This is a genomic window from Nocardia sp. BMG51109 (assembly GCF_000526215.1).
Lineage (GTDB): Bacteria > Actinomycetota > Actinomycetes > Mycobacteriales > Mycobacteriaceae > Nocardia.
Genome location: NZ_JAFQ01000004.1, coordinates 7,975,455 through 8,032,350, shown reverse-complemented (window position 1 = coordinate 8,032,350; position 56,896 = coordinate 7,975,455). Strand labels below are relative to the sequence as shown.

57 protein-coding genes and 1 pseudogene (2 of these 58 only partly in view) are annotated in these 56,896 nt (G+C 69.5%); 33 read left to right on the top strand and 25 right to left on the bottom strand.

Translation table 11 applies throughout. The annotated features are described in order from the left end of the window. Positions 1-313, bottom strand: partial view of a DUF4185 domain-containing protein gene (locus D892_RS0137875; RefSeq protein WP_024806242.1) — the 5' portion only. 698 nt of this gene lie to the left of the window's left edge; only the first 313 of its 1,011 coding nucleotides appear in the window; it begins with the start codon at positions 311-313; its stop codon lies beyond the left edge, outside the window. Positions 314-417: 104 nt separating this feature from the next. Beyond that, positions 418-1,275 carry an NAD-dependent protein deacetylase gene (locus tag D892_RS0137870; RefSeq protein WP_051499360.1) on the bottom strand — a complete coding sequence of 286 codons (858 nt, stop codon included), beginning with the start codon at positions 1,273-1,275 and terminating at the stop codon, positions 418-420. A 91-nt stretch (positions 1,276-1,366) separates the two neighbouring features. On the opposite strand from D892_RS0137870, the gene cobO reads away from it, so the two are divergent. The 3 genes from cobO to D892_RS0137855 all read left to right on the top strand — a co-directional run bounded on the left by cobO (position 1,367) and on the right by D892_RS0137855 (position 4,315). Further along, positions 1,367-1,981: a cob(I)yrinic acid a,c-diamide adenosyltransferase gene (gene cobO, locus D892_RS0137865; RefSeq protein WP_024806240.1), complete on the top strand. Its 615-nt coding sequence runs from the start codon at positions 1,367-1,369 to the stop codon at positions 1,979-1,981. Positions 1,982-2,174: 193 nt separating this feature from the next. After that, positions 2,175-3,599, top strand: coding sequence for a cobyrinate a,c-diamide synthase (locus D892_RS0137860; protein WP_024806239.1), 1,425 nt, complete (start codon positions 2,175-2,177; stop codon positions 3,597-3,599). Between the two features lie 188 nt (positions 3,600-3,787). Further along, positions 3,788-4,315, top strand: coding sequence for a cobalamin biosynthesis protein (locus tag D892_RS0137855; protein ID WP_369801795.1), 528 nt, complete (start codon positions 3,788-3,790; stop codon positions 4,313-4,315). A 137-nt stretch (positions 4,316-4,452) separates the two neighbouring features. Here D892_RS0137855 and D892_RS0137850 read toward each other — a convergent pair whose 3' ends face one another. The 4 genes from D892_RS0137850 to D892_RS0137835 are packed head-to-tail and all read right to left on the bottom strand — an operon-like array spanning position 4,453 to position 8,270. Next, on the bottom strand, positions 4,453-5,484 hold the full coding sequence (locus D892_RS0137850) for a DUF2293 domain-containing protein (RefSeq protein WP_024806237.1): 1,032 nt from the start codon (positions 5,482-5,484) through the stop codon (positions 4,453-4,455). 28 nt (positions 5,485-5,512) lie between these two features. Next, complete coding sequence (locus D892_RS48125; RefSeq protein WP_024806236.1) at positions 5,513-5,950, bottom strand: hypothetical protein; 438 nt, start codon at positions 5,948-5,950, stop codon at positions 5,513-5,515. 53 nt (positions 5,951-6,003) lie between these two features. After that, positions 6,004-7,110: a hypothetical protein gene (locus tag D892_RS0137840; RefSeq protein WP_024806235.1), complete on the bottom strand. Its 1,107-nt coding sequence runs from the start codon at positions 7,108-7,110 to the stop codon at positions 6,004-6,006. Positions 7,111-7,112: 2 nt separating this feature from the next. Then, entirely contained in the window at positions 7,113-8,270 is a 1,158-nt protein-coding gene (locus tag D892_RS0137835) for a phosphotransferase family protein (RefSeq protein WP_024806234.1), read from the bottom strand. Between the two features lie 273 nt (positions 8,271-8,543). Here D892_RS0137835 and D892_RS0137830 point away from each other — a divergent pair, with 273 nt between their 5' ends. Beyond that, positions 8,544-9,881, top strand: coding sequence for a hypothetical protein (locus tag D892_RS0137830; RefSeq protein ID WP_024806233.1), 1,338 nt, complete (start codon positions 8,544-8,546; stop codon positions 9,879-9,881). 165 nt (positions 9,882-10,046) lie between these two features. On the opposite strand, the gene D892_RS0137825 is transcribed toward D892_RS0137830, so the two are convergent. Next, positions 10,047-11,009, bottom strand: coding sequence for an alpha/beta hydrolase (locus D892_RS0137825; protein WP_024806232.1), 963 nt, complete (start codon positions 11,007-11,009; stop codon positions 10,047-10,049). Positions 11,010-11,090: 81 nt separating this feature from the next. Between D892_RS0137825 and D892_RS49030 the strand changes: the two genes are divergently transcribed. The 3 genes from D892_RS49030 (at position 11,091) to D892_RS0137810 (ending at position 14,896) form a co-directional block, all read left to right on the top strand. After that, the gene (locus D892_RS49030) at positions 11,091-11,498 is read left to right on the top strand and encodes a PPOX class F420-dependent oxidoreductase (RefSeq protein WP_024806231.1); all 408 of its coding nucleotides are present in this window, start codon (positions 11,091-11,093) and stop codon (positions 11,496-11,498) included. Between the two features lie 390 nt (positions 11,499-11,888). Then, positions 11,889-13,154 (top strand): uroporphyrinogen-III C-methyltransferase, encoded by a 1,266-nt coding sequence (cobA, locus tag D892_RS0137815; protein ID WP_024806230.1) that lies wholly within the window; start codon positions 11,889-11,891, stop codon positions 13,152-13,154. A 257-nt stretch (positions 13,155-13,411) separates the two neighbouring features. Continuing rightward, positions 13,412-14,896 carry an MFS transporter gene (locus D892_RS0137810; RefSeq protein WP_024806229.1) on the top strand — a complete coding sequence of 495 codons (1,485 nt, stop codon included), beginning with the start codon at positions 13,412-13,414 and terminating at the stop codon, positions 14,894-14,896. On the opposite strand, the gene D892_RS49905 is transcribed toward D892_RS0137810, so the two are convergent. From D892_RS49905 to yaaA, 4 genes are all read right to left on the bottom strand, one after another. Next, complete coding sequence (locus D892_RS49905) at positions 14,826-15,119, bottom strand: hypothetical protein (protein WP_369801794.1); 294 nt, start codon at positions 15,117-15,119, stop codon at positions 14,826-14,828. The genes D892_RS0137810 and D892_RS49905 overlap by 71 nt on opposite strands. Before the next feature lie 142 nt (positions 15,120-15,261). Beyond that, on the bottom strand, positions 15,262-15,660 hold the full coding sequence (locus D892_RS0137805; protein WP_232236428.1) for an ankyrin repeat domain-containing protein: 399 nt from the start codon (positions 15,658-15,660) through the stop codon (positions 15,262-15,264). A 59-nt stretch (positions 15,661-15,719) separates the two neighbouring features. Further along, a complete protein-coding gene (locus tag D892_RS0137800; protein ID WP_232236263.1) occupies positions 15,720-17,153 on the bottom strand; it encodes a three-helix bundle dimerization domain-containing protein in 1,434 nt (477 codons plus the stop codon). 216 nt (positions 17,154-17,369) lie between these two features. Beyond that, positions 17,370-18,113 (bottom strand): peroxide stress protein YaaA, encoded by a 744-nt coding sequence (gene yaaA, locus D892_RS0137795; protein ID WP_024806226.1) that lies wholly within the window; start codon positions 18,111-18,113, stop codon positions 17,370-17,372. Positions 18,114-18,257: 144 nt separating this feature from the next. Between yaaA and D892_RS0137790 the strand changes: the two genes are divergently transcribed. The 3 genes from D892_RS0137790 to D892_RS47375 are packed head-to-tail and all read left to right on the top strand — an operon-like array spanning position 18,258 to position 20,666. Continuing rightward, entirely contained in the window at positions 18,258-20,015 is a 1,758-nt protein-coding gene (locus D892_RS0137790) for a proline--tRNA ligase (RefSeq protein ID WP_024806225.1), read from the top strand. Positions 20,016-20,058: 43 nt separating this feature from the next. Then, complete coding sequence (locus D892_RS0137785; protein WP_024806224.1) at positions 20,059-20,262, top strand: hypothetical protein; 204 nt, start codon at positions 20,059-20,061, stop codon at positions 20,260-20,262. Beyond that, positions 20,250-20,666 (top strand): PIN domain-containing protein, encoded by a 417-nt coding sequence (locus D892_RS47375; protein WP_156959876.1) that lies wholly within the window; start codon positions 20,250-20,252, stop codon positions 20,664-20,666. The genes D892_RS0137785 and D892_RS47375 overlap by 13 nt, the downstream gene beginning before the upstream one ends. Before the next feature lie 30 nt (positions 20,667-20,696). Here the strand turns inward: D892_RS47375 and D892_RS0137775 are convergent, their stop codons facing one another. After that, complete coding sequence (locus tag D892_RS0137775; protein ID WP_024806222.1) at positions 20,697-21,131, bottom strand: ferritin-like domain-containing protein; 435 nt, start codon at positions 21,129-21,131, stop codon at positions 20,697-20,699. A gap of 178 nt (positions 21,132-21,309) precedes the next feature. Then, complete coding sequence (locus D892_RS0137770; RefSeq protein WP_024806221.1) at positions 21,310-21,870, bottom strand: hypothetical protein; 561 nt, start codon at positions 21,868-21,870, stop codon at positions 21,310-21,312. Between the two features lie 263 nt (positions 21,871-22,133). On the opposite strand from D892_RS0137770, the gene rimP reads away from it, so the two are divergent. The 7 genes from rimP to D892_RS0137740 all read left to right on the top strand — a co-directional run bounded on the left by rimP (position 22,134) and on the right by D892_RS0137740 (position 29,281). Next, positions 22,134-22,742 (top strand): ribosome maturation factor RimP, encoded by a 609-nt coding sequence (gene rimP, locus D892_RS0137765; protein WP_024806220.1) that lies wholly within the window; start codon positions 22,134-22,136, stop codon positions 22,740-22,742. Continuing rightward, complete coding sequence (gene nusA, locus D892_RS0137760) at positions 22,739-23,767, top strand: transcription termination factor NusA (protein WP_024806219.1); 1,029 nt, start codon at positions 22,739-22,741, stop codon at positions 23,765-23,767. Before rimP ends, nusA begins: the two co-directional genes overlap by 4 nt. A 55-nt stretch (positions 23,768-23,822) precedes the next feature. After that, complete coding sequence (locus tag D892_RS45970; protein WP_084161388.1) at positions 23,823-24,176, top strand: YlxR family protein; 354 nt, start codon at positions 23,823-23,825, stop codon at positions 24,174-24,176. 111 nt (positions 24,177-24,287) lie between these two features. Continuing rightward, positions 24,288-27,299 (top strand): translation initiation factor IF-2, encoded by a 3,012-nt coding sequence (gene infB / locus D892_RS0137755; protein ID WP_024806218.1) that lies wholly within the window; start codon positions 24,288-24,290, stop codon positions 27,297-27,299. A gap of 78 nt (positions 27,300-27,377) precedes the next feature. Then, a complete protein-coding gene (locus D892_RS0137750; protein WP_024806217.1) occupies positions 27,378-27,668 on the top strand; it encodes a DUF503 domain-containing protein in 291 nt (96 codons plus the stop codon). Between the two features lie 68 nt (positions 27,669-27,736). Beyond that, positions 27,737-28,174: a 30S ribosome-binding factor RbfA gene (gene rbfA, locus D892_RS0137745; protein WP_024806216.1), complete on the top strand. Its 438-nt coding sequence runs from the start codon at positions 27,737-27,739 to the stop codon at positions 28,172-28,174. A 102-nt stretch (positions 28,175-28,276) separates the two neighbouring features. Next, entirely contained in the window at positions 28,277-29,281 is a 1,005-nt protein-coding gene (locus tag D892_RS0137740) for a bifunctional oligoribonuclease/PAP phosphatase NrnA (RefSeq protein WP_024806215.1), read from the top strand. Between the two features lie 4 nt (positions 29,282-29,285). On the opposite strand, the gene D892_RS43120 is transcribed toward D892_RS0137740, so the two are convergent. After that, a complete protein-coding gene (locus tag D892_RS43120) occupies positions 29,286-29,735 on the bottom strand; it encodes a type II toxin-antitoxin system VapC family toxin (RefSeq protein WP_036567778.1) in 450 nt (149 codons plus the stop codon). Beyond that, positions 29,725-29,994 (bottom strand): type II toxin-antitoxin system Phd/YefM family antitoxin, encoded by a 270-nt coding sequence (locus D892_RS0137730; protein ID WP_024806214.1) that lies wholly within the window; start codon positions 29,992-29,994, stop codon positions 29,725-29,727. Before D892_RS0137730 ends, D892_RS43120 begins: the two co-directional genes overlap by 11 nt. A 164-nt stretch (positions 29,995-30,158) precedes the next feature. Here D892_RS0137730 and D892_RS0137725 point away from each other — a divergent pair, with 164 nt between their 5' ends. The 4 genes and pseudogenes from D892_RS0137725 to D892_RS48120 form a co-directional block, all read left to right on the top strand. After that, the gene (locus D892_RS0137725) at positions 30,159-31,580 is read left to right on the top strand and encodes an MATE family efflux transporter (RefSeq protein ID WP_024806213.1); all 1,422 of its coding nucleotides are present in this window, start codon (positions 30,159-30,161) and stop codon (positions 31,578-31,580) included. Positions 31,581-31,744: 164 nt separating this feature from the next. Next, entirely contained in the window at positions 31,745-32,704 is a 960-nt protein-coding gene (locus D892_RS0137720; protein ID WP_024806212.1) for a metallophosphoesterase, read from the top strand. Between the two features lie 159 nt (positions 32,705-32,863). After that, positions 32,864-33,745: a TIGR04222 domain-containing membrane protein gene (locus tag D892_RS0137715; protein WP_024806211.1), complete on the top strand. Its 882-nt coding sequence runs from the start codon at positions 32,864-32,866 to the stop codon at positions 33,743-33,745. 22 nt (positions 33,746-33,767) lie between these two features. Continuing rightward, positions 33,768-34,580 (top strand): annotated as a pseudogene (locus tag D892_RS48120) (DUF692 domain-containing protein); the annotation flags it as partial. Between the two features lie 725 nt (positions 34,581-35,305). On the opposite strand, the gene D892_RS0137705 reads toward D892_RS48120, so the two are convergent. Both D892_RS0137705 and D892_RS0137700 read right to left on the bottom strand, forming a co-directional pair. After that, positions 35,306-35,812, bottom strand: coding sequence for a GNAT family N-acetyltransferase (locus tag D892_RS0137705; protein WP_024806209.1), 507 nt, complete (start codon positions 35,810-35,812; stop codon positions 35,306-35,308). 380 nt (positions 35,813-36,192) lie between these two features. Beyond that, positions 36,193-36,402: a hypothetical protein gene (locus D892_RS0137700; protein ID WP_024806208.1), complete on the bottom strand. Its 210-nt coding sequence runs from the start codon at positions 36,400-36,402 to the stop codon at positions 36,193-36,195. Positions 36,403-36,715: 313 nt separating this feature from the next. On the opposite strand from D892_RS0137700, the gene D892_RS0137695 reads away from it, so the two are divergent. The 4 genes from D892_RS0137695 to truB all read left to right on the top strand — a co-directional run bounded on the left by D892_RS0137695 (position 36,716) and on the right by truB (position 41,458). After that, complete coding sequence (locus D892_RS0137695) at positions 36,716-39,286, top strand: AAA family ATPase (RefSeq protein WP_156959875.1); 2,571 nt, start codon at positions 36,716-36,718, stop codon at positions 39,284-39,286. Positions 39,287-39,428: 142 nt separating this feature from the next. Continuing rightward, positions 39,429-39,758: a hypothetical protein gene (locus D892_RS0137690; RefSeq protein ID WP_024806206.1), complete on the top strand. Its 330-nt coding sequence runs from the start codon at positions 39,429-39,431 to the stop codon at positions 39,756-39,758. Between the two features lie 108 nt (positions 39,759-39,866). Next, positions 39,867-40,532, top strand: coding sequence for a 4'-phosphopantetheinyl transferase Npt (gene npt, locus D892_RS0137685; protein WP_024806205.1), 666 nt, complete (start codon positions 39,867-39,869; stop codon positions 40,530-40,532). After that, entirely contained in the window at positions 40,532-41,458 is a 927-nt protein-coding gene (truB, locus tag D892_RS0137680) for a tRNA pseudouridine(55) synthase TruB (RefSeq protein ID WP_024806204.1), read from the top strand. The genes npt and truB overlap by 1 nt, the downstream gene beginning before the upstream one ends. A 76-nt stretch (positions 41,459-41,534) precedes the next feature. Here the strand turns inward: truB and D892_RS43110 are convergent, their stop codons facing one another. The 3 genes from D892_RS43110 to D892_RS0137665 are packed head-to-tail and all read right to left on the bottom strand — an operon-like array spanning position 41,535 to position 43,676. Next, entirely contained in the window at positions 41,535-42,194 is a 660-nt protein-coding gene (locus tag D892_RS43110; RefSeq protein WP_036571302.1) for a GntR family transcriptional regulator, read from the bottom strand. After that, complete coding sequence (locus tag D892_RS0137670; protein WP_024806203.1) at positions 42,181-42,924, bottom strand: maleate cis-trans isomerase; 744 nt, start codon at positions 42,922-42,924, stop codon at positions 42,181-42,183. The genes D892_RS43110 and D892_RS0137670 overlap by 14 nt, the downstream gene beginning before the upstream one ends. An 11-nt stretch (positions 42,925-42,935) precedes the next feature. Beyond that, positions 42,936-43,676: an Asp/Glu/hydantoin racemase gene (locus tag D892_RS0137665; protein ID WP_024806202.1), complete on the bottom strand. Its 741-nt coding sequence runs from the start codon at positions 43,674-43,676 to the stop codon at positions 42,936-42,938. 149 nt (positions 43,677-43,825) lie between these two features. Between D892_RS0137665 and D892_RS0137660 the strand changes: the two genes are divergently transcribed. After that, complete coding sequence (locus D892_RS0137660; RefSeq protein WP_024806201.1) at positions 43,826-44,731, top strand: D-2-hydroxyacid dehydrogenase; 906 nt, start codon at positions 43,826-43,828, stop codon at positions 44,729-44,731. 29 nt (positions 44,732-44,760) lie between these two features. After that, complete coding sequence (locus tag D892_RS0137655) at positions 44,761-46,143, top strand: amidase (RefSeq protein ID WP_198037205.1); 1,383 nt, start codon at positions 44,761-44,763, stop codon at positions 46,141-46,143. Between the two features lie 10 nt (positions 46,144-46,153). Here D892_RS0137655 and D892_RS0137650 read toward each other — a convergent pair whose 3' ends face one another. The 4 genes from D892_RS0137650 to D892_RS0137635 all read right to left on the bottom strand — a co-directional run bounded on the left by D892_RS0137650 (position 46,154) and on the right by D892_RS0137635 (position 48,823). Next, entirely contained in the window at positions 46,154-46,405 is a 252-nt protein-coding gene (locus D892_RS0137650; RefSeq protein ID WP_024806199.1) for a type II toxin-antitoxin system Phd/YefM family antitoxin, read from the bottom strand. Positions 46,406-46,425: 20 nt separating this feature from the next. Further along, a complete protein-coding gene (locus D892_RS0137645; RefSeq protein ID WP_024806198.1) occupies positions 46,426-46,803 on the bottom strand; it encodes a hypothetical protein in 378 nt (125 codons plus the stop codon). A gap of 266 nt (positions 46,804-47,069) precedes the next feature. After that, positions 47,070-47,570, bottom strand: a complete 501-nt coding sequence (locus D892_RS0137640) for a DUF3830 family protein (protein ID WP_024806197.1) — start codon at positions 47,568-47,570, stop codon at positions 47,070-47,072. Positions 47,571-47,581: 11 nt separating this feature from the next. Further along, on the bottom strand, positions 47,582-48,823 hold the full coding sequence (locus D892_RS0137635; protein ID WP_024806196.1) for an aspartate aminotransferase family protein: 1,242 nt from the start codon (positions 48,821-48,823) through the stop codon (positions 47,582-47,584). Between the two features lie 284 nt (positions 48,824-49,107). Between D892_RS0137635 and D892_RS0137630 the strand changes: the two genes are divergently transcribed. Both D892_RS0137630 and D892_RS0137625 read left to right on the top strand, forming a co-directional pair. Next, the gene (locus D892_RS0137630) at positions 49,108-50,529 is read left to right on the top strand and encodes an NAD-dependent succinate-semialdehyde dehydrogenase (RefSeq protein ID WP_255360313.1); all 1,422 of its coding nucleotides are present in this window, start codon (positions 49,108-49,110) and stop codon (positions 50,527-50,529) included. A gap of 184 nt (positions 50,530-50,713) precedes the next feature. Then, positions 50,714-51,775, top strand: a complete 1,062-nt coding sequence (locus D892_RS0137625) for a tartrate dehydrogenase (protein ID WP_024806194.1) — start codon at positions 50,714-50,716, stop codon at positions 51,773-51,775. 43 nt (positions 51,776-51,818) lie between these two features. Here the strand turns inward: D892_RS0137625 and D892_RS0137620 are convergent, their stop codons facing one another. Next, complete coding sequence (locus tag D892_RS0137620) at positions 51,819-52,481, bottom strand: metal-dependent transcriptional regulator (protein WP_051500073.1); 663 nt, start codon at positions 52,479-52,481, stop codon at positions 51,819-51,821. Positions 52,482-52,772: 291 nt separating this feature from the next. Here D892_RS0137620 and D892_RS0137615 point away from each other — a divergent pair, with 291 nt between their 5' ends. From D892_RS0137615 to D892_RS0137600, 4 genes are all read left to right on the top strand, one after another. Then, the gene (locus D892_RS0137615) at positions 52,773-53,756 is read left to right on the top strand and encodes a bifunctional riboflavin kinase/FAD synthetase (protein WP_024806192.1); all 984 of its coding nucleotides are present in this window, start codon (positions 52,773-52,775) and stop codon (positions 53,754-53,756) included. A 157-nt stretch (positions 53,757-53,913) separates the two neighbouring features. After that, positions 53,914-54,183 carry a 30S ribosomal protein S15 gene (gene rpsO, locus D892_RS0137610; RefSeq protein WP_024806191.1) on the top strand — a complete coding sequence of 90 codons (270 nt, stop codon included), beginning with the start codon at positions 53,914-53,916 and terminating at the stop codon, positions 54,181-54,183. 344 nt (positions 54,184-54,527) lie between these two features. Further along, positions 54,528-56,816, top strand: coding sequence for a polyribonucleotide nucleotidyltransferase (locus D892_RS0137605; RefSeq protein WP_024806190.1), 2,289 nt, complete (start codon positions 54,528-54,530; stop codon positions 56,814-56,816). A 67-nt stretch (positions 56,817-56,883) separates the two neighbouring features. Then, positions 56,884-56,896 carry the beginning of a pitrilysin family protein gene (locus D892_RS0137600; protein ID WP_051500072.1) on the top strand. The gene runs 1,310 nt beyond the window's last position, so only the first 13 of its 1,323 coding nucleotides appear in the window; it begins with the start codon at positions 56,884-56,886; its stop codon lies off the right edge, out of view.

The following is a 56,896-nucleotide window of genomic DNA, read 5'->3' as shown; positions in this document are numbered from 1 at the left end:
TCGTCGAGCACCGCGGGCGGCGCAGCAGCGCCGACTTCGGATACTCGATCAGCTGGCGGGCGTAGGCGTTCTCGTCGCCACCGGAGCCCGTCCAGCGCAACCCCTCGGCCACCGTGTCCGGGTCGGCGAACAGCACCACCGGCGAGCGCCAGCCGGGCCCGCCGACGGTGGCCTCCTCGAAGCTGTCACCGAATACGGCAACCAGCCGGCCGTCCGGTGCGGTGGCGACGACGCCCAGGTCGGTGCCGCCGACGCCGAACGCATCGGTGCGGCCTGGACCGGTCAGATCGGCGATCTTGGTCGTGTTGCCCATGCCCCCACTATCCCCACAGCACGACCGACGACGCCACCACGCCGGAAGGGCGATCCGCGCATTCTCGAGCGGCGAAACCCTGTGGTGGGTAACAGGTCTGCGATTCAGGCGGGCACGGTCGCGCACCGCTCGGCGAGTGCGGACAGGACCGGGGAGCATCCCGCGTCGAGGGTGAGAGTGGCGAGGTCGTCGCCGCGTGTGGCGCCGCGATTGACGATCACGACGGCCCGGCCCGTCTTCGAGGCGTGCCGGACGAAACGCAGGCCCGACATCACCGTCAGCGACGATCCGGCCACCAGCAGCACCTCGGCGTCGTCCACCATCGCGTAGGCGTCCGCGACCCGGTCCTTCGGTACGTTCTCGCCGAAGTACACGATGTCGGGTTTCAGCATGCCGCCGCAGTGCGCGCAGTCGACCATCCGGAAGCTGTCGGTGTCGACGACCACGGCGTCGGCATCCGGAGCCACCTCCAGTCCGTTGGTGACCGCGGCCTCGGCGAAGCCCGGATTCGCGGCCTCCAGCCGGTCGGCCAGCGACATCCGCGACACGAGGTCCCCGCATTGCAGGCAGCGCACCCGCGCATAGGTGCCGTGCAGGTCGAGCACCCGGCGGCTGCCCGCCTTGGTGTGCAGCAGGTCGACGTTCTGGGTGATCACGCCCGTCACCACGCCCGCGCGTTCGAGCCGGGCCAGCGCGCGGTGCCCCGGATTCGGCCGCGCGGCGTCCATCCGCCGCCACCCGACGTGATTGCGCGCCCAGTAGCGCTGACGGAACGCCGGATCGCCCACGAACTGCTGGTAGGTCATCGGATTGCGGGGCGGCGAATCCGGGCCGCGATAGTCGGGGATGCCGCTGTCGGTGGACATGCCGGCGCCGGTCAGCACGGCCACGCGACGGCCGGCGATCAGCTCCGGCACGGCGTCCACGCCGCGGACGGCATTCGGAGGCGCGATGTCCGGCATGCCTCCCAGCGTACGGGCGGGTCAGGGGAGGCCGCCCGGCCCCGGTGTGGCACCGTGGAGCGGCAGTGCAGGTGTGAGGAGGAACGAAGCGATGCCCAAGGGTGTTCCGGAGACGATTCCCGACGACGGGCTGACCACCAGGCAGCGGCGCAACCAGCCGGTGCTCGCGGTGCACACGGGGGTGGGTAAGGGCAAATCGACCGCGGCTTTCGGCATGGCGCTGCGGGCCTGGAACCAGGGCTTCGATGTCGCGGTGTTCCAGTTCGTCAAGAGCGCGAAGTGGAAGGTGGGGGAGGAGTCGGCGTTTCGCACGCTCGGGCGGCTGCACGAGGAGACCGGGGCGGGCGGCGCCGTGGAGTGGCACAAGATGGGCGAGGGCTGGTCGTGGGTGCGCAAGGCGGGCACCGAGGAGGATCACGCGGCCGCCGCGCTCGCGGGCTGGCAGGAGATCGCCCGCCGGCTGGGCGACGAGCAGCATCGCTTCTACGTGCTCGACGAGTTCACCTATCCGCTGAAGTGGGGGTGGGTGGATGTCGACGAGGTGGTGGAGACGCTGCGCGGCCGCCCCGGCAATCAGCACGTCGTGATCACCGGCCGCGATGCACCGCAGGCGCTCGTCGACGCCGCGGACCTGGTCACCGATATGAGCAAGGTCAAGCACCCGATGGACGCCGGGCGCAAGGGGCAGCGGGGGATCGAGTGGTGAGATCCGAGCGGCGGCCGCGCTCCCCCGGACTGCTCGCATCGGCGGACAGGATTCCACGACCTGTCGCCGACGGGTCGTACCGTGCGGTCTCCGGACAGCTGAGCAGCCGCAACGGCACCACCCGGCAGTCGGCGGCGGCGCCGCTGACCACGTTCCGCCCCCGACGGGGTGCGGCACCTGTCCGGCGGCTGCGGTGAGTACCCCCGCGGTGGTGATCGCGGCGCCGTCATCGGGCAGCGGAAAGACCACGCTCGCAACGGGTTTGATCGGTGCGCTGCAGCAGGCCGGGCAGCGCGTGGCCCCGTTCAAGGTGGGGCCGGACTATATCGATCCCGGGTATCACGGGCTGGCGGCTGGGCGACCCGGGCGGAATCTGGACCCGGTGCTCGTGGGCGCCGAACGGGTGGTTCCGATGTACCGGCACGGCGCCCATGACTGTGACATCGCGGTTGTCGAGGGCGTGATGGGGTTGTTCGACGGCCGCATCGCCGACGATCAGGCTGTGACTGTCGCCGAAGGGTCCACCGCGCAGGTGGCCGCGCTTCTCGAGGCGCCGGTGGTGCTGGTGGTCGACGCTCGCGGGCACAGCCAGAGCCTGGCCGCCCTGCTGCACGGTTTCGCGACCTTCGACAGCGGGATCCGGCTCGGGGGAGTGATTCTCAACCGGGTCGGTAGCGAGCGGCACGAGGAGGTGCTGCGAGCGGCCTGCGATCGCGTCGGCCTGCCCGTCCTCGGTGCGCTGCCCCGGATGGCGGAATTGTCCGTGCCCGCACGTCATCTGGGACTGATCCCCGCTGTGGAGCACGGCCGGGCCGCTCGGAACGCCGTGGATGCCATGACCGAACTCGTTGCGGCACATGTGGATCTGGCGGCCGTCGCGCGGTTGGCGGCGGTTCATGTGTCGGGGCCTGCCTGGGATCCTGTCGGTGAAGTTCGCGGGGCGGAAATTGCTCCGGCTTCCGGCTGTGAGCCGGAGCCTGGCACCTCCGGATCGCCGGTGATCGCGGTGGCCGGGGGCGCGGCGTTCACCTTCGGCTACGCCGAACACCGCGAGTTGCTGGAGGCGGCCGGTGCCACCGTGGCGGTCTTCGATCCGCTCTGCGACGAACTGCCCACGGGCACCGCGGGTTTGGTGTTGCCCGGTGGATTCCCGGAAGAACACGCCGCCGAACTCGCCGCCAACGAACCCCTGCTGACCGGGGTCGCCGAGGCGGCCCGGCAGGGCATGCCGGTGCACGCCGAATGCGCCGGACTGCTCTACCTCACCCGCTCGCTCGACGGCCACCGCATGGCCGGCGTGCTCGACGCCACGGCCGAATTCGGCCCGCGCCTCACCCTCGGATACCGAGACGCGGTGGCGCTGACCGATTCCCCGCTGTGGTCCGCGGGCGAACGGGTGCGCGGCCACGAATTCCACCGGACCCGTTTGACCGCCACGGGTGTCGACACCCCGGCATGGGGCTGGCGTTCCCCGACCGGCGAACCGATCCGCGAGGGCGCCTCGATCCACCGCGTCCACGCCTCCTACCTGCACACCCACCCCGCCGGAAACCCCACGGCCACCGCACGATTCGTATCGGCGGCCGCCGCCTACGCGGCATCGCGAGCCGATGCGTGAGCCGGTGCCTCGTCGCGGAGGTGTCCCGGGATCGGCGTCCTCGCCGGCTCGACGTGCCTCGCCCCACGGTCGCCTCCTGTGTGACCCGGCCGACCGGCACGGTCCTGTTCCTGGTCGGCCTGGTTCCGGGATCCACACCCTCCCCAGGGATTCCGGAAGCGAATGCGCCCGAATGACGGCTGGTCGGCATGCGACGGGGGACGGCAGGCAAGCCGGGATGGGGGATAGGGCCGCCGCTCGCATTTCCGCACTGCCGAATTGGTGGCGACCAGGGTTTGCGGCGTGGTGCAGATACGTGGTCGGGATGTCGCACCCGTCTTCGCGTTCGCTGCGGAGGCGGGCGGAATATGGCGACCGCTGAACTCGCTGTGGGGGTGGGGTGCCGTCCCGGGACCCCGGCTGAGGAGATCGTCGCGGCGATACGGGAAGTGGTGCACCCGAGCATGATTCGGTGCATCGCAACGGTCGGCAGGCGTGCGGGGGAGGCCGGAATGGTCGGGGCCGCCGCCGATCTGGGCGTGCTCCTCGTCTCCTTCACCGCGGCCGAGTTGGCGCAGGTCGACGTACCGAATCCGGCCACCCGTGCCGAGGCGGCCATCGGTACGCCGAGCGTCGCGGAAGCGGCCGCGCTGAAAGCCGCCGGGGGCGACAGGCTGGCGGTAACCAAGCGTGTCGTGGGCCGGGTGGCGATCGCGGTCGCACGATTCGACGGCTGAAAGCGGATGCCCCTCCGTCGTGACGCCCTCTCGCCCCACGGTCTTCCCTCACCGGCCATTCCGATGCGTTCTCGGCCGGAATACGCCGTGCGTGGAGTTCCTACCAAAACCGCTGTGGCGAAATCCGTTTCGGGATTTCACCCGCGCCAGGACTCCAGCACCCGATCGAGATCCGGGCGGATCGCGGCCCGGGCGTCCATCCGGGCCACGCCCTCCATGAGCAGGCGATCGTAGTCGGTGTCGAGGTGGCGGATCGAGGCGACGACGGCCAGGGTGACGGCCTCGGGATCGAGCACCTTGGCGGCGGCGCTGCGCCCGACCCGCCCGCTGCCGCGCACGGCGGCGTGCCCGGCGATCTCGGTGGCGCGGCCGGACGGGCAGTGCGGGAACAGCCGGCGGATCTCGGCGGCCATCCGCGCCTCGAATTCGACGTCCTGTTCCGCACGGCGCACCCGGTCGCGTTCGCGCCGCCGCGTGCGCGCGTCCTCGTCGGCGAGGCACTGCTCCTCGGCGCGGGCCAGCGCCTGCTCCTCGACGAGAATGCCCTGCCGCTCGTACCGTTTCCGCCGCCTGTTGAACCGCACCACGACGGCGGCCAGCGTGCTCTCCTTCTTGGCGCGTCGGCTCAGCGCGGCGTCCCCGGCGGGCAGGAATTCCAGGTGGTTGAGATCGGCGCAGGTCACACACAGCGGCTCGGATCCGGACATGATGAGATAGGGCCCGGTCTCGGCGCATTCGACGCACTCCCACGGCTGCTGCGCCTCCACGACCACCAGATCGGGCGCCTTGTTCTGCCGCTGGACCAGCTGCTCCCGGCGCGCCGGACTCAGATCGGGCGAGAGCCAGTGCACCCGGAACGCGTCGTCTCCGCCGTCCGCGAGAAAGCGCAGGGGCTGTCGATCACGACTCCCCGACAGGTAGGCCGTCTCACTCGACGTCAAACCGTTGTCGCGCGCCCACTCGCGCAGCAGACCCACCGCGTCGGCGAGCCGCGGCCCGTCCACCGCGGCGAGTTCCTCCAGCGATCCCACCCGCCCCTGACGCCACCGATCGACATGGCTCGTATGCAGCCATCCCAGGCCGATGAGCACATCGATCGCGGACACATACTTCTGCCGGGCCAGCGCCGCTTCCGCCACCACGGCCACCCGGCTCCGGAGTTTGGCCACGAGGGTGGACACTAGAACATCGCGTGCGCTATCGGTTGCCCTGCTCGCGATCGTATTGCTCTTGCTGCCACTGTCGCTGCTGTTCCTCGTGATCGCTCTCGCCGCCGCCCGACCACCAGATCGGATGGGCACCCGGCCCGCAGTCGAGGTCGATGTGGACGGTTTCGCGCGCCGCGAGCCGCCACTGGCCGCCGAGGTACCGCAGGTTGGTGCACAAACCCATGATGTTGACGGTGCCCCCGACGACATCGTTGTTCGTGCAGTCGGATTGCAGCCGGCTGTCCACCGGCGCCTGTGCACACGAGACCAGGCCCGACGCGTGCGCCTGCGGCGCGGCCCCCACCCCGACGGCCGCGATCCCAGCGACGCCGGCCCCGACCACCGCCGCCGCGGCGACCGACTTCCTTGCGTACTTCTCGATCGTTGCCACGACCGCGACGCCAACAGAGAGCCGACGCGAGATCATGCCCAATAGATCTTGGGCACAACCATTTTCCGACACGGGAAAGGTGTGATCGCCTACGGCGCCACCGAGGTCCACTCCGCGAAACCGGTGGGGTCGTGGCGGCCGATGCTGGCGTGTTCTAACAGGCCCCAGCCCTCCGCGCCGTTGCAGCGGGCGTGGGCGACGTGATCGATGACGCCCCAGGGGATTCGGCCGGCGACGGCGGGGTCGGTGAGATCGTAGGTGACGCTGGAGGTCCAGTCGCGGCCCTGCCAATGGCCGTGGCCCCAGTCCGGGTCGCCGCCGTAGCCGCAGCCGATGTGCAGGGCCATGAAGGTGTGGGTGGTGATCGCGATCTCCAGCGGCTTGCCGTCGGGGGCGGTCAGGTCCAGGCGGGCGGCGACGGGAATTCTTGTGCCGGAACGGTAGTCGATGTGGATGCGCGGCCAGCCCAGCTGTTCGACCCGGCCGTCCGGCCACACCCGGACGGCGTCGTTGAGCGTGCGGTACCCGTCCGGGTTCTCCTGCGCGATCACGACGATCGCGAAGTCGTCGAAGCGCAGCGGCACGTACAACCACCAGAACCCGCCCGCGCCTTCGGCATTCGCGCGGCCGGCCGGTTCGGCCTCGCCCACGGGGCGGATGCCCCAGGATCGGTCCCGGGTGCCGGTCCAGACCTCCGGGTCGACGGTGATATCCGTCCCGTCCAGGCAGAGTGTGCCCGACCACGATCCGACCTGCGCGAACCGGGAAGCGTCGATGATCGGCCGATCACCCGCCAGGATCAGATGCGGCGGCTCCTGCACGGCCGGGAACGCACCGGTCCAGGTGAGGTCGAGGCCGAGATCGTCGTGCTCGCAGACGATCCGGAGGCGTTGCAGCGGTTCCAGCACCTCGATCCGATAACCACCGACCCGCTGCCCCAGCCCGCGCTCGGTCAGCGCGTCGGAGAACCGTACCGCTCGCTGCGTATCGCCGTGGCGCACCGCGGCGTAGGCGTCGATGACCCCCAGATTCGGGTACACCCCCAGCCCGGTGACGAGCATCGTGCCGCCGGAGCGATCGTGGGCGTTGAGATAGCTGCGGTCGTAGAAGTTCCGGTCGCTGCTGCCGACGCGGGCCATCGACAGCGGCGTCTGGTGGATGGGATATTCGTCGAGTGCTACCGGGGTGGCGGACATTCTCAATCCTGTTCCCTGAGAGGTCGATCCCAGTCGTAGGTGCCGGCCAGCAGGGCCTCCAGGCTCGGCCGGTGCATGATGTAGTCGTCGCGGTCGTCGGTGTCGGTGTCCTCGCCGAAGTGGATCATCCGGCGCTTGATGCGGGCCATCACGATGCCGTGCCGCAGCGCGGCGTAGACCAGATACCAATCCAGGTCGCGCACGGTGTATCCGGTGATCTGCTGGTAGCGGTCCACGATGTCGTCGCGCCGCAGATAGTCGGGCAGGCCGGGCTGCCCGAACCGGGTGGCGATGTCCTGGAAGAAGCGGTGGATGAACACGATCCACGCGAGGTCGAGTTCGCGCGGCCCCAATGCCGCCATCTCCCAGTCGAGTACGGCCACCGGCTCGAAGCCCTGATAGATGATGTTGCCGGGCCGGGCGTCGCCCCAGCTGAGCACGTCCGGCGCCGGATCGGCCGGCCAGTGCTCCTCCAGCCAGTCGAAGCCCCGCTCCAGCAGCGGAATTCGGTATCCGTCGTCGGCCAGCGCCCACCGGTACCAGGCCCGCTGCCCGTCGACGTGGTGGCGCAGCGCCGAACCGGCCGCGGGCCGGGTCAGCAGGGGGAACTTCGCCGCCGGATCGGGGAGGGCGTGGATCTTCGCGATGATGTCGACGGTGTTGTGGGTCAACCGCAACCGCTCCTCGGGCGTGGCGTCGAACACCCAGCCCACGAACACGTACGGCGGATTGTCCTCGGGGATCCGCCCCTCCACCCGGCGCATCACGAAGAACGGCGTGCCGAGCACCGATTCGTCGGTCTCCAGCCAGCACAGCGGCGGCACCGGGACGTCGGTGTGCGCGGCCACGCCCGCCATCACCGAGTACTGCATGGCGAGGTCGTAGGTCCGGAACACCGGGAAGGAATCGGCCTCGGGCGCCATGCGCGCCACATAGGACGCCTGCTCGGGCCGCCCGTCCGCCTGCCACGTCGCATCGAACAGGACGGAGCAGCTGGACAGGCCGCCGGTCTCCGGACGGTTCAGGTCGGTGATCAGCGGCGGGGTCGCGGTGCCCAGGCGGGCGCCGAGCCAGCGCGCGAGCCGCTCGCCGAGTTCGTCGAGGTCGCGGGCGCTGGTGGTCAGCTGGTGCCGCTGTCCGGGATCGGGGTCGGTCGGCATGGTGTCCTCCTGGACCTATGGAAGTGCCTGTGTGCCAACGTTTTCCGTGGAGCTCCGAGGGGCGCGGAGGGCGTGGTGGAAGAAATGTAACGCGTTATAGTTATCCCGCGAGGCGGAATCCGCCGATTTCCCGGGGTCGCCGAGGCGGCCACCCGGACGTTCCGCGAGTCCTCCTTTCGGAGGAGTGTGGCCTCGGTGACTTCACCGAGGCGGTCCGTACTGTTCGTTGCGTAGTTTCGACGTGCCGGCTTCAGGAGAGAGAGGGGATGAGGGTTGAGCGCAGTCGTCACGGCCTCCGAGGTACCGGAAGTACCGGCGGCGCAGGCGGACACCGACCCGGTGCGGTGGAATCCACTCACCCGGATCGCGTTCCGGTTCTGTTTTCTGTACTTCGGGCTGTTCTGCCTGATCTATCCGCAGCCGGTGTTCGCGTTCCTCGGCTGGGCCGGCGACTGGCTGCCCGACGACGCGGTGCGGTGGCAGGTGCACACGCTGGAGCCGGTGCTGTCCTGGGTCGGGCGCACGGTCTTCGGGGCGGATGTGCGGCTGCATCCGACCGGCAGCGGTGATCAGGGCATTCTGTGGGTGCTGCTGTTCTGCCTGCTGGTGATCGCGGTGGCCGGGACGCTGGTGTGGACGCTGCTGGACCGCCGCACCGATCATCGGCGGCTCGCCGGATGGTTCCTGCTGTTCCTGCGCCTGTGCGTGGCCGGGCAGATGGTGACCTACGGCGTCGCCAAGGTGATCCCGACGCAGATGCCGGCGCCGGCCCTGGCGACCCTGCTGGAGCCCTACGGCATGCAGCCGCCGTTCGCCGTGCTGTGGAATCAGGTCGGCGTGTCGCCGGTCTACCAGATGCTGCTCGGCTCCGCGGAACTGCTGGCCGGAATTCTGCTGTTCATTCCGCGCACCGCGTTACCGGGCGCCCTGCTGACCCTCGTCGGCATGTCGCAGGTGTTCCTGCTGAACATGACCTTCGGTGTGCCGGTGAAGATCCTGTCCGGCCATCTGTTGCTGATGAGCCTGGTGCTGCTGGCGCCGGAGGTGCGGCGGCTGGCCGCGGTGCTGGTGCTGAACCGGCCGACCGGCCCGTCCACCGCGCCCGACCCCTGGCGCACGGCCCGCTCCCGTCGCCGCGCGGCGCTGGCGCAGGTGCTGCTCGGGATCTGGGTCGTGGCGGGAATGGTGCACGTGTACTGGGGTTTCTGGCAGGAACTGGGTCCCGATCGCCCGAAACCGCCGCTGTACGGCATCTGGTCGGTCTCGGAATTCGTGCGCGACGGGCAGCCGGTGCCGCCGTTGCTCACCGACGAAACGCGATGGCGCACGGTAGTATTCGACTACGTCGGCCAGGTTTCGTTCCAGCAGATGGATGGGACCATGGTCACGGTTCCGGGCACGGTCGATGCCGCCACCCGCCGCATCGAACTCACCGGAGGCGCGCAGCGACCGGCCGCGCTGACCTTCGAGCAGCCCGCTCCCGACCGGGCAACGCTGTCCGGCGAGCTGGACGGACATCCGGTGACGATCACGCTACAGCGAGTGGATCCGGACAGCTTCCCGTTGCGCGGCACCGGATTCCGGTGGGTGCAGGAAGGGCCCAGCCAGTGACAGCCGGGGGCGCCCCGCCCGCCCCCGCCGAGCCGCCGCGCCCCGCGCGGCAGGGCCGCCCCGCCCGATTCCCACGCACCGGGCGGGGCGTGCGGCCGGTCACCCGTGCTGTCGCACGCCGTGGTCCCGTGTCGTCGCACGCACTGGTTACCTCGCACGCACCGGCTACCGTGCCGTCGCGCCGATCTGATTGGCCCAGTTCGGGTTCGGCCGGTAGAACTCGCCCGATCCGGGTTCGAACGCCCGGCGCGCGTGGTCGCAGCCCCACAGCTGCGCGACCAGCCAGGCGGTGGGATAACCGAGATAGCCGTAGACGCCGGTGCTGCACGGCGCCGAGGCGTGGGCGCAGTCGGGGGCGCCCTGCGGGTCGTTGTGGTTGGCCCGCACCAGCGTTCCCCACGCCTTGGTCACCGGCGGCGGCGTGGCGTCGTAGTAGGCCCGATTCGATTGCAGCCCTTGCGGTTGCCACGGCGGCTGATTCGACGGCGAGATCAGCGCGTCGTCGGCGCCGTTGACGAACAGCACCGAGCCGGAGCGCAGCCTGGCGGTATCGGCACAGCTCGCCCCGCTGCAGAACGCCTGCGCCGGAAGCTCGATCGGCACCGCGGTGTCGATCAGCCCCTCCGAGTCCGCCATGGCGTTGAGCGCGCCGCTGCCGCCCTGCGAGTGGCCCATCGCGCCGATCGCGCCGGTGTCGAGCCGGTCGTGGAACGGACTGGCCGGATCGGCGGCGGCGTCGACGAGATACCGTGCCGCACCGGCGATGTCGACGCCCGAGCCGGTGTTGCGATTCTCGGTGGCGATCACCACGAACCCCCAGGACGCCAGGTGTTCCAGCAGGTACGCGTACCGGTGCGGTTCGGAGTTGGTGCCGATGCCCCAGGTGACGATCGGATGGCGGACGCCGTGCGCGCCCAGATCGGTCGGGTACCAGATGTCGTAGGCGGCGCCGGTGGTGTCGCAGCAGCCGAAGTGGGTCTGTGCGGTGACCGCCCACGGGCCGCGCTGCGAGAATTCCGCCTCGATCGCACCGGTCGGGCGATACGGCTCGCCGGCGTGCGCGGTCCCCGCCGCGGCCAGGGTCAGCGCGCTGAGCATCACCAGAATCCGGAACAGGGCTCGTCGCATACTCGGAGCATAGAAGCGGACCGCTCGGTTCACCCGGTTCCGGGCGGAATACGCCTCCCGCGAACCCGGTTCGCACCTGGTGTGACAGTCGAATTCTCCGATGAGCTGAAGAAGCATCTGGACAACACCAAGGTCTTCGCCACGATGGCCACCATCGGCCGCGACGGCCAGCCGCATCTCACCGTCAACTGGATCGAACGCGACGGCGACGAGTTGCAGTACTCCACGACCGTGTCCCGGCAGCAGTACAAGAACCTGGTGCGCGATCCGCGCATCACGGTGGCGATCAACCCGCCCGACAATCCCTACGTGTACGCCGAGATCCGCGGCACGGTCACCCTCACCCCGGACGCCACCGAGGAACTGCCGGACCGCCTGTCGCTGAAGTACACCGGCAAGCGCTACGCCGACTTCAACCCGGACTCGGCCAACGACGCCGAGCGCGTCATCGTGCGCATCACGCCGACGAAGGTGCTCGGGCGCTTCTGAGCCCCGCCGGTCGAGGCGCCTCCGGCGAGCCGCGTCCGGTCCGGGGTCGTTGTGGCGTGCACCGATCGGAGTGCCGCTGTCGGCGGCCCGCGCGGCCGGTAGTGAGTTCCGTCCGGTGAGCGGCGTCCGGTCCTGCGGTCGTTGTGGTGTGTATCGATCGGGTCGCCGCGAACGGGCCGTGATCGGCGGCCTACCGGTGGCGGCTGGTGCGGATCGGCGCACCCGACGGTGAGCCACGCCGACCGGTGCGCATTCCATGGTCCGGCATCGCGCCGTCGGGCCGACGCCGTCGCGGTCCACGTCTTCGGCGGCGCCGTCTCGCGGTGAGCTGTTTATCGGTTGCGTGGGCGATTGCGGCGGTCGCCCGCGCAGGCCGTAGGCTCGAACCTTGTGCCGAATACGCCAGCCGACCCGCATGCCGGGGATCCGAACTACTTGGTCGGGCTCGATCTCGCCGGACGCCGCGTCGTCGTCGTGGGTGGTGGCAGCGTCGCCCAGCGCCGGCTCGGGCTGCTCATCTCGTCCGGTGCGGACGTCCATGTGATCAGCCGTACCGTCACGCCGGCCGTCGAGGGGATGGCGAGTTCCGGACAGGTGACGCTGCAACTGCGCGAGTACGCCGACGGCGATCTCGACGGCGCCTGGTATGCCATCGCCTGCACCGACGAGCCCGACACCAACGCGGCGGTGGTCGACGAGGCCACCCGCCGCCGCATCTTCTGCGTGCGCGCCGACATCGCCCGGCTGGGCACCGCCGTCACCCCCGCCACCGCCCGCTACGACGGGATGACGCTGGGCGTACTGGCGGGCGGCCAGCATCGCCGGTCGGCGGCGGTGCGGACGGCGCTGCTCGAGGCGCTGCAGTCCGGGCTCGTGACCGACGATTCCGCCCCGCCCGTCCCCGGCGTCGCCCTGGTGGGCGGCGGCCCGGGCGATCCGGACCTGATCACCGTGCGCGGCCGGCGGTTGCTGGCGCAGGCGAACCTCGTCGTCGCCGACCGGCTCGCCCCGCCGGAACTGCTCGCCGAACTCGGCCCGGATGTCGAGGTGATCGACGCCGCGAAGATCCCGTACGGCCGGGCGATGGCGCAGGACGCCATCAACGCCGCACTCGTGGAGGGCGCCAAGGCGGGCAAGTTCGTGGTGCGGCTCAAGGGCGGCGACCCGTACGTGTTCGGGCGCGGCTACGAGGAAGTGGAGGCATGCGCGGCCGCCGGGGTGCCGGTGACGGTGGTGCCCGGCGTCACCAGCGCCATCTCCGTGCCCGCGCTCGCCGGAATCCCCGTCACGCACCGGGGCGTCACCCACGAATTCGTGGTGGTCAGCGGTCACATCGCGCCCGGCCATCCGGATTCGCTGGTCGACTGGCCCGCCCTGGCCCGGCTGCGCGGCACCCTCGTCCTGCTCATGGCGGTGGAGCGGATCGAGCAGTTCGCCGACGCCCTGGTGGCCGGCGGCCGGCCCGCCGACACCCCGGTCACGGTCGTGCAGGAAGGCAGCCTGCGCACCGAGCGCATCCTGCGCGCCGACCTCGCCACCGCCGCCGAGCGCGTGCGCGCCGAGGGCATCCGGCCCCCGGCCATCATCGTGATCGGTCCCACGGCGGATTTCACCGCGGGCGCTCCCGACGCGGCGGAGACCTCCGCGATCGGCTGACCGCCGCGCGCCGCCGGGAGTTCGCCCGCTCGGAGGACCTCCGCGATCTCCGGCGGATCCGTCCGGCGCGCATTGCCGGGTGCGAGCAGATCAACGGAAGCGCTATGCGGACAACGGTTTTCGTATCCGCACCGACGACCGGGTTACCGGTGATCCGTTCGCTGCCGCGCGAACGGATCGTCCCACCGGTGTGCCGGGTAGGGGTGCGCACAACGGGTTCGGAGCGGCGGCCCGGACATCCGATACAGTGGCTCACTGTGCTCGACAACCCCGCTACGACGACGCAATATCCGGTGACGAAGCGGGCCTTCGGGTTGCCGATTCTGGTGCTCAGCGGATTGAACCTGATGGTCATTCTCGACGGCACCATCGTGATTCTGGCGCTGCCCCGTCTGCAGGAACAGATGGGCCTGTCGAGTTCGGGCAGCGCATGGACGGTTACCGCGTACGGGCTGACGTTCGCCGGTTTGATGCTGCTCGGCGGGCGGCTCGGGGATCTGTTCGGCCGCAAGCGCGTTCTCATCATCGGCGTTCTGATATTCACGGCGGCGTCGCTGGCCTGTGGGCTCGCGCAGAACGAGGCGATGCTCATCGCGTCCCGCGCCGTTCAGGGCCTCGGCGGCGCGATTGCCGCCCCGTCGGCAATGGCGCTGGTCGTGAGCACCTATGCGCCCGGCTCCGTGCGCAATCAAGCCATTGCGGTCTTCGCCTCGATGCAGGCCGTCGGGTCGGTCGGCGGATTGGTCGTCGGCGGCGCCCTGACTCAGCTGGATTGGCGCCTGGTCTTTCTGATCAATGTCCCCATCGGTGTATTCATCGTGCTCGGTGCGGTGATGGTGCTTCGGGATACGGCACAGCACCGTTTGGCGCTCGACGTTCCGGGATCGGTGCTGGGCACCGCGGCATGCGTCGCGGTTGTGTTCGGTGCCACCGAAGGGCCCGCCATGGGGTGGACCAGCCCGTGGATTATCGGCTCCCTCGTCGCGGGCCTGCTGCTACTGGTGGCTTTCGTCCTGGTGGAACGCACCGCCGAGAATCCGGTGCTGCCGCTGTCGCTGTTCCGTCACCGGGATCGGTCCGTCACGTTCGTGGCACTGCTGCTCGGTTCGGGCGTCCTTGCCGGGATGACGTATTTCGTCGCGCAGTTCCTGCAGAATGTCATCGGCTACAGCCCACTGGTGGCGGGTGTCGCGTCGATCCCGTTCACGCTCGGTGCCGGCGTCGGCACCGCCGTGGCCTCCAAGGGGGCCATGGTCGTCAAACCGCGATGGCTGCTGGCGGTTTCCGCGGCAATTCTGTCCGCGTCCGGAATCTACGGCTCGACCCTCGACGGCGGCGTGAGCTATGCGCCGACGCTGCTCATCCTGCTCGTGGGTGCGGGACTCGGTGTCGGCGTCGTGATCGTGGTGGCGCCGCTGTGCCTGCTGGTCGGCGTTCCGGCCACGGAGGTCGGTCCGCTGTCGGCGATCGGGCAGATGATCTTCAATCTGGGTACGCCGCTCGCGATCGGCATCCTCAGCCCGATCGCCGCGTCCCGCACGCTGGCGCTGGGCGGCCGTACCGGTCGCGCCGCGGATATGAGCCCGAGCGATATCTCGGCGCTCAGCAGCGGTTACACCCTGGTGCTGCTGGTCTGCGGGATCGGCGCGGCCATCGTCGGCGTGATCGCCCTCAGCCTGCGCTACACCCCGCAGGAACTCGCCCAGGCGCAGCAGGCGGAGAAGCAGGCTCAGCAGAACTGAGCAGGCCGCGCTCGGAGTCGCAGATCAGCAGGGCGCCATCGGGTTCGGCGTGCAGGCCGAGCGGCCGGCCGCCGGTGTCGCCGATCTTCTCCACGGCACCGCTGTCGGGATCGACGGCCAGCAGCGACCCGTCCGCCACCCCGGTGCACACCCGCCCGTCCGCCGCCAGTACCACATCCTCGGGTCCGGAACCGGGCAACGGCACCAACCGCGGCGTGGGCATCGGTGGGGCACTGCGAGTTTCGCGGGCGCGTGGCGGCGCGGGCGGCGGCCTCCAACGCTCGGGTCGTAGTGGCATGGCGGAGACGGTACCTGCCTCCCCGGTTCCCGTAACCCCACGACCGGTGGTGCGAGGGAAGCTCGGCTCAGTGCTCGCCGAACAATTCCAGTAGTTCCGTCTTGCCGAACAGGGTGGCCGAGTCGCGGGCCGACGGTGTTCCGGCGTCCGGGTCGGCGCCCGCGGCGAGCAGCGCGCGCACGATCTCGTCCTCGCCCTTGAACACCGCGCCCGCGGCCGGGGTCTGGCCCCGGTCGTTGACGCGGTCGGGGTCGGCGCCGCGGTCGAGCAGGACCGTGACGGCCTCCGGGTGCCCGTGGTAGGCGGCGAGCATGAGCAGCGTGTCGCCACGGTCGTTGGCGAGATTCACCGGCACACCGGCCTCCAGGTAGGCGGCCAACGTCGCCGCATCACCCGTTCTGGCCAGGTCGAAGATCTTCGACGCCAGTTCGATCAGCTCCGGATCCAGCCCTTCGCTCTCCACCAGGCCACTTCTACCACCCCGCGCCGGGTCGGCCGAGCGGGGCCCGGCGTGTCATCCGCAGCTCAGTTGAACGACTCCGCGACGCCGTCGAGCAGGTGCTCGAGGGTGTCGTAGGCGGGGGTGTCCACCACGTCGACGACGTTTTGCGCGGCCGGAACATTGTGCTCGGCAACGACTTTCGCGAACTGGGCGCCGTCGTTGGGCCGGAAGCCGTGCTCGGCGGCCAGGCGCTGCAGTTCGGGGTCGGTCGTCAGCAGGCTGCCGATGCGGTCACCCTCGGGAGTGATCGGCACCAGGGTGTGCCGCGAGATCACGGTCGGCGACGGGTACAGCAGGGTCATATCCGGCTGCAACCTGCCCTGCACCCCAGCCTCCACGAACTGCGCCTCGTAGCTCCACACCAGCGGCGTGGGGCCCATCCCCGACGACAGGTACTGGGCGAACGGACCCTCGCTGGAGTTGTCGGTGTAGCCCTGCTTGGTGAACAGCCGCGCCACCTTGGACACCACGAACTCCTCGGCGGTGCGGCCGCGCACGATCGAATTGTCGTTGGCGACGTAGCCGGCGGCGGCCAGGTACATGGCGGCCGAATTCGAGGTGCGCGGATCGGTGGTGGAGATGAGCACGCTCTTGCGCACCGGATATTCGGTGTTGCCCTCGAGCTGGTCCCACTGCACGCCGCGCTGGGTGAGATCGAGGTACCGGTTCATGTCGAAGGTCGGCACCGGTCCCGGCCGCACCACCCCCGCCCTGGTCAGCAGGTCCACGATCGGCCGGAAGGTCGCGATCGCCATGGGGGAGGAGAACGGCGTGTAGGAGACGGTGGTATTCCGCTGGCGCAGAAGGCGTTCCGCGGCGGGGGCGCTCGACGGGAACGCGAAGTCGTAGTTGCCCAGGTCCACCGTGCTGGAAATCTGGCGCGACCCGGCCGGATCCACCTCGGCGCGCAGGCCGTGCCGGGCCAGTGCGTCGGCCACCCGCGGATCCGCGAAGAAGGCCGCCTTCTCCGAGCCGACGACGCCGCTGACGGTGGTCAGCGGTTCGGTTGCGGCAGTGGGAGATTCGGTGGAGGAACCACCGACGCCGATCGCGACGGCCACGGCCACGACGACCACGAGCACGCCGGCGGGCACCGCGAGCTTGCGCGGCGTCCAGGGCGGCGGCACCAGATCCTTTGCGGCGGAACGCAATCGCTCGATGCGGCCGCCGGGTTCCACCGAACCGCCGGGGACGGAATCGTCCGGCGCCGAATCACCTTCGGCGGCTTCGGGTTCCTGCGGTTCTTCCAGTTCCCGCCGGGCCAGGCGCTCTACCAGAATCGGTACGAAATCGCGAACGGACGTTCCGTCGAATCTACTCCGGGCCGTGCCGACCGCACTTTCCACCCGTTCACGGGAATGGCTGTCGTCATAGGCATCGACAAGTCGACCGGTCAGCTCGCGCAGCGCTTTTTCTTCACGGGCGGCCTTGTCATCAGGGGTGGAATGGGCACCCACGCCAAGCTCCTCGGCATCGCAACGAAAAAATATGCGCGCGGTCGGCGCGCGGCGACAACCTTACGTTATGCCGCCCGACATTCCCAAGCGAGACAATATATTCCGGTGCGGCCATATCGGAATGTACTGGGCGACACCTTTTTCGGTAACCGAGTATTCGAAAACAAGCCGCTGGCTATTCGATTCGAATTGGGTGGTACGACACCTGGAATTCACTCAGGTGAGGACGAGAAGTTCGGTGGACGATGCGATTTCCACCCGCAGCCCGGCCTTTTCGGCGACCCGTGCCAGTCCGCGGATGTCGGCCGGTTCGGCGCGGCCGCACACCAGCGCCCGCGCCAGCAGCCCCTTGTGATGCTTGTTGAAGTGACTGACCACGGTGCGGGTGCCGTCCGGGCGTTCGGTGAGCACGGTCGCGGTGACGGCGCCCGGGACGCGGCCCAGCTGCTGATAGCTGCCCGAGCGCAGGTCCACGACGAGTTGCCCCGCGGTCTCCGCGCGCAGCGCCGGGACCAGAACCGGCTTCCACAGCGACGAAAGTGTCGGCAGCCCCGGCAGTTTCGACCCACCCGACAACCGGTAGGCCGGAATCGGATCGCCCGCCCGCACCACCCCGAACAACGCCGAGCCGATCGCCAGCCGGGCCTCGGCCTTCGCACGCTGCGCCTTGGTGAACGCCCGGGCATCGAGCGCGTCGTAGAGCACACCGGTGTAGCGCTCCAGCGCCGGCCGGGTGGCGGAGGTGCGCAGCGCCGCGTTGCGGGCGATCTCCGGATCGGCCCCCTTGCCGAGCGCGAGCGCCGCGCGGGCGGCCGCCGGATCGGCCGCCAACTCCACCAGTTCGGTGACCAGCTTGTCCCGGACCGTCGTGAGCTGTGGCAGCGACAGCTCGTCCAGATCCAGTGGACCGAGCACACCACCGTCTGACTTCGTTTCGGAGGGAGGCAATATCACCAGCACGAGCCGATACGCTACCGACGCGACCGGCCGGCGCTCGGCGCCGGTAGCTCGCAGGACGACGCGACGCCCGGTTCGTACCGAATCTCCGCCGCCGTGGCCGGGCGCGGCGCGGGCCGGCGCGGCCGGGGGCTACGCTGTCCACCCGTGATCACCCGTCTCTCCCACCTTTTCCTGCGCACCCTGCGTGACGATCCGGCCGACGCCGAGGTGCCCAGCCACAAGCTGCTCGTCCGCGGCGGATACGTCCGCCGCGTCGCGCCGGGGGTCTACTCGTGGCTACCGCTGGGCCTGAAGGTGCTGCGCAAGATCGAGAACGTGGTGCGCGAGGAGATGGACGCCATCGGCGACCAGGAGATCTCGCTCCCGGCGCTGCTGCCGCGCGAGCCCTACGAGGCCACCGGACGCTGGACCGAGTACGGCGACAGCCTGTTCCGGCTGCAGGACCGCAAGAAGGCCGACTACCTGCTCGGCCCCACCCACGAGGAGCTGTTCGCGCTCACCGTCAAGGGTGAGTACAACTCCTACAAGGATCTGCCGGTCACGCTGTACCAGATCCAGATCAAGTACCGCGACGAGGAACGCCCCCGCGCCGGCATCCTGCGCGGCCGCGAATTCGTCATGAAGGACGCCTACTCCTTCGACCTCGACGAGGACGGGCTGAAGGCCAGCTATGCCGCGCACCGCGAGGCGTATCGGCGCATCTTCGATCGGCTCGGGGTCGACTACGTGATCGTCGCGGCCACCTCCGGCGCGATGGGCGGCAGCGCGTCCGAGGAGTTCCTGGCCGACAGCCCGGTCGGCGAGGACACCTACGTGATCTGTCGCGAGTCCGGCTACGCCGCCAATGTCGAGGCCGTGGTCACCCCGGCGCCGCCGGAGCTCCCGATCGCCGGGCAGCCCGAGGCGCAGGTGCACGACACGCCCGACACCCCGACCATCGCGACCCTCGTCGACTGGGCCAACGCCGCGGGAATCGGTGAGCGGCTGGGCCGCCCGGTGACGGCCGCCGACACACTCAAGAACGTGATGGTGAAGCTGCATCACCCCGACGGCAAGTCCGAGATCCTCGGCATCGGCGTGCCGGGCGATCGCGAGGTGGACGGCAAGCGGCTGGGCGCCGCGCTGGAGCCCGCCGAGGTGGAGCTGCTCACCGAGGCCGACTTCGCCGCGAACCCGTTCCTGACCAAGGGCTACATCGGCCCGAAGTCGCTGCGGGACAACGGCGTTCGCTACCTGGTCGATCCCCGCGTGGTGGCCGGCACGTCCTGGATCACCGGCGCCGACGCACCCGGCCGGCATGTGGTCGGCCTGGTCGCCGGGCGCGACTTCACCCCCGACGGCACCATCGAGGCCGCCGAGGTGCGCGACGGCGATCCCTCGCCCGACGGGCGCGGCGTGCTGCACGCCGCGCGGGGCATCGAGATCGGCCACATCTTCCAGCTCGGCTACAAGTACACCGACGCCTTCGAGGTCGACGTGCTCGGCGAGAACGGCAAGCCGGTGCGCCTCGTCATGGGTTCGTACGGCATCGGCGTCTCCCGCATGGTCGCGGTGCTGGCCGAACAGCTGCACGACGAGAAGGGCCTGCGCTGGCCGCGCGAGGTCGCCCCGTTCGACGTGCACGTCGTCATCGCGAACAAGGATGCCGCCGCCCGCGAGGGCGCCGAACAGGTTGCCGCCCAACTGGATGCGTCCGGCCTGGACGTCCTGCTGGACGACCGCACCGCGTCCCCCGGCGTCAAGTTCAAGGACGCCGAACTGCTCGGCATGCCTCTGGTCCTGGTCGTCGGCCGCGGCTGGGCCGACGGCACGGTCGAACTGCGCGACCGCTTCACCGGCGCCACCGAGGAGGTCCCGGCGGCCGACGCGGTCCCGGTCGTCCTGACCAGGGCCCGCGGCTGAGTTCAATCGATATATACCGTGCTGTTGGATATATACTCGATAAGTGACGAAAAGGCTGATCGATGTCGATGACGAGTTACTGGATGCCGCCCGCGCGCACTTCCGTACAGAGACGATCAAGGACACCGTGAACGCCGCCCTCGCCGAGGCGGCGGGCCGGCGTGAGCGTGAGGTCGAGGCGGCGTTCGAGGTGCTGGCAGGGGTGCGGCTCACCGATGAGGACCGGGACGCCTCATGGCGTCGCTGACGCATCTTGCCGAGACGAGTGCCCTGTCGAGGCTGCGACATCCGAGTGTGAGCAAAGCCTTGCTTCCACTGGCGAAACAGGATGCTCTAGCGCGCTGTACGTATTCGGACCTGGAGATCGGTTTTTCGGCCCGAAATGCACGTGAGTGGGACGATCTTCACCGTGCGCTGCGGGCGTTTGCCGCTGTCGACGTACTCCCGCAGGACTATGCGCGTGCTTGTGGCGTTCAGCGTGCCTTGGCGGCCGCTGGGCTGAAGGGCCGGAAGGTTCCGGATCTCGTCGTTGCAGCGGCGGCGGAACGAGAAGAGCTGACCCTTCTGCATTACGACCATGACTTCGATCTGATCTCGGACATGACCGGTCAGTCGTGCGGGTGGGTGGTTCCACGAGGGTCTGTCGACTGACTCACCAGAACCGGATGCCCGCAGTGCCTTTCACGGCTGTCCGGGAAATGCCGCCGTGGGCGGGGTGGTTCCGAGGATCGACTGCCAGGTGGCCAGGCGGGTGGCGGATTCGGTGAGTGCGTCGATGCCGATGCGGCGGATGTCGGGGGAACTCGCGCGCTCCACCACCGAGCGCCAGGCGACGGCGGCGCCGGACTCCACCGTGACCGCCAAATTCGCGGCGGGGATGGGGTCGTTCACCGGGAACGGCGGCGGGTAGGCCGCGGCGGGAGCGGGCACGGGCGCGCCGAGCCGCTGCAGGGCGTCGATGGTGCCATCGCGCCGTGCCCGGTGTGCTGCCAGGTACTCCGCGATGATCTGGTTGCGCTCGCTCGACGCATAGGCGGAGATCACGCCGTAGGAGTACACGGCGGCGTACTCGGCGGTGAGGGCGTCGGCCAGCGCCTGCTGGTCGGGTGTCGTCATGCTGCTGTGTCCTTTCCGGCATGCGCATGTCTCGCCGCGGTGCTGTCCGGCAGGCTTCGGGCGGGATGCCCGGCGGGCGCCGTGCGGGCCGTGCCGTTATCCGTCCGGGCGCGTGCCGTGTCCTGCCGTCGCACCCGGATTCGGCCGTCCGCGTGGTCGTTTCGTCGGCCGCGCGCTCTCACGCGAGCAGCACCCCCGCATGCGTGGCACAGCACGCGCTGATCGAGGCCAGCAGCCCGGCGCGATAGCCCTCCTGTCCGACCGACAGATCCGCGGCCGAGCGCTGGGAACGGGTCAGCTGCTCGCGCAGCGCCGCCACCGTCGGCGGCGGGGTGGGCGCGGGCGGCGGGGACACCGGCGGCGTGGCCGACTTCGGCTTGGTGCCGTCGCCGTAAATGCCGATCGCCCGGTCGATTTCGGCGCGCAGGGTATCCGCGTGCTCGGTGCGTTGTGCGGCGATCGTGGTCAGGGCGGCACTGTGCTCCGGTGCGCCCGCCATGGCGGCCTGCGCCCACACGGCGTCGGTGCGCGCCGACTGTTCCTGTGCCAGCAGCACATCCGGTTCGAGGGGCTTGTCGTCGGTGCAGGCCGCGGCGCCGAGTACGGCGATCGCGAGGGCGCCGCCGCCGGTCGCGCGCAGCACCGAACGACGGTTCGGGACGGCGGAACTCGCGGGAACGCGGGCCGCCGAGTCGGCCGCGACTCGGCGGGGCGGAACGGTGTGGGGGGTGCTCGGCACGCGTACATCGTGCCAGCCTGTGTCTCGCCCGGATGCGCCGAGGGCATTCGACACGCGATCCCTGCCGAATCTCGGAGTCGTTGTCGGCAGGTCACCGGCGCGGGCGCGAAATTCGAGAAGGTTGGCTGGTCCTTTACACTCTTTCAGCACGTTACGCTGGAACTGCGACGGAGTGATTCGCCGTCGATCCGCGCTGACCATGCCCGACCAGGACCGATACCGACAACTCCACCACGCCACAACTGAACCAGGAGCCGCCCCACATGCCGATGCCGACCGAGGAAAGGGTGAGCCAGCTCGTTGCTGGACTCCTCGAGCGCCGAGGGTTCGACCTCGAGGGCGTGTCGATTGCGGCCTCCGGTCGGGAGCAGGCGCGGGTGACGGTGACCGTCGACGGCGACGAGGCCCTGGATCTGGACACGATCGCCGAACTGAGTTCCGAGGTGTCGGAGGTTCTGGACGAGGCCGACGAATTCGGCGACGCCTCGTATCTGCTCGAGGTGACCACTCCCGGTGTCGACCGCCCGCTCACCGCGCCCCGGCATTGGCGGCGCGCCCGCGGCCGCAAGGTGCGGGTCACCATGCGCCCGGGCGTATCCGGTCCGGAGGACGCGGACACGTTCGACGCGCGGGTCGGCATCACCACCGACTCCGAGGTGGCCCTGGTGCTGGGCGGAAAACGAAAACCGCACCGCGTCACGGTGCCGCTGGCCGATATCGGCAGGGCCGTCGTCCAGGTGGAGTTCTCGCCACCGGGAGCCGCGGAGCTGGAGCTGGCCGGAGGAGTGGCGCCGGGGCGTCCCGGGCCGGGAGAAAAAGATGGGGAAGCAGCCGATTCAGTAGCCGCGCCGACCGAAGGGATCGTGGAATGAACATCGAAATCGAAGCCCTGCGCGCGATCGTCGCGGACAAGGGGATCTCGATGGAGACGGTGATCTCCGCGATCGAGTCCGCGCTGCTGACCGCCTACCGGCACACCGAGGGCCATCAGCCCAACGCCCGCATCGACATCAACCAGAAGACCGGCATGGTCCGGGTGCTGGCCCGCGAGGTCGACACCGACGGCAACACCATCTCCGAATGGGACGACACCCCGGAGGGTTTCGGCCGCATCGCGGCCACCACCGCCCGGCAGGTGGTGCTGCAGCGGCTGCGCGACGCGGAGAACGAGAAGTCCTTCGGCGAGTACTCCACGCACGAGGGCGACATCGTCGGCGGCGTGGTGCAGCGCGACGCGCGGATGAACGCGCGCGGCACGGTGGTGGTGCGGATCGGCAGCGAGGCGCAGGGCGCCGAGGGCCTGATCCCGCCGGCCGAGCAGGTCCCCGGCGAGACCTACGAGCACGGCGACCGGATCAAGTGCTACGTCTACGCGGTATCGCGCGGCGCACGCGGCCCGCAGATCAACCTCTCGCGCTCGCATCCCAATCTGGTGCGGCGGCTGTTCGCCCTGGAGGTGCCCGAGATCGCCGACGGTTCGGTGGAGATCGTCGCGGTGGCCCGCGAGGCCGGGCACCGCTCCAAGATCGCGGTGCGCACCACCGTGCCCGGCGTCAACGCGAAGGGCGCCTGCATCGGCCCGATGGGGCAGCGGGTGCGCAACGTGATGAGCGAGCTGGCGGGGGAGAAGATCGACATCATCGATTACGCCGACGATCCGGCCACCTTCGTCGGGAATGCGCTGAGCCCCTCGAAGGTTGTCTCGGTCACGATCGTGGACGCCGAGGCACGCGCCGCGCGGGTCGTGGTCCCCGACTTCCAGCTCTCGCTGGCGATCGGTAAGGAAGGCCAGAACGCCAGGCTGGCGGCCCGGCTGACCGGCTGGCGCATCGACATCCGCAGCGACGCCGCACCCGACGTATCCGGCACGATCCCCACGGAGGCACCGTACAGCTGAGGTGCCGAGTGACATGTTGGTAACTAACCAGAGGGCTGGATGCGGAGATCGGGACATGGCAGCGGTAGAGTGGACGAAGGCTCAGCACGAGTCTCCGGCCTCTCCGCGCTCTGCGCGGGCCGAGGCACCACCCTCGGGTCCCGTTCGGACGTGTGTGGGATGCCGGAAACGCGAGCTGGCCGCCGATCTGTTGCGGGTCGTGGCGCTGTCGTCGGATACCGAGGGCGTTGCGGTCGTTCCCGATCCGCGGCACGGACTTCCCGGACGGGGTGCCTGGTTGCACCCCGCTTCGGCTTGTCTGAGCACGGCAGTTCGGCGCCGAGCGTTCGGCAGAGCGCTAAGAGTGTCCGGAAAACTGGATATCTCAGCCCTGGAGCACTACGTGGAGAACAGGCACGAGCACTCATGAGCACACCGTGAAGAACCAACGATGAACGGCCATCGAAGATAACCGGAGGTCGTGCGGGCTTCCGTCCAGTGAGGGCGGACTGTCACGCTCGACCTCTCAGTGAGGAGAGCAGTGGCAGGCAAGGCCCGCGTGCACGAGTTGGCGAAAGAACTCGGTGTCACGAGCAAGGAACTACTCGCAACGCTGAAGGAGCAGGGCGAGTTCGTGAAGTCGGCGTCGTCGACGGTGGAGGCACCCGTCGCACGCCGGCTGCGGGAGTCGTTCGCGGCGAAATCCGCTCCGTCGAACGGCAACGCGAAGGCCGCGAGGCCCGGTCCCGGCCAGGCCGCGCGCGCGGCAGGTAATAAACCGGCATCGAACGCGACGCCGGGCCCCCGTCCCGGACCGCGCAATGCGGCGCCCGCCCCGGCGCCGGCGAAGCCGTCTCCCGGGCCGTCGACCCCCGCGCAGCCCGAGGCTCCGGCGGCCAGGTCCGACGCTCCGGCGGCGCAGCCCGAGGCTCCGGCGGCCAAGTCCGACGCGCCCGCGGCGAAGCCCGAGACGCCCGCGTCGGGTGCCCGCCCGGGTCCCGCGGCCAAGCCCGGCCCGGCGCCCAAGCCCGGTGCCCCGCGCCCGTCCCCGGCCGCCGCGGCCCAGTCCGGGCCCGCGCAGCAGCAGGAGTCCCGGCCGACCCCGGGCGGTCCGCGCCCCGGGCAGTCGAAGGGCGGCGGCCAGCATGGCCAGCAGGGTCAGCGCGGCGGCCCCAAGCCCGGCCCGAAGACCCCGCGCGTCGGCAACAATCCCTACAGCTCCGCTCCCGAGCGGCCGACCCCGCGCCCGGCCCCCGGGCCGCGTCCGGGTCCGTCGCAGGGCGGTGGCCAGCGCCCGAATCCGGGCAACGCGCAGCGGCCGGCCGCGCAGGGCGGCGGTCAGCGCCCGTCCGGTCAGCGGCCGAGCCCCGGCTCGATGCCCCCGCGCCCGACCCCGGGCGCGATGCCGCAGCGTGCGGCTCGCCCCGGCCCGGCCGGTGGCGGCGGTAACCGGCCGGGTGGTCGTCCCGGTGGCGGTGCCGGCGGTGGTCGTCCCGGTGGCGGCGGCGGTGGCGGTAACTACCGCGGCGGCGGTGGCGGCGGTGGCGCCGGCACGGGCGCTCCCGCGGGCGGCGGCGGCGGTTTCCGCGGTCGTCCCGGCGGCGGTGGCCGTCCCGGCGGGCCCGGTGGCCGCGGCGGTGCGGCCGGCGCGTTCGGCCGTCCCGGTGGCGCTCCCCGCAAGGGCCGCAAGTCGAAGCGGCAGAAGCGGCAAGAGTACGACTCGATGCAGGCCCCGTCGGTCGGCGGCGTGCGGCTGCCGCGCGGCAACGGCGAGATCATCCGCCTCGCCCGCGGCGCCTCGCTGTCGGACTTCGCCGAGAAAATCAACGCCAACCCGGCCTCGCTGGTGCAGGTGCTGTTCAACCTCGGCGAGATGGTGACCGCGACCCAGTCGGTCAACGACGAGATCTTCGAGCTGCTCGGCGGCGAGATGAACTACGTCGTGCACGTGGTCTCGCCCGAGGACGAGGACCGCGAACTGCTGGAGAGCTTCGACCTCACCTACGGCGAGGACGAGGGCAAGGAGGAGGACCTCCAGGTCCGCCCGCCGGTGGTGACCGTCATGGGCCACGTCGACCACGGTAAGACCCGACTGCTGGACACCATCCGCAAGACCAACGTCCGCGAGGGCGAGGCCGGCGGCATCACCCAGCACATCGGCGCCTACCAGGTCATGGCCAACGTGGCCGACGACGAGCGCCTGATCACCTTCATCGACACCCCGGGTCACGAGGCGTTCACCGCCATGCGTGCCCGCGGTGCGAAGGCCACCGACATCGCGGTGCTGGTGGTCGCCGCCGACGACGGCGTCATGCCGCAGACGGTGGAGGCGGTCAACCACGCGCAGGCCGCGGACGTGCCGATCGTGGTGGCGGTCAACAAGATCGACAAGGAAGGCGCCAACCCGCAGAAGATCCGCCAGCAGCTGACGGAGTACGGCCTGGTGTCGGAGGAGTACGGCGGCGAGACCATGTTCGTCGACATCTCCGCGCGCCAGGGCATCAATATCGAGTCGCTGCTGGAGGCCGTGGTGCTGACCGCGGACGCGGCGCTGGATCTGCGGGCCAATCCGGACCAGGACGCGCAGGGTGTCGCCATCGAGGCGCATCTGGACCGCGGCCGCGGCCCGGTGGCCACGGTGCTGGTGCAGCGCGGTTCGCTGCGGGTCGGCGACTCGATCGTGGCGGGCGATGCCTACGGCCGCGTGCGCCGCATGGTCGACGAACACGGCGTGGACGTCGACGAGGCGCTGCCCTCGCGGCCGGTCGAGGTCATCGGCTTCACCTCGGTCCCGGGCGCCGGCGACAACTTCATGGTCGTCGAGGAGGACCGCATCGCCCGGCAGATCGCCGACCGGCGCAACGCGCGCAAGCGCAACGCGCTGGCCGCGCGCAGCCGGAAGCGGATCAGCCTGGAGGATCTGGACGCGGCCCTGAAGGAGACCTCGGAGCTGAACCTGATCCTGAAGGGCGACAACTCGGGTACCGTCGAGGCGCTCGAGGAGTCCCTGCTGGGCATCGAGATCGACGACGAGGTGCGCCTGCGGGTGATCAGCCGCGGCGTCGGTGGCGTCACGGAGACCGATATCAACCTGGCGGCGGCGTCGAGCGCGATCATCATCGGGTTCAACGTCCGGGCCGAGGGCAAGGCCAGTGAGCTGGCCGCCCGCGAGGGTGTCGACATCCGGTACTACTCGGTGATCTACCAGGCCATCGACGAGATCGAGAAGGCCCTCAAGGGCATGCTCAAGCCGATCTACGAGGAGGTCGAGCTGGGTCGCGCCGAGATCCGGGCGATCTTCCGTTCCTCGAAGTTCGGCAACATCGCCGGTTGCATGGTCACCTCCGGGGCGGTCAAGCGCAATGCCAAGGCTCGCCTGCTTCGCGACAATGTGGTGGTCGCCGAGACGACGATTCAATCGCTGCGCCGCGAGAAGGACGATGTCATGGAGGCCCGTGAGGGCTTCGAATGCGGTATGACGCTGAGCTACAACGACATCAAGGAAGGCGACTTCATCGAGGCCTACGAGCTTCGTGAGAAGCCGCGCGACTGAGAACGAGCCGAAACCCGCGCCGGGCGAATAGTATTCGCCCGGCGCGGGCTGCGCCGAGAGATGACAATGAGGTGAGCCGTGTTCGTCGGGGCGCTGGAGTTCGACATTCTGCTCGGCGATGTGCATTCGCTGAAACAGAAGCGCTCCGTTGTCCGGCCCATCCTGGCCGAATTGCAGCGTTTCGGCGTCTGCGCGACCGAGGGCGGGGAACAGGACCGGTATCGCCGCACGCTGCTGGGCGTGGCCATGGTCAGCGGCGGGATGGGGCATCTCACAGAGGTACTCGACCGGTGTGAACGCCACGTGGCGGCGCGTCCGGAGTTACAGTTGCTGGCAGTGCGCCGCCGGATCTTCGGACCAGAGGACTGAGGTCCGCGACGGGAGCGTCGAGCCCGCGCTACCGTCGCCAGTGAACAAACAGACAAGGAGGGTCGGCCATGGTGGATCAGGCCAGGGCACGCCGGCTCGCGAAACGCATCGTCACCGTCGTCGGTACCGCGATCGAGTACGAGATCAAGGACCCGCGGCTGCGCTTCGTCACGGTCACCGACGCGAAGGTGACCGGCGACCTGCGCGACGCCACCGTCTACTACACGGTGATGGGCGAGACCATCGACGCCGAACCGGATTTCACCGGTGCCGCGGCCGGGCTGGAGAAGGCCACGGGCGTGCTGCGTTCGAAGGTGGGCGCCGCCACCGGTATCAAGTTCACTCCCACGCTGAGTTTCGTCCTGGACACCGTCCCGGATGCGGCACGGCAGATGGAGGAGCTGCTGGCCAAGGCCCGAGCGGCCGACGACCAGGTGGCGCAGGTGGCGGCGAACGCGACCTACGCCGGCGAAGCCGATCCCTATAAGAGCGACGAGGAAGACTGACCACCGTAGGGTGGTGGGCGACGGAATCGTCGGGCTCCCCGAACGCGGGCCGCGGCAGCGCGGCGGGTTCGATTCCGACGCCAGAGAAGTGAGCTACGTGCTATGACAGCTGTTACGCCGACGGCGGATCTCGCCGCGGCCGTCGAGGTTCTGGACGCCGCGCGATCGGCGACGGTGCTGTGTCACGTGCAGCCCGATGCCGACACCGTCGGCAGCGGGCTGGCACTGGCGCAGGTGCTGCACCGGCGCGGGATTCCGGTCCGGGTGTCGTTCGCCGAGCCGGCCGAGCTGCCGGCCTCGATGCGGTCGCTGCCGGGGGTGGAGTTCCTGGTGCCGCCCGGCCAGGTGCCGGCGGAGGTGGATCTGCTGGTCGCCGTCGACTGCGGCAGCGCCGGACGACTCGGCCGGTTGGCCGATCGGATCGCCGGTGCCGCAACGACTCTGGTGCTCGACCACCATCGCTCCAATACCCGCTTCGGCACCGTGAACGTGATAGACGAGACGGCCGAGTCGACGACCAGCCTGCTGGCCCGGGTATTCGACGCCTGGGATGAGCCGATCGATCGTTCGGTGGCGCATTGCCTGTTCGCGGGCCTGGTCACCGACACCGGCTGCTTCCGGTGGGCCGGACCGGGCACCCATCGGCTTGCCGAACGTTTGCTGTCGACCGGAATAGACGGTGCGGGCATCACCCGGACGCTCATGGACACCCACCCGTTCGGCTGGCTGCCGATGCTGTCGCGGGTGCTGGGCTCGGCCCACCTGGAACCCGACGCGGCGGCCGGTGCCGGGCTGGTGTACGCGTTCGTGCACCGCGACGACATCACCGGCCTGCGCTCGGAGGAGGTGGAGAGCGTCATCGACGTCGTCCGCACCACCTCCGAGGCCGCGATCGCCGCGGTGTTCAAGGAGTCACGCACCACGCCGGGCCAGTGGACGGTCTCGCTACGCTCCCGCGACACCGGCGTCGGCCTGGACGACGGCGTCGACGTGGCCCGGGTGGCCACGCGGTTGGGCGGCGGCGGACACCGTTACGCGGCCGGCTACACGACCGAGGGCACACCGGAGGAATTGGTGGCAGCGCTCCTGGCGGAGCTGCGGGGATAGTCGGTCAGATTTCCGGGCGGGCAATCGGTACGACGGTGAGCAACTTGTCGAGTCCGCGATAGTCGTCCGGATTGGTCGTGTACAGCGGGAGGTTCTCGGCGACCGCGACGGCGGCGATCATCAGGTCCGCGATACGGCGCCGTGGTTTTCGACCGGCTGCGACGGTTGCTGCCGCGATTCGTCCATACGTGCGCGCAGCCTCGGCATCGAAGGGTATCGGGTCGAACTCGCTTTCTGCGCGCTGCAGGACATCCATTCTGCGGGCACGCTCCTCGTGTTCGTCGTAGTCGTTTTGCTCGTTGTTGCTGCGCACTTCGTGTGGCCCGGAGGACAACTCGGCGAGGGTGACCGCAGTGATAGCCATCTGTGCCGGTAGTTCGGCGGGGTCCAGATGTCCGCGGAGGATCAGGATGTTCGTATCGAGCAAGCCTGCATCGGCCTTGTCATCGTTCATACGGGCTGGTCACCTCGTGATCGAATGCAGCATCCTGATCGGCGCGAAAGGCATCAGGATCGATGGCCGGAGCGTTGCGCGACATGGCAGCGAATTCTTCGCGACTGACGAAACGTCGACGCCGCCGGATCGGTATCAGTTCGGCAATGCGATGGCCGTCGCGGGTAACCGTGAACGACTGTCCTTCCTGAACAGCATCCATGATCTCTTTGGACCGATTGCGCAGGTCTCTTTGGGTGATCTCGGGTTCGGCGCTCATGGGTCGAGAATACGCTGTGGTGCTGCACGGTGCTACTAGGTGCTACCGATGCTGTTGGGTTGATCCCCTCGTGTCGGTGGGCTGTGCGATGGTGATCTCGCGATGAGACGAGCGGGAGGTCGGGTGATCGGGTGCGGGCCGGGGGAGGAAGGGGGTGTGCCGCGATGACGGAGCGGCAGGGGCGTGAGGAAGCGGAGGGCGCGGTTGTTGCCGCGCCCGCAGACACGGAGGATTCGGCCGACGCCGGGCCGCGGAGGATCCTGGGGATCGCCGTCCCGACGCTGGGTGTGCTTGTCGCCGAACCGATCTACCTGCTATGGGATATGGCTGTCGTGGGGCGGCTGGGGGCGTTGGCGCTCGCCGGGCTGGCGGTGGGTGGGTTGATTCTCGGGCAGGTCAGTACGCAGTTGACGTTTCTGACCTATGGCACCACCGCGCGGTCGGCACGGCGGTTCGGGTCGGGGGATCGGCCGGGGGCGGTTCAGGAGGGGGTGCAGGCGAGCTGGACGGCGATCGGGATCGGGCTGGCGATCCTCGTCGTGCTGGAAGTCCTCGCGCGCCCGATCACCGAGCTGATCGCCGGCGGCGCCGACATCGTCGACGCGGCGCTGGGCTGGTTGCGGATCGCGTTGATCGGTGTGCCGCTGATTCTGCTGACGATGGCCGGGAACGGGTGGTTGCGCGGGGTGCAGCAGACCCGGCGGCCGCTCGCGTATGTGGTTGTGGGACTGGGTATTTCGGCCGTCCTGTGCCCGATTCTCGTGCACGGGCTGCTCGGCGCGCCGCGGCTGGAACTGGAGGGGTCGGCCATCGCCAATGTGATCGGGCAGGCCGTCGCGGCGGTGCTGTTCCTCGGTGCGCTGGTGCGGGAATGCCTGTTCGTGCCGGAGCGCTCCGAGCGGGTCTCGCTGGCTCCGCAGCCGGCGATCATGCGGGCGCAGCTGGTGCTGGGGCGGGATCTGATCGTGCGCAGCCTGGCCTTCCAGGCGTGTTTCGTATCGGCCGGTGCGGTGGCGTCGCGGTTCGGCGCGGCCTCGGTGGCCGCGCACCAACTGGTGCTGCAGCTGTGGAATTTCCTGACACTGACGCTGGATTCGCTGGCCATCGCGGCGCAGACGCTGACGGGTGCGGCGCTCGGCGCCGGGAATGTGCCCGGAGCCGAGCGGCTGGCCCGGCGGGTCACGGTCTGGTCGCTGCTGTTCGCGATCGCGCTGGCGGCCTGCTTCGCCGCGGGCTATGCGGTGGTGCCGGCGCTGTTCACCACCGATCCGCAGGTCATCGATCGCACCGAGGTCATCTGGTGGTTCTTCGTCGCCATCATCCCGATCGCCGGCGTGGTGTTCGCGCTCGACGGTGTACTGCTCGGTGCGGGCGACGCGATCTACCTGCGCAACACCACCATGGGCGCGGCGCTGATCGGCTTCCTGCCGGTCATCTGGCTGTCGCTGGCCTTCGATTGGGGCATCGCCGGAATCTGGACCGGCCTGTCCCTGTTCATCGTGCTGCGTACAGTTGCAGTGAGCGTCCGGGCGCTGTCGGGTCGCTGGGCCAGGGTGGGTGCGGAGATCCCGCGCGGTGCGAGGTAACACGCTGCGGATAAAAAGACCCGGCAGCATTCTGGCCAGTTGGTTTGCCCGGTCTGTTCGGCGTGATCGTTCCCCGGTGGGACGGTGTCGGGCGGGCGTGGGAATCTGGAGGGGGCCGTCGCCGTTTCCGGGGATGGTGCGTGCGAGTAGAGAGGTGGTTCCGGGTGGTTCCGAAGCTGATGGCGGTGAGCGACATTCATGTCGGGCACCAGGGCAACAAGCCCGTCGTCGAGCAGATCGTGGCGGACTCACCCGAGGACTGGCTGATCGTTGCGGGGGATGTGGCCGAGAAGTCCGACGACATCCGGTGGGCGCTCCGGCTCCTGCGCGAGCGGTTCGCCAAGGTGATCTGGGTGCCGGGCAATCACGAACTGTGGACCACCACCAAGGACCCGGTGCAGATGCACGGCGCCTCCCGCTACGACTATCTGGTAACGATGTGCCGCGACCTGGACGTGCTGACGCCGGAGGATCCGTTCCCGGTCTGGGAGGGCGCCGGCGCCGAGCAGTACGGCGGCGCGGTCACGGTGGCACCGTTGTTCGTGCTCTACGACTACTCGTGGCGGCCGAGCGGCGCCACCACGAAGGCCGAGGCGATGGCCATCGCCCGCGACCGCAATGTCGTTGCGACGGACGAGTTCCTGCTGTCGCCGGAGCCGTACGTGACTCGCGACGCCTGGTGCCATGCGCGGGTCCAGTACACCCAGCGCCGCCTGGACGAACTCGGACCCGACACCCCCGTGGTGCTGATCAACCATTTCCCGCTCAACCGCGAGCCCACCCGGATGCTGTTCTATCCCGAGTTCTCGCTGTGGTGCGGCACGGAACTGACCGCCGACTGGCACACCCGCTACAACACGGTCTGCTCGATCTACGGCCACCTGCACATCCCGCGCACCACCTTCTACGACGGCGTCCGCCACGAAGAGGTGTCGCTGGGCTACCCGCGCGAATGGCAGCGCCGCGGCCTCCCCGACAAGCTGCTACGCCAGATCCTGCCCGACCCGGAATACGGCCCCGACGACCTGAACGAATGGGGCGGACACTTCAAGATCACCCCCGCAATGCGCGCCGCCGCCATGGAGATGCGCCAGAAGGCGGACCGCCGCCGCGGATTGGGTTAACACTACCGCGGGCCGCGGGTGATATTCCTCGGAAATCGGTTGTCGGAACTGGTGAATCACGGCAGATCGGTTCGGTGGTAGTCAATTCTGCCTGCAACCGGCCCGGTGCCGTGTAACAGTGTCGGCAGGTTGTCATACCCGCTCGTAAGGTGACCTTCGATGCTCCACGCTCTGAGCCGGACGGCTGCCCTGCCGTCGGCCGGCGACACTTGGGGTCTGTCCGGTCCGGAGTTTCTCCTGCTGTACATCCCGCTCGGCGTGGTGGCGGTGATCGTCGGATCCGTGCTGCGGTGGCGGGTGCTGAAGGATCAGGACGAGACAGTTCCCGATCGGCTCAGCCCTACCGAACTCGCTGCCCTGAGCGGCAATCCGCGCACCGTGCTGACCGGGCTGGCCTATCTGCGCGGTCACGGTCTCATCGATTCCGCCGGTACGCCGATCCGGCCGCGGAGTCCCGCGGAACAGCCGCCCGCCTTCGACCGGTTCGCCTGCATGCTGCATGATTCGCTGTCCGGTCCGGTCGCCCGCCGTCGCTTCGGTATCCGGAATGCCCTGGCGGCACAACACAATTGGCTGCTCGACCGAGGCTATCTACCGGACTCCGGGTTGCGGAAGAAGGTGCGGCGCACCGCTGTTCCGGTGTGGCTCGTCGTGATCGTGGGGGTGCTGCGCGCATTCGACGGATCTCGCGGAGGCAAGCCGATCGGATTCCTGGTATTCGTTCTCTTCGTTCTGGTGATAGTCGGCCTGCTGCTTTCGAAGGCGCCCGCCGTCACCGCACGCGGGCGGGCAGCGCTGAACGGAGATCGCGACCGGCACGGATACCTGGATCCGAAAAATCATCCGTCGTTCGGATCCTACGGACCGGCCAGTGTGGCCCTGGCCGTGGCGCTGTTCGGTGTCACGGCGGTGCGGTCGATAGATCCGGCGCTCGTCGCCACGACCCAGATGCTCGGGTTCAGCGTGTCTACCTCCTCCGGCGGCTCCGGGGGAGGCGATTCCGGCGGCGGTGGTGGTGACGGCGGCGGATGCGGTGGATGAGCGCCGGCTGTCCGACGGTGCGATGGGACTCGGCTGGCGGCCCGAGATCTGCGGACTGATCGATGCGCTCGACGGGCTGGGGTTCTGCGAGGTGATCGCCGAATCGCTGTCGCCCCAAGGGAGTTCGGTAAGCGTACCCGACGAGTTGCGGCGGTTGCGGGACCGCGGCGTTCCGGTGGTGCCCCACGGTATCTCGCTGTCGCTGGGCGGTACCGACCCGGTCGACGGCGGCCGGGTCGCGCACCTGGCCGCCTGTGCTCGCACGCTGCGCGCGCCGCTGGTCAGCGAGCACATCGCGTTCGTCCGCGCCGAGGGCGTCGAGGCGGGGCATCTGCTGCCGGTGCCACGCACCCGCGAGGCCCTGGATGTACTGGTGCGCAACATAACCCGGACTCGAGCAGGTCTGGACGTTCCCCTCGCGGTGGAGAACATCGCCGCACTGTTCGACTGGCCCGAGCGGTGCTACACCGAGGCGGAGTTCCTGGCCGAACTCGTCGAACGCACCGGCGTGTACCTGCTGATCGACATCGCCAACGTCTATGCCGATGCGTGTAACCGCGGCCTGGACCCGCACACCGAACTGGGGCGCCTGCCCACCGAGCGTATCGCCTACTGCCATGTCGCGGGCGGTCGAGAGGCCGACGGGTACTACCACGACACCCATACCGACCCCGTCCCCCGCGCCGTGCTGGATCTGGTATCGGAATTCACTGCGCGCCATCAGGTTCCGCTGATGCTCGAGCGCGACGGCAACTACCCGACCGCCGCCGAACTGTTCGATGAACTCGACGCTCTCGCCACCGCCTGCGGCCGTCCGTCGCTCACCGCCGGCGCTCGCGAGATCTTCGGTGTGAGCCCTTCACCGCCGGTTTCGGCGCCTCCACCGTCCGCCGGAGCGAGGGCACACACCAACGGCGAACCGGCCCGGGTGAATCGTATGACCGACAGCGTGCCGGGCGCAGGATTGGCGGATCGCCAGGTCGCGCTGGTGCGTGCACTCGTCGCCGGTGGACCGGCCCCCGACGGATTCGATCCCGATATCCTGGCCGTCACGACAAACGCAGTGCTGCGCAAACGCGCTCGCGAAGTGGCACAACGTTTTCCGCGTCTCGTGCGGGACTGCGGCCCCGAATTCACCACCCGTTACATCACGTGGGCGCATGCTCGGCCGAAGATCGGCACCGAAGCCGACGCCGTTGCCTTCGCCCGTGACAGCGGCCTCCCGGCACCGGCACGGAGCACCGGACGCTGGTGGCGCATACTCCGGCGGCCTGGACGGCGACGCGGCCTACCGGATCGATGATTCCGGCGGATCACCCTGTCGCTCAACAGATTTATGCACGAGGGGCGGACCTTCAGGAGCGCCCCCGCAATGCGCGCCGCGGCCGTGAAGATGCGCCAGACGGCCGACCTCGACGCGGCCCTGAACCGGCTTACCGAGACCGGTCGCAGACGCCTCTCCACGAGGGGGATCGGCGCCATCACGACTTCGGCTCCCCGCCTCCGGAATCGTGATCGGAGGAACCAGGATTCGTTTCGGAATCCGGCGGGCCGAGGTCTTCAGCGCAGCTTACGTATCATCGTGACGCTGGTGGTGCCCGCCCGGTTGGTCTTCTCCGAACCGGGTACCGGCTGGAAGCCGAGTCGTTCGTAGAGCCGTCGGGCCGGATTGGTCTCGCGCACGCTCAGGCAGATGGCGTCGTGGTGGGGTGCCGCGTCATCGAGCAGGCGGGTCAGCAGTGCGGTGCCCAGGCCGGTGCCGCGGGCCTGCGGGGTCACGCCGATGGCCAGCTCGGGGGTGTGGTCGTCGATATAGCCGTAGGCCGCGTTGTCGGCGGTGAATCGGCGGATCCACGCGGCGCCCGCGGGTGCGTCGGGTTCGGTGCCGCCGATGATGCCGAGATCACCTGCGGTGCCCCAGTTTTCGACGTAGCGGGCGAGGTCCGGAACCGCTCGCAGGTCGTCCACGGCCATGCCCTGCTCACCGGCGTGGGCAGCCTCGAACAGCATGGCCCAGAGGAACGGTTCGTCCGCCGCGACGGCGCGGCGCAGGTACGTGGATTCCATGATCGTGACTGTAGGGGAGCCGTCCACGCCGCCGCCAAAGGTTTATCCGGGACCGTGCCGGCGCCGGCCCGGTCCCTTCTCGACCGGTCTCGCCGACGGTCTGTCGGCTCTCCTCTCAGGAAAGGTTCTTCACCAGCTCGGCGCTGATGCGGCGGACTTCGGTACACGGATCACCAGGGGGCTGTTCTCCTGCTCGCACATACGGGATACGGGCCGAGAGGAGTGCGGTCCCGTATGACATGTCGATACCGACGTAGCACCGCTCACGACGATCCGGGTCGAGCCGGTCCGCGAACTCCATTGCCTGTTTCGTGTCTACGGTTGTCGGTGTGACCGGGAGCGTTCCTTGATTTCGAAGAGCGCCGGGCGTCCCGCTGCCGTCAATTCTGGATGCCCGCGAGGACGCCTCGGGTGAGGATGTCGGTGGTCATGGAGACGTCTGTCTCGGTGCGGACGCCCTCGAAGTCGGCCAGGGTCATCGGCTCGCTGTGGACGATCGTGCTTCCGGAGGTCGGAGTGTGTTTCTCGTTGGCGCTGAAGTGAATCGGCACCCGGTATGAATGGAATTCGCCGCGCTCGGTGATCTCCATCTCGCACGTATACAGGAACGAGCGCCGGCGGGAACATGCCAGAACCTCGGCAGACTACTCGGCGATCCGGCCGTACCCCTCGTGTACCGATCGGTGGGTGCCGTATCCACGGCACTCCCGCGCGGTTGTACCACCGTATTCGTCGATCGCATGAATATTCCTTCATCTGTTCCGATGACCGGTTGGAGAGTGTGCCGACACCGCAATCGGACCGCATCGGTAGGTCCCTCCGAGGGATACCTACGAGCCCCTCTCGGGTGCCGGGGCGTCACCACATCCGGCCGGTGGATAAGGAACGGCTACCGTGATCCGCATGACTGTGCGGCACCAAGACAGTCCGAGCGATCTGCCGATCGCCACCGAGGGCTTCGTAGGGCGGGATGCGGAACTGGCCGAACTCACCACCCTCCTGCTGGGGCCTCAGCGGTTGATCACGCTGATCGGATCCGGCGGAATCGGCAAGACCAGGCTCGCCGCGGAGGCCGTGCGCCGGCTGCGCACCGCGACCCGAATTCCGGTCCATTACCTGCGGCTGGCACGGCTCGCGCCCGATTCCGATCCGGCGGCCGTCGCGGAGGCGATCGCCGCCACGGTGCTTCCCGGGTTCGCCGGCTCGTCGACCTGGCAGACCCTCGTCGACACCCTGTCCAGGACCGATGCGACCGGCCGCAGCCTGCCGACGGTGCTGGTGCTGGACAACTGCGAGCACGTGCTCGACGCCGTCGGTCCGGTGATCGCCGAACTACTCGCCGCGGTGGACGGTGCGACCATCCTGGCCACCAGTCGTGAGCCGGTGGGCTGGGTAGACGAGCGCCTGCTACAGGTCCCGCCGCTGACCCGGCCCCAGGCCCTCGACCTGTTCCGGCAGCGCGCCGAACTGACCGGCCATCCGGTCACCGGGGCGGACCAGATCGAGGTGGCCGAGCGGATCTGCCACCGGATGCACGGGCACCCGCTGTTCATTCGGCTGGCTGCCGCCCGCGCGTTCTACGAACCGCTGCCGATGATCCTGCGGCAGCTCAGCGGCGATGAGGACGACGGGCGGATGCAGTGGCGGCACGGGCCGCGCGTGGGTACCGACAACCGGCATCGGACCATCGGCGACGTCATCGCGTGGTCCTACGAGCTGTGTGACGACAAGGAACGCCTGCTGTTCGAGCGGATGTCGGTCTTCGCTCCCGGTAACCACGGCGACACCGGACTCGGCGACACCGGCGCCGAACCGGAGGCCATCGAGGCCGTCTGCGCCGACGATCCGCCCGTCGGGCAGGCCGCGGGCCCGTACCTGGCCCCGTCGGAAATCCGGGACGTACTCCACCGGCTCACCGACCGCTCACTGGTGTCGGCGCACATCACGCCCACCGCCGTCCGGTACAGCCTCGTCGAGAGCCTCCGGCTGTTCGCGCGCCAACGACTGCGGGAGCGCTCCGGCGGTGCGGCGGACGAACCGCGGCGGCTGGCCGAGCGGCATCTGCGGTACCACCGCGACAAGGTCGTGCACGCCCAGGCGCACTGGTGCAGTCCCGCCGAGCACGACCTGATGGAATGGGTCCGGCATGCGTGGGAGGACATCCGGCTCGCGATCGAGCGGAGCACCACGATCGCCGGTGCGGGCGGGCTCGGACTGGAGACGGCGACCGCGTTGATCGCACTGCGCGCCCCGTTCTTCAACGATCTGCTGCACACCACTCGGCGGTGGACCGAACGCGCGCTGGAGTCCACCCGCGACGTGCCGGAGGCAGGCGGGGAACTGCGGATCACGGCGATGGCCTCGATCGCGTGGATCTCCCTGTGGGAGGGCCGCGACGACCGGGCGGCAGAGTTGCTCGACCGGTGTGCCGGTGCGTGCGTTTCGGCGCCGGAGGTCCGAAACGGCTGGCGGGACCGTCCCGAAACCGACATCGAACTACCCGCTGCGGTCGAATTCGCTTGGGGTGCTTTTCTATTGCTGCGCAGATGCGATGCGGGCTCGGCCGTCGTGCTGGCCCGCGCACGGGACAAGTACGCCGCACAGGGCGATCGCGGCGGCGAATCGCTGAGTTCACTGTTCGCGTCCGTCGCCACGGCATTCTTCGGCACCGCCCGCCACGCGCTCGACGCCACTCGCAACCACCTCGAACGCACGACGAATTCGGGTGCGCGGTGGGCGAAGTCCTGGGCCGAACTCGCCCGGGCCATCGCCTTGACCAAGCACGGCGCCCCGGCGGAGGCATTGACCGCGCTGCGCTCTGCCCTGGCCTACCAGCTTCCTCGGCGCGATCTGTGGGGAGTGTTGTGGGCGGTGAACATTCGGATGTGGTCGCTGACGGAGATCATCGCGGACGCGGCCACCGGTGACTTCCGACGGAGTGCCCTGGCCACCGAAATCGCCTGTCTCGCAGGTGCGTCCGCGACGTTGGGAACGAGATTGGGCACGGTCGAGGTCGCGCCCTTCGCCGGCGAATCGACGCGGGCGCTGGAGGTCGCCTGCGGCGTGCTGGGCCGGCCGGCACTCGATACCGCGCGCATCCGGGGATCGCGCCTGAGCCTCGAATCCGCCGAGATGCGGCGTCTCGCACTGGGTGCCACGGACGACACACCGCAGGAATCGGTGCCCGCTCGGACCGTTGCCGACACCTGGCACACCCTGACCGGCGCCGAACAGGACGTCGCGATACTCGCCGCCGCGGGCTGGCCGAACAGCGCGATCGGGGCGCGGCGGGGCACCTCGATCAAGACCGTCAATACGCAGGTGACATCGATCCTGCAGAAGCTGACGATCACCTCGCGCGAGGACATCATCGGCTTCGTGCCGCACGACCGCCGCGACTGGGTTTCCAGGGAACATTCGCGACGGCCGCGCCGCGGCGGCGCCCGCAGCCGCCGGGTGGACGCGCCCGGCTGATCGAATCACCCTGCCCGGAATGCCTTCCTAGGAAGCTCACCGGCATATACCTACGGGATATACCGATGTGGGAGATCGTCGGCTCCTCATACGGTTCGGCCGGGCCGCATGGTGCGGTCCGAGTCTCGAGAGGAGTCCCTTCATGTTTCGGAAAATCAGCGTGGCCGTGAGCGTCGCCGCGAGCATGGCCGCCCTGGCCGGTGGTATGAGCACGGCCGCACCGGTCGATCCGGCGGCCGGGCCGGTCCGCACACAGGCCGGATGCACGCCCTTCTACTGGGCAGATCCGGATACGGCACCGGTCAAGCAGCTGCACGTTCGGGTCGACGGTTGTGGAAATCTGGCGGGCAGGAATGCCAAGATCGTGCTCACCAACGACAGCGAAGTCGACTGCAAGCCTCTCGACGCGGGCAATCACGCGTCCTGGCACATCGTCGCCTCGGCCGACTACAAGAACTTGGTCTGGTGCTGACCTGAATCTCGAACCGGTGCGGATGACCCGCCCACACCCTCGGCTACTCTCGGGAAGGCAAGTTGGTCGAGTCAGGAGGCGGTCATCGACGCGCAGGTACAGCCGCAGATCATCGGCAGGATTCTGCCCGAGGGCGTAGCCGCGGCCGAACTGGTGCGGTATCCGGAGGATTTGCGGGCGCATCCGGGGGAGGAGCACCTGATCGCGAACTCGGTCGAGAAGCGGCGGCGGGATTTCATCGGGGCGCGGCACTGCGCGCGGGAGGCGCTGGCGGAGCTGGGGGAGCAGCCGGTGGCCATCGGCAAGGGGGAGCGGGGGATGCCGTTGTTCCCGACGGGGGTCGTCGGCAGCCTCACGCACTGCGATGGTTATCGGGCCGCGGCGCTGGCACATCGGTTGCGCTGGCGTTCGGTCGGTATCGACGCCGAACCGCACGACACGCTGCCCGAGGGCGTGCTGGACTCGGTGAGCCTGCCGGCCGAGCGCAACTGGTTGCAGGGCGCGATCCCGGCGACCGGGCTGCACCTGGACCGGCTGCTGTTCTGCGCCAAGGAGGCCACCTACAAGGCGTGGTTCCCGCTGACGCTGCGCTGGCTGGGTTTCGAGGACGCGCACATCACGTTCACGGTCGACGACTCCGGTAGCGGTGGCACGTTTCGCAGCGAGCTGCTGGTGCCCGGGCAGACCAATGATGGTGGGGCGCCCCTGATCTCGTTCGACGGCCGCTGGCTGATCAGCGACGGGCTGATCCTGACCGCGATCGTGACGGGCTGATGGGTGAACAGCGCACCCCGCTGGTGAACGCGCTCGGCGGCCTGTTGATCGTCGACAAGGACGGCGGCATGACCAGTCACGACGTGGTCTCGCGGGCTCGAAAGCTGCTGCGCACCCGGAAAATCGGGCATGCGGGCACGCTGGATCCGATGGCGACCGGCGTGCTGGTGCTGGGCGTGGAGCGGGCCACCAAGATGCTGGGCCTGCTCAGCCTCACCACCAAGGCCTACACCGCGACCGTCCGGCTGGGGCAGTCGACGGTCACCGACGACGCCGAGGGGGAGGTCCTGTCGACGACCTCCGCCGCGCATGTCGCCGATGCCGACATAGCTTCCGGCGCAACCGCATTGACCGGCGATATCCAGCAGGTTCCCGCCACGGTCAGCGCGATCAAGGTGGGCGGTGAGCGCGCCTACGCCCGAGCCCGCGCGGGCGAGGACGTGGAGCTGCCCGCCCGCCCGGTCACGGTCGACCGGTTCGACATCCTGGAGCGCCGCGACATCGACACGGGCACAACCTCGTTCGTCGATCTGGACGTGGTCGTGGAGTGCTCGTCGGGCACCTACGTCCGCGCCTTGGCCCGCGATCTCGGCGAAACCCTGGGCGTCGGCGGCCATCTCACCGCATTGCGTCGCACCCGCGTCGGCCCGTTCACCCTCGACCACGCCCGCACCCTGGACCAGCTGTCCGACGACGCCACACTGAACCTGGACGTCGATTCGGCTGCCCGCCTGGCCTTCCCGCACCGGACCGTCACGGCCGCCGAGGAAGAAGCCCTGCGCGACGGCCGCTGGCTCGACCCCATCGGCGTCGAGGGCATACACGCCGCCCTGACCACCGACGGCCGCGCCATCGCCCTCCTGGAGGAGAAGGGCAAGCGTTCCGCACCGGTCTTCGTCGTCCGCCCCCGCGGCCTGATCGATTGATTCCGCCTGCTGAATCGGCCGCGATGACGGAGGACAGGCGGAAGCGACGACCGGAGTCGGTGCGACGGTGCGTAGTTCACATCCGGTCGCGCAGCCGCTCCACGGCGTCGTTCATGTGGTCGATCAACAGCTTGCGGGCGCGGGCCGGGGCGCCGGAGCCGATCGCCTCGCGCAGGTCGGCATGTTCCTGGACCTGCGCGCGCACGTCGGGGTACGCGGTTTCCAAGGCGCCCAGGCACATTCGGGTCTCTATGAACAGCGTGCGGGCCGCATGTGCCAGCCGGGGACTGTCGGCGCTGTCGACCAGGGCCTCGTGGAAGGCCTGGTCGGCATCGGACACCCCGGCCGCGTCACCTGCCTCGGCCCGGGCCCGCATCGCGGTGATGCTGGGTTCCAGTGCGGTATAGGCGATGTCGCGGCGGCCGTCGAGAATCAGCTCGAGTGCGCCGCCCTCCAGCGCGGTGCGGGCGCGATACACGTCCTGCACGTCGTCGAAGGTCAGCTCTATGACGAAGATGCCGCGGTGCCGGATGCTGTGCAGCAGCCCCTCGGACACCAGCCGCTGCATGGCCTCGCGCAGCGGCCCGCGCGAGACGTCGAACTGGGTGGCCAGGTCGGCCTCGACCAGCTGCGTGCCGGGCGGCAGGACGCCGCGCATGATGGCGGTGCGCAGCCGGTCCGCGATCATCTCCGCCGTGGATTGCCGGTTCACCGGCTCGAATTCAATCACCGACATCGATGAGCCTTTCCGAGAAGAGCGTGCCGAGCCCCGGCGAGATCGGGGCCTGCCGGGGCGGATGGCCGGCCAGCCGGATCCCCTCCCAGATCGTGACCTGATTCGCGGTGAGCACCGGCTTGCCGAGCGTGGTCTCCAGCTCCGGCAGCACTGCCACCGTATGCATGGCGGTGTCCGGGATCAACAGCGCCTGGGCATCCGGATGATCGTTGGCGACAGCGAGTTTCAGCACCTGCTCGTCGGTCAGCGTGCCGACCTCGGCCGCGGTGTCGATACCCGCGCTGGACATCGACAGCACCCGGATGCCCTCGGCGGCAAGGAAGTCGACGAACAGCCGGGCGACGTCGTCGGGATAGCTGGCGCACACCGCGACCGACGAGATGCCCAGCGCCCGAGCGGCGTTCACGAACGCGAAGCTGGTGCTCGACGCGGGCACCCCCGCCGCCTCCGAGAGCCCGCGCACCTGCTCGCGCGCGCCGTCCGGGCCGTAGACGAAACTGCCCGAGGTGCAGGCCCACACGACGGCGCTCGGCCGGTGCGGGGCCAGCAGTTCGGCGCCCTGGCGCAGCTTGCCGGGGCTGCCCAGATCGAGCAGTTCGGGCACGGCGTGCAGGTCGGTGCCGTAGATGTGGGCCACCTGCAACCGGGCGCCGAGAAGTTCGGCGGCGCGCGGGAAGTCGTCCTCGGCCGCGTGGTCGGGGTAGATGAAGCCGATGGTGGGTGTCTGCACGATCGATTCCCCTAGAAGACGTCCTGGAGCCACTTGCCGGGCCCCATCATGGGCAGTTTCATGCGGCCCAGGCATGCCCACATGGTGAGCTGGTTGGCGGTGAGCACCGGTTTGCCGAGGGCCTGTTCGAGCGGTTCCACCAGGTCGTAGGTGGGTAGGTTGGTGCAGCTGACGAAGATGGCCTGGGCCTGCGGATCGTCGGCGTTGATGATGCGTTCGGCGATGGTGCGGTAGCTGACCTTCCAGATACCGCCGCCGAGACCGAGATGATCGGAGCGGACGACCTCGCAGCCGCCCTCCGCGAGGAATTCGTGGAGCTTGCCGGTGAGGATCTCGTCGTAGGGCGTGAGGACCGAGATCCGGGACAGGTCCAGGCGGCTGATCGCCTCGATCAGGGCGCCCGAGGTCGTCACCGCGTCGGGAGCGCCGGCCGCGCAGATGGTCTCGCGCAGCGACTGCTCGTATTCCAGCCCCTTGATGAAGCTGCCGGAGCTGCACAGGTAGGCGATCACCTCCGGTTCGACGTGCAGCACGTCGCGGGTGGCCGCGGTGAGGTGCGCCGCGTTCGACACCAGCTCCGCCATCGCCACCGATACCGGCACCGGTTCGTAGGGTGTGCGGGCCAGGTGCAGGCTCACCTCGAGGGGCGCCCAGCGCCACAGTTCGCGCTCCAGCGCCAGGTCGAACGGCGCGATGATCCCGATGCCCCGCTGTGCGACCGGGCCGTCGATGTCGGGAAAGTTGAGTTCCACTACGAGGGCCCCTCTCGCGTTCAGCTGGGTATTCCTCCGCACACGATCGGATTGTTGACAATCATACGATGTCTTTCTAGCCTGTCAATGTGGTTGAGGGCCAAATAGTCACCGTTCTTCACGATGGCACCAGGCCCGATGCGGGGCTCATGCGCCCGGTGTCCGAGCGGGCCGAGGTCCGCTACGCCGCGGCGGGCGAGCTCGCCGAGGCGTTGCATGGTGCCGACGTGCTGTTCGTGTACGACTTCACGAGTACTGCGGTCCCCGGCGCCTGGCCGGCGGCGGACCGGCTGCGCTGGGTGCACGTCGGTGCCACCGGCGTCGACGCGGTGATGTTCGACGAGCTGGTCGACAGCGATGTCGTCGTCACCAACACCCGCGGCATGTTCGACGGGCCGATCGCCGAGTACGTGCTCGCCCAGATCCTGAACTTCGCCAAGGACCTGCCCGAGTCGTGGCGGCTGCAACAGCGCCACGAGTGGCGCCACCGGGAGTCGGAGCGGCTCTCCGGCGCCACGGTACTCGTCGTCGGCACGGGGTCTATCGGCCGGGCCATCGCCCGGATGCTGCGCGGCGCCGGCATGGACGTCCGGGGTCTGGGGCGGCGCGGCTGCGCCGACGACCCGGATTTCGGCACCATCGGGACCGATCTGCACGCCGAACTGCCCGCGGCGGACTATGTCGTCGCCGTCGCGCCGCTCACGCCGCAGACGCGGCACCTGTTCGACGGCCGGGCGTTTGCCGCGATGAAGCCGCATGCCCGTTTCGTCAACGTCGGCCGTGGGGAACTAGTAGTGACAGACGATCTCGTCGCCGCACTGCGCAACGGCAGCATCGCCGGTGCGGCGCTCGATGTCGTCGATCCCGAGCCGCTACCGCCCGGTCACGCGCTGTGGGATCTGCCCAATGTCCAACTCACGCCCCACAATTCCGGTGACGTGATCGGCTGGCGCGGTGATCTGATCGCCACGTTCGCCGAGAATTTCCGGAAGTGGATCGACGGTCGTCCACTGGACAACGTGGTCGACAAAAGGCTGGGTTACGTCCCCAGCTGAAAGGGAGTCCAGCCATGACCCACCCCGATATCGATATCCCCACCGACCCGGCCGCGATGACCGCCGTCGAGCTGGTCACCGCGTACTCGGCGGGTGTGCTCTCGCCGGTGGAGGCGACGGAGGCCGTGCTCGGCGTCATCGCCCAGCGCGACAGCGAGCTGAACGCGTACTGCCTGGTGGACGCCGAGCGGGCGCTGATGCAGGCCAAGGAGTCGGAGGCGCGCTGGCACTCCGGTCACGTGCAGGGACTGCTGGACGGGGTGCCGATCTCGATCAAGGACATCTTCCTCACCGAGGGCTGGCCCACCCGGCGCGGCTCCACCTCCATCGAGCCCGACGTGCCGTGGCCGCTGGACAGCCCGGTCACCGCGCGGCTGCGCGAGGACGGTCTGGTGTTCCTCGGCAAGACGACCACGCCGGAACTGGCGTGGAAGGCGACCACCGACAGTCCGCTGGCCGGTATCACGCGCAACCCGGCCGATCCGTCGAAGACCTGCGGCGGTTCCTCGGGCGGCAGCGCCGCGGCGGTGGCCGCCGGAATGGGCCCGGTGTCGGTCGGCACGGATGGCGGCGGCAGCGTGCGCATTCCGGCGTCGTTCTGCGGCATCGTCGGCTTCAAGCCCACGCACGGGCGGATCCCGCTGTATCCGGCCAGCCCGTTCGGTCCGCTGGCGCACGCCGGCCCGATGACGCGCACAGTGGAGGACGCGGCGCTGCTGATGGACATCCTGTCGCTGCCGGATCCGCGCGATCCCACCGAGCTGGCGCCGCCCCTGACCACGTTCCGCGCGCAGTTGCAGCGCGACGTGCGCGGGGCGACGTGCGCCTACTCCCCGACGCTCGGCTACGTCGATGTCGACCCGGAGGTGGCCGCCCTGGTGGACGACGCGGTGCGGCAGCTGGGCGAGGCCGGGCTGCGGGTGGTGAACGCCGACCCGGGCTTCGCCGATCCGCTCGACGCGTTCGAGGACATGTGGGCCGCGGGCGCGGCGACGATGCTGGCGAAGTTCCCCGACGGCGCGCGCGACCGCGTCGATCCGGGGCTGGGCACGGCGTGGGAGCGGGGCGAAAAGCTCAGCGCCGTCGACTATCTGGACGCCCGCGCGGTGGCGGCCGAGGTCGGCATCGTGATGGGCGCCTTCCACACGGCCTACGACGTGCTGATCACCCCGACGATGCCGATCCCCGCCTTCGAGGCCGGCCACGACGTGCCCCCCGGCAGCGGCCTGCGCAGCTGGCCCCAGTGGACCCCGTTCACCTACCCGTTCAACATGACCCAGCAGCCCGCGATCAGCATCCCGATCGGCGCCACCGCCGCCGGTCTCCCGGTCGGCCTCCAGATCGTCGGCCCGCGTCACTCCGACGACCTGGTCCTCGCCCTGGCCCGGTTCGCGGAGGTCGTGCTGAGCTGAGGCACCGGCCCTACGATCGGCGGGGCTCGTCGAGCACCTCGGTGAGGGAGAGCCGTTCACCGGGCTCACGCTCGGCCTCTGTGGCTCTCTCGGCGAGTCGCCGATCTTCCCACTCCTCGAACGCGTCGAGCATGTGTACCGGGATGATGGCCGCGACCGGCTCGCCATCGCGCGTGACAGTCGTGACATCACCAGCGACAGCTCTGTCCACGACGGTGGCGACGGATGCACGCAGCTGCCGAATACTGACGGTCTCGCCCATGCGTGAAATGTACGCGCGGCCTACGGCAGAGCGTTGGCGATCGTCACCTGGATGTCGCAGATCGTGTTCGGCAGCCAGTTGTAGGCCGCGGCCGACCCGCCTCCGAGCGGCAGCTCGGTGATGGTGCAGATTTGGCGGCCGCGCTTGTCGTACTGCGGGCAGTAGAAGTAGCCGTCGGCGCCGGAGCAGTGGGTGGAGAAGCCGTCGTAGACGGGATCTGCCGACGGTGTCGCCTCGGTTGCCGACGGCCCGTCGCCGGCGTCGAGGGCGGGGTCGGCGGCGGCGGAACCCGCGCCGAGTGCGAGTGCGGCGGCGGCCGCGATCGGGACGAGCGCGGCGGCGAGACGGATCCGATATCCGAATCCGGTGCTCGAGCGATCGAGAAATCCGGTGCGCATGGCGATTTCACCTTCCTGCCGAGCAACGCCCGGCGGACGAGTCGGCGATCATCGCCATCCGACATTATCGAATCGCGGAGCTCATGCGTGCCGGATCGGCCGAGGTTCACCGGTATTCGGCCGGGGTGGCCGTCGCACGGCGAGTCGGCGTGGGCGGGCTTCGTCACCGGTATTCGGGACGGTGCGGTCCGAAGGGTCCGGGCCGGTTCCACGACGATCGGCCGGGGCTGGTGGCCCCGGCCGATCTCTGCGTCGGCGGGGTACGCCTACTCGGAATCCCTTGCGAAGGCGAGGGATTCGCCCTCTACGCCGCGCAGCCACAGGTTGTTGCACGCCGTGGCGAGGTCGGGGAGGCCCTCTTCGATGGTGGCGAAGACGTTGCCGGGGACCCAGCCCTGGTCGCCGTTGATGAGCAGGTTGTTGCGGCCGTAGAAGAGGGCGAGATCCGTGGCGCCCTGGGCGTGGTGGGCGGCGGAGCCGGGTTCGTAGCCGTAGGCGGGGTTGCCGATCTCCCATGCCTCGAAGTCGAACAGGCAGACGTCGCCGGGAATCGGTGTGATGGTGGGGTTTTCGCGGTGCGGCGCCGCGGTGATGCGGGGCAGCAGGGTGTAGACCTCGTTGCGGGCGTACTTGGCGTGGAAGGCGTCGCCCTCCTGCGGCAGCGCGTCCCAGACCGCGGCGCAGGTGGCCGGGGCCTCGTCGTCGAGCAGCCGGGCGCGGCAGCGGACCCCGGCCTTGGTGAGGGTGATGGTGAGGTAGCGGGCCATCCGGATGCCTCCTAGATTTCGTCCAGCACGGCGGACCAGATGCCCAGGGCCTCGTCGACCTGGTCGGCGGTCACGATCAGCGGCGGGATCATCCGGACCACGTTGCTGTGCGCGCCGCAGGTCAGCAGCAGCAGGCCCTTCTCGTGCGCGAGGCGCTGCGCGGCCGACGCGGTCTCGGTGTCGGGTTCGCCTGCCGCCGTGGTGAACTCGGTGCCGACCATCAGGCCCAGGCCGCGCACGTCGCCGACGGCCTTGGTGGCGCGGGTGCGGGCGCCCGCCAGCAGCTGCCGCCCGCGTTCGGCGGAATTGTCCACCAGCCCTTCGGATTCGATGACGTCGATGGTGGCCAGCGCGGCGGCGCAGGCGACCGCGTTACCGCCGTAGGTGCCGCCCTGGGAGCCGGGCCACGCCTTGGCCATCAACTCGCGGGAGGCGGCGATGCCCGACAGCGGGAAGCCGCTGGCGAGGCCCTTGGCGATGGTGATGACGTCGGGGCGGAGGCCGAAGTGCTGGTGGCCGAAGAACTTTCCGGTGCGGCCGAAGCCGGTCTGGATCTCGTCCAGGACCAGCAGGATGCCGTGCCGGTCGGCGCGCTCGCGCAGGCCCTGGAAGAAGCGGGTGTTGCCGGGGATGTAGCCGCCCTCGCCGAGCACGGGCTCGACGACGAACGCGGCGGTCTCCGCCGGCGAGGTGAGGGTGGTGAGCAGGTAGTCCAGCTCGCGCAGCGCGAAGTCGGTGGCCTGCTCCTCGCTCCAGCCGTAGCGGAACGCGGTCGGGAACGGCGCGACGTGCACGCCGCCCATCAGCGGGCTGAATCCGGCGGAGAACCGGGTGCCGGAGGTGGTCATGGTGGCGGTGGCGACGGTGCGGCCGTGGAAACCGCCGTGGAACACGATCACATTCGGGCGCCCGGTGGCCTGGCGGACCAGCCGCAGCGACGCCTCGACCGCCTCGCTGCCGGAGTTGGAGAAGAACAGCGAATCCAGCCCCTCGGGCAGGACGTCGGCCAGCCGCTCGGTCAGCGCGAGCAGCGGCTTGTGCATGACGGTCGTGTACTGGCCGTGGATCAGGCTGCCGATCTGCTTCTGGGCGGCCTCGACCACGCGCGGATGGCAATGACCGGTACTGGTCACGCCGATCCCGGCGGTGAAGTCGAGATAGCGGCGGCCGTCGGTGGCATACAGGTAGCAGCCTTCGCCGTGGTCGACGGTGACCGGGGTGGCCTGCTTCAGGACCGGGGAGAGTGCCGTCATCGTGATCCGCCTTCCGGAGCGTGGGGAGAGGTCGCTCGACGCGTCGTCAGGAACGCGCCCGCGCGGATTGTCTATTGTCGGATTGTCGACAATATGAATAACATGGCGGGCAGGGCCACAGCAATAAGCTGTCCGTGGCGGGTACCGGCGGTCAGCGCTGGGCCATGACGAACCGACCGCCGGATCCGGCGGCAGAACAGGGTGAGGAGCAGGCGGTGACGCAGAGCGACACGATCCCGAGCCGGACCGACGCGGGCCCGGCCGAACGGGCCGCCGTCGACAGCGTGCCTACCGGGCTTTACATCGGTGGGCAGTGGCGCGCGGCGGCGAAGACCATGCCGGTCCTCGATCCGTCGACGGGGCAGGAGCTGTGCGCGGTCGCCGATGCCGGGCCCGGCGACGGGCTGGCCGCGCTGACGGCCGCCGCCGACGCGCAGGCCGCGTGGGCGCGCACCCCGGCGCGCGAGCGCAGCGAGATCCTGATGCGGGCGCATCGCCTGCTGATCGAGGACGCCGACCGGCTGGGCCTGATCGCCACCCTCGAGATGGGGAAGCCGCTGGCGGAGGCGCGTGGCGAGATCACCTATGCCGCGGAGTTCTTCCGCTGGTTCGCCGAGGAGGCCGTGCGCCTGGACGGCGGGTACATGCCCGCGCCCGGCGGCGGGTCCCGCTTCCTCGTGACGCGGCAGCCGGTGGGTCCGAGCCTGCTCATCACGCCGTGGAACTTCCCGATGGCCATGGGCACCCGCAAGATCGGGCCGGCGCTGGCCGCCGGCTGCACCTGCGTGGTCAAGCCCGCCGAGCAGACACCGCTGTGCACCCTCGCCCTGGCCGACATCCTGGAGCGGGCCGGCGTGCCGGCGGGCGTGGTCAACGTCGTCACCACGTCGGATCCGGGTGCGCTGATGACGCCGATGATCCTCGACGAGCGTTCCCGCAAGCTGTCGTTCACCGGATCCACGGCGGTCGGCAAGAAGCTCCTGGAACAGTGCGCGCAGACGGTCATGCGCACCTCGATGGAGCTGGGCGGCAACGCGCCGTTCATCGTGTTCGACGACGCCGACCTGGACGCCGCCGTCGACGGTGCGATGGCGGCCAAGATGCGCAACATCGGGCAGGCGTGCACGGCCGCCAACCGGATCTACGTGCAGCGCACCGTACTCGACGACTTCGCGGAACGGCTGACGAAGCGGATGGCGGCGCTGCCGCTGGGCCGCGGCACCGAGCCCGGCGTCGTGGTCGGCCCGCTGATCGATACCGACGCCGTGGCCAAGGTGACCGACCTGGTCGCCGACGCCCGCACTCGCGGAGCCAAGGTACTGCTCGGCGGAGAAACCCTCGACGGCCCCGGGAACTTCTATCCCGCAACGGTTCTGGTGGACGTGCCCGACGACGCCGACATGTGCCGCACCGAGATCTTCGGCCCCGTCGCCGCCATCACCGGGTTCGACACCGAGGACGAGGTCGTCGACCGCGCCAACGACACCCCCTACGGCCTGGTGAGCTACGTGTACACCGAAAGCCTCCGCCGCGGCCTGCGCGTCTGCGAGGCCCTCGACACCGGCATGGTCGGCCTCAACCAGGGCGTCGTCTCGAACCCGGCCGCCCCCTTCGGCGGCGTCAAGGAATCCGGGCTCGGCCGCGAGGGCGGACTCACGGGCATCGACGAGTTCCTGGAGACGAAGTACATCGGCGTACAGCTGTGAGGTCGTCGATGGACCACCGGCGTCGTACGGCGATGGTCGGCGGTCCGTCGGGCGGGAGCGAACGGGGCGCCCGCCGGAGCGGCGAGGCTGGGGCGGCCGGATGTTCGGCGGGGTTCAGGATGTCGTCCCGGCCGTTCGGGCAGGGCAGCGATAGTGATGACCGACTTGGATCGAGGGAGCACAGGTGAGCACTTACCGGATCGCGACCATTCCCGGCGACGGGATCGGGGTCGACGTGACCGCCGAGGCCGTGAAGGTGGTCGACGCGGTGTTGCCGGGGATCGAATGGACCGAATTCGACTGGTCCTGTGAGCAATACCTGCGCACCGGGCACATGATGCCGCCCGACGGGGCCGAGCAGCTGGCCGGATTCGACGCGATCCTGCTGGGCGCCGTGGGCTTTCCGGGGGTGCCCGACCACATCTCGCTGTGGGGCCTGCTGATTCCGCTGCGCCGCGCCTTCGGCCAGTACGTGAACCTGCGGCCGGTGCGGCTGCTGCCCGGCACCGAATCCGCGCTGCGCGACCGCACCGCCGAGGATCTGGACATCCTGATCGTGCGGGAGAACTCCGAGGGCGAATACTCCGAGATCGGCGGCATCCACAATCCCGGCCGTCCCGGGGAATTCGTGCTCCAGGAATCGGTGTTCACCCGCGCCGGCTGCGAGCGCATCATCCGCTACGCCTTCGACCGCGCCCGCGAACGCCGCCGCACGGTGTGCTCGGCCACCAAATCCAACGGCCTGATCCACTCGATGCCCTACTGGGACAGCGTCTTCGACCGCATCGCCGCCGAATACCCCGACGTCGAGACCCGGCAGATGCACGTCGACGCGCTCGCCGCCGAGATCGTGCTGCACCCCGACCGCCTCGACGTCATCGTCGGCTCGAACCTGTTCGGCGACATCCTCTCCGATCTCGCCGCCGCCGTTACCGGCGGCCTGGGCCTCGCGCCCTCCGGCAACATCAACCCGCACCGCGACGCCCCTTCCATGTTCGAGGCCGTACACGGCAGCGCCCCCGACATCGCGGGCCAGGGCATCGCCAACCCCGTCGCCCAGATCCTCGCCGCCGCGATGATGCTCGACCAACTGGGGGAGAGTGCGGCGGCAGCGGCTGTCGACCGCGCCGTGTGCGAGGTCCTCGCCGAAGCGGCCATCCGCACTCCCGACCTCGGCGGCACCAGTACGACCACCGAACTCGGGACCGCCATCGCCAAGCGCGCCACCGAACACGCGAACAGCTGAACCACCGCGGACTCTCGCCGCCGGTTCGCGCGGGCGGGCCGCGTCAGTGGGTCAGCCAGATGGCCTCGGCGGCCGGGCTGCCCAGGTCGATGGTGCGGTCGCCGACGCTGACGGCGATGGTGCCGGCGAAGTCGCGGCGCTCCACCACCGCGATGGGGGTGTCCAGGGCTATGCCGACCGAGTCGAAGTAGCGCAGCATGGCCGGGTCGAAATCGGAAATCCGTGCGACACGGCCGGATTCGCCGGCCTGGAAGCGGCTGAGCTGACGCGCGGGCGGGGTGGGGACCGCACCGTCGACCGACGGGATCGGATCGCCGTGCGGATCGCGATCCGGATGACCGAGCTTGGCGTCGATGCGCGTCATCAACGTCTCCGAGACCGCGTGCTCGAGCACCTCGGCCTCGTCGTGCACCTCGTCCCAGCCGTAACCGAGCTCGTTCACCAGGAACGTCTCGATCAGCCGGTGCCGCCGGACCATCGCCACGGCGGCGCGGCTGCCCTCCTCGGTCAGCGTGATCGCCCCGTAGCGGGCGTGCTCGACCAGGCCCTGATCGGCGAGCTTGCGCACCGCCTCCGACACCGTGGACGCCGACACCCCGATGCGCTCGGCCAGCAACTTCGTCGACACCTTCTCCTGTGACCACTCCTGCGTCGTCCAGATGACCTTCAGATAGTCCTGGGCGACGGAGGACAGCACGGGGGCCAGGTTGGCCTCGCCGGCCGCGGTATCGGCCGGTTCGGCACCGGATTCCGGTGTCGCGGAGGTATCGACCAGCTCGCGGCGGGTGGCGATGTCTCGTTTTCCGGGCACGTTTTCGAGCTTAGCCGTGACAACGGTCTCTCCGGCGGAAGCAACCCGACCGACCGGGTCGCCGGGTCTCGGCCGGGACACGCGGGTGACGCCGGTGTGACGAACCGCCGATGCGCGCCCCACGCCGCTGTGAACAACCGCACCGCCGAATGCTGTCCGTGATCCGGCTTGCGTAGGCTTCCGGGTGTGCTGAGATGGCGAAGTCTCGAGGAGATGCCCCCGGACTGGGGCCGCTGTGTACTCACGATCGGCGTCTTCGACGGTGTACACCGCGGGCATGCCCAATTGATCAGCCGCGCCGTGAAATCCGCCGCGGTGCGCGGCGTGCCGTCGGTGCTGATGACCTTCGATCCGCATCCGATGGAGGTGGTCCGGCCCGGTTCGCACCCCGCGCAGCTGACCACCCTGACCCGGCGCGCCGACCTGGTCGAGGAACTGGGCATCGACGTGTTCTGCGTGATGCCGTTCACCCAGGACTTCATGAAGCTGACCCCGGGCCGCTACGTGCACGATCTGCTGGTGGAGAAGCTGCACGTCACCGAGGTGGTGATCGGCGACAACTTCACCTTCGGCAAGAAGGCCACCGGCCACGTGGACACCATGCGCGACCTGGGCGGCCGCTTCGGTTTCGAGGTCGATGCGGTGAAGCTGGTCGGCGAGCACGCGGTCACCTTCTCCTCCACCTACATTCGCTCCTGCGTCGACGCCGGGGACATGGCCGCGGCCGCCGACGCGCTGGGCCGCCCGCACCGGGTCGAGGGCGTGGTCGTGCACGGCGACGGCCGCGGCCGGGAACTGGGCTTCCCGACCGCGAACGTGGCGCCGCCGATGCACGCGGCCATCCCGGCCGACGGCGTGTACGCGGGCTGGTTCACGGTGCTGACCCCCGGCAGTACGGTGGGCACCACGCTGCCCGGCAAGCGGGCGATGGCCGCCATCTCGGTCGGCACCAACCCCACCTTCTCCGGCCGCACCCGCTCCGTCGAGGCGTACGTGCTCGACACCGACGTCGATCTGTACGGCCAGCACGTGGCCGTCGACTTCGTCGAGCACCTGCGCGGGATGCAGAGGTTCGACTCGATCGACGAGCTGGTCACCGCCATCGGCCTGGATGTGGAGCAGACCCGCGAGGTGCTCACCGCCGCCGACCGCAGGGCCGACGACAAGTAGAGACAAGTAGCGGATCCTCGCGCGGAGGGACCCGATTCGGCCGGTTGCCGGTCCTCGGGTAGGCTGGCCAGTCGGGTTTGCTGCGGTCCGCGGCGGCCCCCGCCCGGGTTCGTCCCGGTTCCATCGAGCGCGGACTGAAACAACAGGGAGTGAATTCGTGGCGCTGACCACCGAGCAGAAGAAGACGATCCTCACCGAGTACGGGGTCCACGAGAAGGACACCGGCTCGCCGGAGGCGCAGATCGCGCTGCTGACCAAGCGCATCTCGGATATCACCGAGCACCTCAGGCAGCACAAGCACGATCACCACACGCGGCACGGCCTGATGCAGCTCATCGGCCGCCGCAAGCGCCTGTCGAAGTACCTGCAGGAGAAGGACATCGAGCGCTACCGTGCGCTGATCGAGCGGCTCGGACTGCGTCGCTGAAAGTAGCGACACGCACGATCTGCAAGCCAGTTGGCAAGACGGCCGACGGGGAGGCTTAGAATCTCCCCGTCGGCTAGTCGTGTATGCGGACCGAGTGGCCGCAGGCACGGCACGACACAGCCGTACGCACCCGCCTCGTGGCGTCGGTCTTCGGTAGTGGCTTTTCGTCCGGACTCGTTCCGCCGGAGGGCTTCGATCGATGACCGCCTCCGCGTCGCCGTTTCCAAGGGGAACCGGCCGGGTGTGCGCGTGGATGATGCGCGCCCGAACCGGGTACGGCAGACGACAGCCGGATCGCGCAGCCCTGCGCTGGATCCGGCGAGACGAGAGGTTGAGAAGAGAGAATGTCCGAAACAGTGACCAGTTCCGCCGTCGAGGTCGAGCCCGGCGTGTTCGAGTCGGTCGCCCTGATCGATAACGGCAGCTACGGCACCCGCACCGTCCGGTTCGAGACCGGTCGCCTGGCCAAGCAGGCCGCCGGCTCCGTCGTCGCCTACCTGGACGAGGAGACCATGCTGCTGTCGGCCACCACCGCCGGCAAGCATCCCAAGGACCAGTTCGATTTCTTCCCGCTGACGGTGGACGTCGAGGAGCGCATGTACGCCGCGGGCCGCATCCCGGGCTCGTTCTTCCGGCGCGAGGGCCGGCCGTCCACCGACGCCATCCTGACCTGCCGCCTGATCGACCGCCCGCTGCGCCCGTCGTTCGTCGACGGCCTGCGCAACGAGATCCAGGTCGTGGTCACGGTCATGAGCCTGGATCCGAACGATCTGTACGACGTGGTCGCGATCAATGCCGCGTCGGCGTCCACGCAGATCTCGGGCCTGCCGTTCTCCGGGCCCGTGGGCGGCGTGCGCGTCGCACTCATCGAGGGCCAGTGGGTGGCGTTCCCGACCGTCGAGCAGCTCGAGAACGCGGTGTTCGACATGGTCGTGGCCGGTCGCGTGGTCGAGTCCGGTGACGTCGCGATCATGATGGTCGAGGCCGAGGCCACCGAGAACGTGCTCGCGCTGGTCGAGGGCGGCGCGCAGGCGCCCACCGAGGGCGTGGTCGCGGAGGGCCTGGAGGCCGCCAAGCCGTTCATCGCCCGGCTGTGCCGCGCGCAGCAGGATCTCGCGCAGCTGGCGGCGAAGCCGACCGAGGAGTTCCCGCTGTTCCCGCCCTACGAGCAGGACGTGTTCGAGGCGGTCGAGGGCACCGCGAAGCGTCCGCTGTCGGAGGCGCTGTCGATCGCGGGCAAGCAGGAGCGCGACGACAAGATCGACGAGATCAAGCTGGAGGTGCTGTCGAGCCTCGCCGAGGACTTCGCCGGGCGCGAGAAGGAGATCGGCGCGGCGTTCCGCTCGGTCACCAAGAAGCTTGTGCGTCAGCGCATCCTGTCCGACGGTTTCCGCATCGACGGCCGCGGCCTGGCGGATATCCGCGCGCTGTCGGCCGAGGTCGCGGTGGTGCCGCGGGCGCACGGCTCGGCGCTGTTCGAGCGCGGCGAGACCCAGATCCTGGGTGTCACCACCCTCGACATGGTGAAGATGGCGCAGCAGGTCGACTCGCTCGGCCCGGAGACCTCCAAGCGCTACATGCACCACTACAACTTCCCGCCGTTCTCCACCGGTGAGACCGGCCGCGTCGGTTCGCCGAAGCGGCGCGAGATCGGCCACGGCGCCCTCGCCGAGCGCGCCCTGATCCCGGTGCTGCCCTCGCAGGACGACTTCCCGTACGCCATCCGGCAGGTGTCGGAGGCGCTGGGCTCCAACGGTTCCACCTCGATGGGTTCGGTGTGTGCCTCCACGCTGGCGCTGCTGAATGCCGGTGTGCCGCTGAAGTCTCCGGTCGCCGGTATCGCGATGGGCCTGGTGTCCGACGCGATCACCAACGACCAGGGCCAGGAGGAGGTCCGCTACGTCGCGCTGACCGACATCCTCGGCGCCGAGGATGCCTTCGGCGACATGGACTTCAAGGTCGCCGGTACTCGCGATCTGGTCACCGCGCTGCAGCTGGACACCAAGCTGGACGGCATCCCCTCCAAGGTTCTCGCGGGCGCCCTCAACCAGGCCCGCGACGCGCGCCTGACCATCCTGGACGTGATGGCCGAGGCCATCAACACCCCCGACGAGATGAGCCCGTACGCACCGCGGGTCACCGCGATCAAGATCCCGGTCGACAAGATCGGCGAGGTGATCGGGCCCAAGGGCAAGATGATCAACCAGATCACCGAGGACACCGGCGCCAACATCTCCATCGAGGACGACGGCACCGTCTTCGTCGGCGCCACCGACGGCCCGTCGGCGCAGGCGGCGATCGACGCCATCAACGCCATCGCCAACCCGCAGATGCCCAAGGTGGGCGAGCGCTTCCTCGGCACGGTCGTCAAGACGACCGCCTTCGGCGCGTTCGTCTCGCTGCTGCCGGGTCGCGACGGCCTGGTGCACATCTCGAAGCTGGGTAACGGCAAGCGGGTCGGCAAGGTCGAGGACGTGGTGAACGTCGGCGACAAGATCCGCGTCGAGATCGCCGACATCGACAACCGGGGCAAGATCTCGCTGGTTCCGGTCGACGAAGAAGACGCAGCAGATACATCCGCTCCGGCTCCCACATCCGACGACACTGCTGCGGTGGAGGCCGGTGTCGAGTAATCATTTCGGTGTGACGAAGAAGAAGACAGCGCCCCCCTCGCTTGTGACAGAGCAGGGGGGTTCTTCTCTGCGACTCGCCC

Bases quoted from the DNA above. Each gene is read 5' to 3' on its own strand.
- D892_RS0137870 (WP_051499360.1), bottom strand. From the start codon at position 1,275: ATGCCGGACATCGCGCCTCCGAATGCCGTCCGCGGCGTGGACGCCGTG.
- cobO (WP_024806240.1), top strand. From the start codon at position 1,367: ATGCCCAAGGGTGTTCCGGAGACGATTCCCGACGACGGGCTGACCACC.
- D892_RS0137855 (WP_369801795.1), top strand. From the start codon at position 3,788: ATGCGACGGGGGACGGCAGGCAAGCCGGGATGGGGGATAGGGCCGCCG.
- D892_RS48125 (WP_024806236.1), bottom strand. From the start codon at position 5,950: ATGATCTCGCGTCGGCTCTCTGTTGGCGTCGCGGTCGTGGCAACGATC.
- D892_RS0137840 (WP_024806235.1), bottom strand. From the start codon at position 7,110: ATGTCCGCCACCCCGGTAGCACTCGACGAATATCCCATCCACCAGACG.
- D892_RS0137835 (WP_024806234.1), bottom strand. From the start codon at position 8,270: ATGCCGACCGACCCCGATCCCGGACAGCGGCACCAGCTGACCACCAGC.
- D892_RS0137825 (WP_024806232.1), bottom strand. From the start codon at position 11,009: ATGCGACGAGCCCTGTTCCGGATTCTGGTGATGCTCAGCGCGCTGACC.
- D892_RS49905 (WP_369801794.1), bottom strand. From the start codon at position 15,119: ATGCCCACGCCGCGGTTGGTGCCGTTGCCCGGTTCCGGACCCGAGGAT.
- D892_RS47375 (WP_156959876.1), top strand. From the start codon at position 20,250: ATGGCGTCGCTGACGCATCTTGCCGAGACGAGTGCCCTGTCGAGGCTG.
- D892_RS0137775 (WP_024806222.1), bottom strand. From the start codon at position 21,131: ATGACGACACCCGACCAGCAGGCGCTGGCCGACGCCCTCACCGCCGAG.
- rimP (WP_024806220.1), top strand. From the start codon at position 22,134: ATGCCGATGCCGACCGAGGAAAGGGTGAGCCAGCTCGTTGCTGGACTC.
- nusA (WP_024806219.1), top strand. From the start codon at position 22,739: ATGAACATCGAAATCGAAGCCCTGCGCGCGATCGTCGCGGACAAGGGG.
- D892_RS45970 (WP_084161388.1), top strand. From the start codon at position 23,823: ATGGCAGCGGTAGAGTGGACGAAGGCTCAGCACGAGTCTCCGGCCTCT.
- rbfA (WP_024806216.1), top strand. From the start codon at position 27,737: ATGGTGGATCAGGCCAGGGCACGCCGGCTCGCGAAACGCATCGTCACC.
- D892_RS0137740 (WP_024806215.1), top strand. From the start codon at position 28,277: ATGACAGCTGTTACGCCGACGGCGGATCTCGCCGCGGCCGTCGAGGTT.
- D892_RS43120 (WP_036567778.1), bottom strand. From the start codon at position 29,735: ATGAACGATGACAAGGCCGATGCAGGCTTGCTCGATACGAACATCCTG.
- D892_RS0137730 (WP_024806214.1), bottom strand. From the start codon at position 29,994: ATGAGCGCCGAACCCGAGATCACCCAAAGAGACCTGCGCAATCGGTCC.
- D892_RS0137725 (WP_024806213.1), top strand. From the start codon at position 30,159: ATGACGGAGCGGCAGGGGCGTGAGGAAGCGGAGGGCGCGGTTGTTGCC.
- D892_RS0137715 (WP_024806211.1), top strand. From the start codon at position 32,864: ATGCTCCACGCTCTGAGCCGGACGGCTGCCCTGCCGTCGGCCGGCGAC.
- D892_RS0137705 (WP_024806209.1), bottom strand. From the start codon at position 35,812: ATGGAATCCACGTACCTGCGCCGCGCCGTCGCGGCGGACGAACCGTTC.
- D892_RS0137700 (WP_024806208.1), bottom strand. From the start codon at position 36,402: ATGGAGATCACCGAGCGCGGCGAATTCCATTCATACCGGGTGCCGATT.
- D892_RS0137695 (WP_156959875.1), top strand. From the start codon at position 36,716: ATGACTGTGCGGCACCAAGACAGTCCGAGCGATCTGCCGATCGCCACC.
- D892_RS0137690 (WP_024806206.1), top strand. From the start codon at position 39,429: ATGTTTCGGAAAATCAGCGTGGCCGTGAGCGTCGCCGCGAGCATGGCC.
- truB (WP_024806204.1), top strand. From the start codon at position 40,532: ATGGGTGAACAGCGCACCCCGCTGGTGAACGCGCTCGGCGGCCTGTTG.
- D892_RS43110 (WP_036571302.1), bottom strand. From the start codon at position 42,194: ATGTCGGTGATTGAATTCGAGCCGGTGAACCGGCAATCCACGGCGGAG.
- D892_RS0137660 (WP_024806201.1), top strand. From the start codon at position 43,826: ATGCGCCCGGTGTCCGAGCGGGCCGAGGTCCGCTACGCCGCGGCGGGC.
- D892_RS0137650 (WP_024806199.1), bottom strand. From the start codon at position 46,405: ATGGGCGAGACCGTCAGTATTCGGCAGCTGCGTGCATCCGTCGCCACC.
- D892_RS0137645 (WP_024806198.1), bottom strand. From the start codon at position 46,803: ATGCGCACCGGATTTCTCGATCGCTCGAGCACCGGATTCGGATATCGG.
- D892_RS0137640 (WP_024806197.1), bottom strand. From the start codon at position 47,570: ATGGCCCGCTACCTCACCATCACCCTCACCAAGGCCGGGGTCCGCTGC.
- D892_RS0137635 (WP_024806196.1), bottom strand. From the start codon at position 48,823: ATGACGGCACTCTCCCCGGTCCTGAAGCAGGCCACCCCGGTCACCGTC.
- D892_RS0137605 (WP_024806190.1), top strand. From the start codon at position 54,528: ATGTCCGAAACAGTGACCAGTTCCGCCGTCGAGGTCGAGCCCGGCGTG.